Source organism: Candidatus Nitrosopumilus sp. bin_6a, assembly GCF_054095695.1.
The window spans coordinates 335,288-391,878 of the sequence record NZ_JBSWSR010000001.1 but is presented as its reverse complement, the minus strand read 5'-3'; the positions used below and the strand labels follow the sequence as shown (position 1 = coordinate 391,878).

The 56,591-nt window shown below is 34.4% G+C and carries 63 protein-coding genes, 5 tRNA genes and 1 rRNA gene; 43 read left to right on the top strand and 26 right to left on the bottom strand.

The annotated features are described in order from the left end of the window. Position 1: 1 nt before the first annotated feature. Positions 2-952 carry a replication factor C small subunit gene (locus tag ACW9XA_RS02420; RefSeq protein WP_457762814.1) on the bottom strand — a complete coding sequence of 317 codons (951 nt, stop codon included), beginning with the start codon at positions 950-952 and terminating at the stop codon, positions 2-4. Between the two features lie 191 nt (positions 953-1,143). On the opposite strand from ACW9XA_RS02420, the gene ACW9XA_RS02415 reads away from it, so the two are divergent. Genes ACW9XA_RS02415 through ACW9XA_RS02395 form a run of 5 tightly spaced genes read left to right on the top strand, consistent with a single transcriptional unit; the run spans position 1,144 to position 7,085 of the window. Next, entirely contained in the window at positions 1,144-1,674 is a 531-nt protein-coding gene (locus tag ACW9XA_RS02415) for a hypothetical protein (RefSeq protein ID WP_457762813.1), read from the top strand. Further along, positions 1,655-3,742: a minichromosome maintenance protein MCM gene (locus ACW9XA_RS02410; RefSeq protein WP_457762812.1), complete on the top strand. Its 2,088-nt coding sequence runs from the start codon at positions 1,655-1,657 to the stop codon at positions 3,740-3,742. Before ACW9XA_RS02415 ends, ACW9XA_RS02410 begins: the two co-directional genes overlap by 20 nt. Next, the gene (locus ACW9XA_RS02405) at positions 3,739-5,865 is read left to right on the top strand and encodes a DEAD/DEAH box helicase (RefSeq protein WP_457762811.1); all 2,127 of its coding nucleotides are present in this window, start codon (positions 3,739-3,741) and stop codon (positions 5,863-5,865) included. The genes ACW9XA_RS02410 and ACW9XA_RS02405 overlap by 4 nt, the downstream gene beginning before the upstream one ends. After that, entirely contained in the window at positions 5,866-6,858 is a 993-nt protein-coding gene (locus tag ACW9XA_RS02400; protein ID WP_457762810.1) for an MraY family glycosyltransferase, read from the top strand. Continuing rightward, the gene (locus ACW9XA_RS02395) at positions 6,855-7,085 is read left to right on the top strand and encodes a hypothetical protein (RefSeq protein WP_457762809.1); all 231 of its coding nucleotides are present in this window, start codon (positions 6,855-6,857) and stop codon (positions 7,083-7,085) included. The genes ACW9XA_RS02400 and ACW9XA_RS02395 overlap by 4 nt, the downstream gene beginning before the upstream one ends. Here ACW9XA_RS02395 and ACW9XA_RS02390 read toward each other — a convergent pair. The 6 genes from ACW9XA_RS02390 to ACW9XA_RS02365 are packed head-to-tail and all read right to left on the bottom strand — an operon-like array spanning position 7,082 to position 11,211. Beyond that, complete coding sequence (locus ACW9XA_RS02390) at positions 7,082-7,558, bottom strand: acyltransferase (protein ID WP_457762808.1); 477 nt, start codon at positions 7,556-7,558, stop codon at positions 7,082-7,084. The genes ACW9XA_RS02395 and ACW9XA_RS02390 overlap by 4 nt on opposite strands. Before the next feature lie 4 nt (positions 7,559-7,562). Continuing rightward, positions 7,563-7,832, bottom strand: coding sequence for a Trm112 family protein (locus ACW9XA_RS02385; RefSeq protein ID WP_300325397.1), 270 nt, complete (start codon positions 7,830-7,832; stop codon positions 7,563-7,565). Next, complete coding sequence (locus ACW9XA_RS02380) at positions 7,829-8,764, bottom strand: Gfo/Idh/MocA family protein (protein WP_457762807.1); 936 nt, start codon at positions 8,762-8,764, stop codon at positions 7,829-7,831. The genes ACW9XA_RS02385 and ACW9XA_RS02380 overlap by 4 nt, the downstream gene beginning before the upstream one ends. After that, positions 8,765-9,682 (bottom strand): branched-chain amino acid transaminase, encoded by a 918-nt coding sequence (locus ACW9XA_RS02375; RefSeq protein WP_457762806.1) that lies wholly within the window; start codon positions 9,680-9,682, stop codon positions 8,765-8,767. It lies immediately after the preceding gene. A gap of 28 nt (positions 9,683-9,710) precedes the next feature. Beyond that, positions 9,711-10,313 (bottom strand): hypothetical protein, encoded by a 603-nt coding sequence (locus ACW9XA_RS02370; RefSeq protein WP_457762805.1) that lies wholly within the window; start codon positions 10,311-10,313, stop codon positions 9,711-9,713. A 52-nt stretch (positions 10,314-10,365) separates the two neighbouring features. Beyond that, the gene (locus ACW9XA_RS02365) at positions 10,366-11,211 is read right to left on the bottom strand and encodes an FAD-binding oxidoreductase (protein ID WP_457762804.1); all 846 of its coding nucleotides are present in this window, start codon (positions 11,209-11,211) and stop codon (positions 10,366-10,368) included. Positions 11,212-11,338: 127 nt separating this feature from the next. Between ACW9XA_RS02365 and ACW9XA_RS02360 the strand changes: the two genes are divergently transcribed. Further along, a tRNA-Ala gene (locus ACW9XA_RS02360) sits at positions 11,339-11,412 on the top strand. A gap of 1 nt (position 11,413) precedes the next feature. Here the strand turns inward: ACW9XA_RS02360 and ACW9XA_RS02355 are convergent. After that, entirely contained in the window at positions 11,414-11,950 is a 537-nt protein-coding gene (locus ACW9XA_RS02355) for a HEAT repeat domain-containing protein (RefSeq protein ID WP_457762803.1), read from the bottom strand. Between the two features lie 115 nt (positions 11,951-12,065). Here ACW9XA_RS02355 and ACW9XA_RS02350 point away from each other — a divergent pair, with 115 nt between their 5' ends. Continuing rightward, positions 12,066-12,353 carry an AlbA family DNA/RNA-binding protein gene (locus tag ACW9XA_RS02350; protein ID WP_300325378.1) on the top strand — a complete coding sequence of 96 codons (288 nt, stop codon included), beginning with the start codon at positions 12,066-12,068 and terminating at the stop codon, positions 12,351-12,353. A 29-nt stretch (positions 12,354-12,382) separates the two neighbouring features. Here the strand turns inward: ACW9XA_RS02350 and ACW9XA_RS02345 are convergent, their stop codons facing one another. Both ACW9XA_RS02345 and ACW9XA_RS02340 read right to left on the bottom strand, forming a co-directional pair. Continuing rightward, the gene (locus ACW9XA_RS02345; protein WP_457762862.1) at positions 12,383-13,228 is read right to left on the bottom strand and encodes an isocitrate lyase/PEP mutase family protein; all 846 of its coding nucleotides are present in this window, start codon (positions 13,226-13,228) and stop codon (positions 12,383-12,385) included. A gap of 79 nt (positions 13,229-13,307) precedes the next feature. After that, positions 13,308-13,817 (bottom strand): PadR family transcriptional regulator, encoded by a 510-nt coding sequence (locus ACW9XA_RS02340; protein WP_457762802.1) that lies wholly within the window; start codon positions 13,815-13,817, stop codon positions 13,308-13,310. Between the two features lie 95 nt (positions 13,818-13,912). Here ACW9XA_RS02340 and ACW9XA_RS02335 point away from each other — a divergent pair, with 95 nt between their 5' ends. Genes ACW9XA_RS02335 through ACW9XA_RS02320 form a run of 4 tightly spaced genes read left to right on the top strand, consistent with a single transcriptional unit; the run spans position 13,913 to position 17,163 of the window. Continuing rightward, positions 13,913-15,625 carry a succinate dehydrogenase/fumarate reductase flavoprotein subunit gene (locus ACW9XA_RS02335; RefSeq protein WP_300325373.1) on the top strand — a complete coding sequence of 571 codons (1,713 nt, stop codon included), beginning with the start codon at positions 13,913-13,915 and terminating at the stop codon, positions 15,623-15,625. Continuing rightward, complete coding sequence (locus ACW9XA_RS02330) at positions 15,625-16,056, top strand: succinate dehydrogenase (RefSeq protein ID WP_457762801.1); 432 nt, start codon at positions 15,625-15,627, stop codon at positions 16,054-16,056. The genes ACW9XA_RS02335 and ACW9XA_RS02330 overlap by 1 nt, the downstream gene beginning before the upstream one ends. A gap of 1 nt (position 16,057) precedes the next feature. After that, entirely contained in the window at positions 16,058-16,402 is a 345-nt protein-coding gene (locus ACW9XA_RS02325) for a succinate dehydrogenase (RefSeq protein ID WP_300325368.1), read from the top strand. Positions 16,403-16,404: 2 nt separating this feature from the next. Beyond that, positions 16,405-17,163 carry a succinate dehydrogenase/fumarate reductase iron-sulfur subunit gene (locus tag ACW9XA_RS02320; RefSeq protein ID WP_457762800.1) on the top strand — a complete coding sequence of 253 codons (759 nt, stop codon included), beginning with the start codon at positions 16,405-16,407 and terminating at the stop codon, positions 17,161-17,163. Here ACW9XA_RS02320 and ACW9XA_RS02315 read toward each other — a convergent pair. Continuing rightward, positions 17,160-17,483 (bottom strand): metal-sulfur cluster assembly factor, encoded by a 324-nt coding sequence (locus tag ACW9XA_RS02315; RefSeq protein ID WP_300325362.1) that lies wholly within the window; start codon positions 17,481-17,483, stop codon positions 17,160-17,162. The genes ACW9XA_RS02320 and ACW9XA_RS02315 overlap by 4 nt on opposite strands. Before the next feature lie 49 nt (positions 17,484-17,532). On the opposite strand from ACW9XA_RS02315, the gene argH reads away from it, so the two are divergent. Further along, the gene (argH, locus tag ACW9XA_RS02310; RefSeq protein WP_457762799.1) at positions 17,533-18,993 is read left to right on the top strand and encodes an argininosuccinate lyase; all 1,461 of its coding nucleotides are present in this window, start codon (positions 17,533-17,535) and stop codon (positions 18,991-18,993) included. Between the two features lie 16 nt (positions 18,994-19,009). Here the strand turns inward: argH and ACW9XA_RS02305 are convergent. After that, a tRNA-Lys gene (locus ACW9XA_RS02305) sits at positions 19,010-19,083 on the bottom strand. 96 nt (positions 19,084-19,179) lie between these two features. Here ACW9XA_RS02305 and ACW9XA_RS02300 point away from each other — a divergent pair. The 3 genes from ACW9XA_RS02300 to ACW9XA_RS02290 all read left to right on the top strand — a co-directional run bounded on the left by ACW9XA_RS02300 (position 19,180) and on the right by ACW9XA_RS02290 (position 21,285). Beyond that, positions 19,180-19,257 (top strand) — tRNA-Asp (locus ACW9XA_RS02300). 135 nt (positions 19,258-19,392) lie between these two features. Beyond that, complete coding sequence (locus ACW9XA_RS02295) at positions 19,393-20,196, top strand: hypothetical protein (RefSeq protein ID WP_457762798.1); 804 nt, start codon at positions 19,393-19,395, stop codon at positions 20,194-20,196. 12 nt (positions 20,197-20,208) lie between these two features. Further along, a complete protein-coding gene (locus ACW9XA_RS02290; RefSeq protein ID WP_457762797.1) occupies positions 20,209-21,285 on the top strand; it encodes a glutamyl-tRNA reductase in 1,077 nt (358 codons plus the stop codon). A gap of 5 nt (positions 21,286-21,290) precedes the next feature. Here ACW9XA_RS02290 and ACW9XA_RS02285 read toward each other — a convergent pair whose 3' ends face one another. The 3 genes from ACW9XA_RS02285 to ACW9XA_RS02275 form a co-directional block, all read right to left on the bottom strand. Further along, the gene (locus ACW9XA_RS02285) at positions 21,291-21,458 is read right to left on the bottom strand and encodes a DUF1059 domain-containing protein (RefSeq protein WP_457762796.1); all 168 of its coding nucleotides are present in this window, start codon (positions 21,456-21,458) and stop codon (positions 21,291-21,293) included. A gap of 110 nt (positions 21,459-21,568) precedes the next feature. Further along, positions 21,569-22,411 (bottom strand): FAD-binding oxidoreductase, encoded by an 843-nt coding sequence (locus ACW9XA_RS02280; protein ID WP_457762795.1) that lies wholly within the window; start codon positions 22,409-22,411, stop codon positions 21,569-21,571. Between the two features lie 134 nt (positions 22,412-22,545). Next, the gene (locus ACW9XA_RS02275; protein WP_457762794.1) at positions 22,546-23,346 is read right to left on the bottom strand and encodes an inositol monophosphatase family protein; all 801 of its coding nucleotides are present in this window, start codon (positions 23,344-23,346) and stop codon (positions 22,546-22,548) included. Positions 23,347-23,429: 83 nt separating this feature from the next. On the opposite strand from ACW9XA_RS02275, the gene ACW9XA_RS02270 reads away from it, so the two are divergent. The 6 genes from ACW9XA_RS02270 to ACW9XA_RS02245 all read left to right on the top strand — a co-directional run bounded on the left by ACW9XA_RS02270 (position 23,430) and on the right by ACW9XA_RS02245 (position 29,681). Next, the gene (locus ACW9XA_RS02270; protein ID WP_457762793.1) at positions 23,430-24,545 is read left to right on the top strand and encodes a hypothetical protein; all 1,116 of its coding nucleotides are present in this window, start codon (positions 23,430-23,432) and stop codon (positions 24,543-24,545) included. Between the two features lie 8 nt (positions 24,546-24,553). Then, positions 24,554-25,711 carry an AAA family ATPase gene (locus ACW9XA_RS02265; RefSeq protein WP_457762792.1) on the top strand — a complete coding sequence of 386 codons (1,158 nt, stop codon included), beginning with the start codon at positions 24,554-24,556 and terminating at the stop codon, positions 25,709-25,711. Further along, positions 25,708-26,019: a hypothetical protein gene (locus ACW9XA_RS02260; RefSeq protein WP_457762791.1), complete on the top strand. Its 312-nt coding sequence runs from the start codon at positions 25,708-25,710 to the stop codon at positions 26,017-26,019. The genes ACW9XA_RS02265 and ACW9XA_RS02260 overlap by 4 nt, the downstream gene beginning before the upstream one ends. Positions 26,020-26,120: 101 nt before the next feature. After that, positions 26,121-27,668 carry an acyl-CoA carboxylase subunit beta gene (locus tag ACW9XA_RS02255; protein WP_457762790.1) on the top strand — a complete coding sequence of 516 codons (1,548 nt, stop codon included), beginning with the start codon at positions 26,121-26,123 and terminating at the stop codon, positions 27,666-27,668. 6 nt (positions 27,669-27,674) lie between these two features. Beyond that, complete coding sequence (locus tag ACW9XA_RS02250; RefSeq protein WP_457762789.1) at positions 27,675-29,162, top strand: acetyl-CoA carboxylase biotin carboxylase subunit; 1,488 nt, start codon at positions 27,675-27,677, stop codon at positions 29,160-29,162. A gap of 6 nt (positions 29,163-29,168) precedes the next feature. Next, complete coding sequence (locus ACW9XA_RS02245) at positions 29,169-29,681, top strand: acetyl-CoA carboxylase biotin carboxyl carrier protein subunit (RefSeq protein WP_457762788.1); 513 nt, start codon at positions 29,169-29,171, stop codon at positions 29,679-29,681. 4 nt (positions 29,682-29,685) lie between these two features. On the opposite strand, the gene ACW9XA_RS02240 is transcribed toward ACW9XA_RS02245, so the two are convergent. After that, a complete protein-coding gene (locus tag ACW9XA_RS02240; RefSeq protein ID WP_457762787.1) occupies positions 29,686-30,150 on the bottom strand; it encodes a redoxin domain-containing protein in 465 nt (154 codons plus the stop codon). Between the two features lie 154 nt (positions 30,151-30,304). Between ACW9XA_RS02240 and ACW9XA_RS02235 the strand changes: the two genes are divergently transcribed. The 11 genes from ACW9XA_RS02235 to ACW9XA_RS02185 are packed head-to-tail and all read left to right on the top strand — an operon-like array spanning position 30,305 to position 40,635. Continuing rightward, a complete protein-coding gene (locus tag ACW9XA_RS02235; RefSeq protein WP_014964440.1) occupies positions 30,305-30,637 on the top strand; it encodes an NADH-quinone oxidoreductase subunit A in 333 nt (110 codons plus the stop codon). A gap of 40 nt (positions 30,638-30,677) precedes the next feature. Next, a complete protein-coding gene (locus tag ACW9XA_RS02230) occupies positions 30,678-31,202 on the top strand; it encodes an NADH-quinone oxidoreductase subunit B (RefSeq protein ID WP_457762786.1) in 525 nt (174 codons plus the stop codon). Next, complete coding sequence (locus tag ACW9XA_RS02225) at positions 31,202-31,774, top strand: NADH-quinone oxidoreductase subunit C (protein WP_457762785.1); 573 nt, start codon at positions 31,202-31,204, stop codon at positions 31,772-31,774. The genes ACW9XA_RS02230 and ACW9XA_RS02225 overlap by 1 nt, the downstream gene beginning before the upstream one ends. Before the next feature lie 2 nt (positions 31,775-31,776). Next, complete coding sequence (locus ACW9XA_RS02220; protein WP_300325321.1) at positions 31,777-32,913, top strand: NADH-quinone oxidoreductase subunit D; 1,137 nt, start codon at positions 31,777-31,779, stop codon at positions 32,911-32,913. Next, a complete protein-coding gene (gene nuoH / locus ACW9XA_RS02215) occupies positions 32,914-34,215 on the top strand; it encodes an NADH-quinone oxidoreductase subunit NuoH (RefSeq protein ID WP_457762784.1) in 1,302 nt (433 codons plus the stop codon). Further along, positions 34,215-34,712 carry an NADH-quinone oxidoreductase subunit I gene (locus tag ACW9XA_RS02210; protein WP_014964445.1) on the top strand — a complete coding sequence of 166 codons (498 nt, stop codon included), beginning with the start codon at positions 34,215-34,217 and terminating at the stop codon, positions 34,710-34,712. The genes nuoH and ACW9XA_RS02210 overlap by 1 nt, the downstream gene beginning before the upstream one ends. Then, positions 34,705-35,217: an NADH-quinone oxidoreductase subunit J family protein gene (locus ACW9XA_RS02205; protein ID WP_300325313.1), complete on the top strand. Its 513-nt coding sequence runs from the start codon at positions 34,705-34,707 to the stop codon at positions 35,215-35,217. The genes ACW9XA_RS02210 and ACW9XA_RS02205 overlap by 8 nt, the downstream gene beginning before the upstream one ends. Beyond that, positions 35,198-35,503: an NADH-quinone oxidoreductase subunit NuoK gene (gene nuoK, locus ACW9XA_RS02200; RefSeq protein WP_014964447.1), complete on the top strand. Its 306-nt coding sequence runs from the start codon at positions 35,198-35,200 to the stop codon at positions 35,501-35,503. Before ACW9XA_RS02205 ends, nuoK begins: the two co-directional genes overlap by 20 nt. Continuing rightward, a complete protein-coding gene (locus ACW9XA_RS02195; RefSeq protein ID WP_457762783.1) occupies positions 35,503-37,056 on the top strand; it encodes a complex I subunit 4 family protein in 1,554 nt (517 codons plus the stop codon). Before nuoK ends, ACW9XA_RS02195 begins: the two co-directional genes overlap by 1 nt. A gap of 3 nt (positions 37,057-37,059) precedes the next feature. After that, complete coding sequence (locus ACW9XA_RS02190; RefSeq protein WP_457762782.1) at positions 37,060-39,138, top strand: NADH-quinone oxidoreductase subunit 5 family protein; 2,079 nt, start codon at positions 37,060-37,062, stop codon at positions 39,136-39,138. 12 nt (positions 39,139-39,150) lie between these two features. Then, positions 39,151-40,635 carry an NADH-quinone oxidoreductase subunit N gene (locus ACW9XA_RS02185; protein WP_300327020.1) on the top strand — a complete coding sequence of 495 codons (1,485 nt, stop codon included), beginning with the start codon at positions 39,151-39,153 and terminating at the stop codon, positions 40,633-40,635. Here ACW9XA_RS02185 and ACW9XA_RS02180 read toward each other — a convergent pair. Both ACW9XA_RS02180 and ACW9XA_RS02175 read right to left on the bottom strand, forming a co-directional pair. Then, complete coding sequence (locus ACW9XA_RS02180) at positions 40,625-41,476, bottom strand: polyprenyl synthetase family protein (protein ID WP_457762781.1); 852 nt, start codon at positions 41,474-41,476, stop codon at positions 40,625-40,627. The genes ACW9XA_RS02185 and ACW9XA_RS02180 overlap by 11 nt on opposite strands. Before the next feature lie 42 nt (positions 41,477-41,518). Then, positions 41,519-41,597 (bottom strand) — tRNA-Glu (locus ACW9XA_RS02175). 80 nt (positions 41,598-41,677) lie between these two features. Here ACW9XA_RS02175 and ACW9XA_RS02170 point away from each other — a divergent pair. Both ACW9XA_RS02170 and ACW9XA_RS02165 read left to right on the top strand, forming a co-directional pair. Next, the gene (locus tag ACW9XA_RS02170) at positions 41,678-42,310 is read left to right on the top strand and encodes a TenA family transcriptional regulator (protein WP_457762780.1); all 633 of its coding nucleotides are present in this window, start codon (positions 41,678-41,680) and stop codon (positions 42,308-42,310) included. 41 nt (positions 42,311-42,351) lie between these two features. After that, a tRNA-Ile gene (locus tag ACW9XA_RS02165) sits at positions 42,352-42,425 on the top strand. Between the two features lie 113 nt (positions 42,426-42,538). Here the strand turns inward: ACW9XA_RS02165 and pyrE are convergent. After that, positions 42,539-43,144 (bottom strand): orotate phosphoribosyltransferase, encoded by a 606-nt coding sequence (pyrE, locus tag ACW9XA_RS02160; RefSeq protein ID WP_457762779.1) that lies wholly within the window; start codon positions 43,142-43,144, stop codon positions 42,539-42,541. A 50-nt stretch (positions 43,145-43,194) separates the two neighbouring features. Here pyrE and ACW9XA_RS02155 point away from each other — a divergent pair, with 50 nt between their 5' ends. After that, positions 43,195-44,277 (top strand): transcriptional regulator, encoded by a 1,083-nt coding sequence (locus ACW9XA_RS02155; RefSeq protein ID WP_457762778.1) that lies wholly within the window; start codon positions 43,195-43,197, stop codon positions 44,275-44,277. Here ACW9XA_RS02155 and ACW9XA_RS02150 read toward each other — a convergent pair. Next, positions 44,269-45,378, bottom strand: a complete 1,110-nt coding sequence (locus ACW9XA_RS02150) for a site-2 protease family protein (RefSeq protein ID WP_457762777.1) — start codon at positions 45,376-45,378, stop codon at positions 44,269-44,271. The two genes, ACW9XA_RS02155 and ACW9XA_RS02150, sit on opposite strands and share 9 nt — an antisense overlap. 73 nt (positions 45,379-45,451) lie before the next feature. Here ACW9XA_RS02150 and rimI point away from each other — a divergent pair, with 73 nt between their 5' ends. Together rimI and ACW9XA_RS02140 are read left to right on the top strand one after the other, a co-directional pair. Next, positions 45,452-45,949, top strand: coding sequence for a ribosomal protein S18-alanine N-acetyltransferase (rimI, locus tag ACW9XA_RS02145; RefSeq protein ID WP_457762776.1), 498 nt, complete (start codon positions 45,452-45,454; stop codon positions 45,947-45,949). Positions 45,950-45,986: 37 nt separating this feature from the next. Further along, positions 45,987-46,205 carry a transcriptional regulator gene (locus tag ACW9XA_RS02140; protein ID WP_182129962.1) on the top strand — a complete coding sequence of 73 codons (219 nt, stop codon included), beginning with the start codon at positions 45,987-45,989 and terminating at the stop codon, positions 46,203-46,205. A 1-nt stretch (position 46,206) separates the two neighbouring features. On the opposite strand, the gene ACW9XA_RS02135 is transcribed toward ACW9XA_RS02140, so the two are convergent. Further along, positions 46,207-47,034: a class I SAM-dependent methyltransferase gene (locus tag ACW9XA_RS02135; protein ID WP_457762861.1), complete on the bottom strand. Its 828-nt coding sequence runs from the start codon at positions 47,032-47,034 to the stop codon at positions 46,207-46,209. Positions 47,035-47,039: 5 nt separating this feature from the next. Then, the gene (locus ACW9XA_RS02130; RefSeq protein ID WP_457762775.1) at positions 47,040-48,827 is read right to left on the bottom strand and encodes a ribosome biogenesis/translation initiation ATPase RLI; all 1,788 of its coding nucleotides are present in this window, start codon (positions 48,825-48,827) and stop codon (positions 47,040-47,042) included. Between the two features lie 92 nt (positions 48,828-48,919). On the opposite strand from ACW9XA_RS02130, the gene rrf reads away from it, so the two are divergent. Then, a 5S ribosomal RNA gene (gene rrf, locus ACW9XA_RS02125) occupies positions 48,920-49,039 on the top strand. Between the two features lie 45 nt (positions 49,040-49,084). Then, positions 49,085-49,222: a hypothetical protein gene (locus ACW9XA_RS02120; RefSeq protein ID WP_016940033.1), complete on the top strand. Its 138-nt coding sequence runs from the start codon at positions 49,085-49,087 to the stop codon at positions 49,220-49,222. 2 nt (positions 49,223-49,224) lie between these two features. On the opposite strand, the gene ACW9XA_RS02115 is transcribed toward ACW9XA_RS02120, so the two are convergent. Together ACW9XA_RS02115 and ACW9XA_RS02110 are read right to left on the bottom strand one after the other, a co-directional pair. Next, positions 49,225-50,694 (bottom strand): leucyl aminopeptidase, encoded by a 1,470-nt coding sequence (locus ACW9XA_RS02115; RefSeq protein ID WP_457762774.1) that lies wholly within the window; start codon positions 50,692-50,694, stop codon positions 49,225-49,227. 34 nt (positions 50,695-50,728) lie between these two features. After that, positions 50,729-51,103: a hypothetical protein gene (locus ACW9XA_RS02110; RefSeq protein ID WP_457762773.1), complete on the bottom strand. Its 375-nt coding sequence runs from the start codon at positions 51,101-51,103 to the stop codon at positions 50,729-50,731. A 67-nt stretch (positions 51,104-51,170) separates the two neighbouring features. On the opposite strand from ACW9XA_RS02110, the gene ACW9XA_RS02105 reads away from it, so the two are divergent. The 4 genes from ACW9XA_RS02105 to fsa all read left to right on the top strand — a co-directional run bounded on the left by ACW9XA_RS02105 (position 51,171) and on the right by fsa (position 55,134). Beyond that, a complete protein-coding gene (locus ACW9XA_RS02105) occupies positions 51,171-51,734 on the top strand; it encodes a YkgJ family cysteine cluster protein (protein WP_457762772.1) in 564 nt (187 codons plus the stop codon). A gap of 93 nt (positions 51,735-51,827) precedes the next feature. Beyond that, positions 51,828-53,495, top strand: a complete 1,668-nt coding sequence (locus ACW9XA_RS02100) for a ribulose-phosphate 3-epimerase (protein WP_457762771.1) — start codon at positions 51,828-51,830, stop codon at positions 53,493-53,495. Then, a complete protein-coding gene (locus ACW9XA_RS02095; protein ID WP_457762770.1) occupies positions 53,492-54,466 on the top strand; it encodes a transketolase family protein in 975 nt (324 codons plus the stop codon). The genes ACW9XA_RS02100 and ACW9XA_RS02095 overlap by 4 nt, the downstream gene beginning before the upstream one ends. Further along, complete coding sequence (gene fsa, locus ACW9XA_RS02090) at positions 54,463-55,134, top strand: fructose-6-phosphate aldolase (RefSeq protein WP_457762769.1); 672 nt, start codon at positions 54,463-54,465, stop codon at positions 55,132-55,134. Before ACW9XA_RS02095 ends, fsa begins: the two co-directional genes overlap by 4 nt. Before the next feature lie 46 nt (positions 55,135-55,180). Here the strand turns inward: fsa and ACW9XA_RS02085 are convergent, their stop codons facing one another. Together ACW9XA_RS02085 and ACW9XA_RS02080 are read right to left on the bottom strand one after the other, a co-directional pair. Beyond that, positions 55,181-55,453, bottom strand: coding sequence for a hypothetical protein (locus ACW9XA_RS02085; RefSeq protein ID WP_457762768.1), 273 nt, complete (start codon positions 55,451-55,453; stop codon positions 55,181-55,183). A 64-nt stretch (positions 55,454-55,517) separates the two neighbouring features. Continuing rightward, positions 55,518-56,540: a magnesium transporter CorA family protein gene (locus ACW9XA_RS02080; RefSeq protein WP_457762767.1), complete on the bottom strand. Its 1,023-nt coding sequence runs from the start codon at positions 56,538-56,540 to the stop codon at positions 55,518-55,520. Between the last annotated feature and the right edge of the window lie 51 nt (positions 56,541-56,591).

Genomic DNA, 56,591 nt, shown 5'->3' with positions numbered 1-56,591 from the left:
TTTAATTTTCCACTTTAGCTAATTCTGCTAACATTGCAGATAATTGAATTTCGGAATTTGCTCCAACTAGAACTCTATAATCATACTTTGCAATTATCTCAAGAATGTCTGTGAGTTTGTCATGTTTTGATTTGAACACTGCCGAGTTTAGATATTTTAAAAAATCTGATTCTGACATTCCATAAACTTTGATTAACTCAATCATTTTTTCTCTTGCTTCTGGTACTTTGCCAGAAAGTGCAATTTTTAGAACTTCATCAACATCAGTAGTTTTTGTCAATCCAGCTGATGATTTTACATGTTCTTCTGTAATTGCACCAAGACTTGCAGTTGCCTGCAATAGATTGATTGCATGTCTTAGGTCTCCTTCTGAATAATCGTATATTGCCTTTAGACCTTTTTTATCTGATTTTACCTTCTCTTTTTTAGCAATATCATCTAGTCTTTCAATCATATCTTCTTCTGGAATTGATGTAAACTTGAAGGTGGCACATCTACTTTGAATTGGATCTATGATTTTTGAAATATTATTAGCAATGAAAATAAATCTGCAAATTTTAGCAGTATCTTCTATTATTCGTCTTAATGCTGTTTGAGCATCAGCAGTCATCTCATCTGCTTCATCTAATATGATGATCTTGAATGGAACTTCTCCCATACCTGCAAATCTAGAGAATTTCTTTACTTTTTCTCTGACCATTCCTATACCTCTCTCATCAGATGCATTTAGCTCTAATGTGTAGTCTTTAGCATAATCTCCTAAAATCTGTCTTGAAATACATAATGCAACAGTAGTCTTTCCAACTCCTGCGGATCCTGAAAACATCAAATGAGGCATATCTGTTGGGTCTTTGATTAAAGCTTCCAGACTCCCAATAATCTCAGTTTGATTAACAACTTCAGAAAGTTTCGTTGGACGGTATTTTTCTACCCACATTCCAGTTGCAGTCATGTGTACCAAAGACTAAATCCCATTAATAAATCCGAATTGGTTATTGTAATATCCTATATGTTAAAATCAAAATCATGTATAATTTTACCCGATCAGCCTGTAATTAATTAGGATCAATTGATCTCACTAAATTGTTAACAGAATTGATCGATCCCTTACTTGAGGATCTAAATCAGATTAAGTGATCTCAAATGGAAATAGACAAAATAGAAAAAGTGCATTCAATTGGATACCGCCTAAAGGATGCTAAGGTTACGATAAATCAAGATTTCAAGTATAATGTGGCTGGAATGAAAATTGAAGGCTCACAAGGCGATACAAATAACATGCCTCAATGGATAGGAAAAATTCTTGCAGATAATAAAATTGGCACATTGGATTCTCCTGATATGATCACGCAACTAAAACAAGCACTATCTAAAGAAAAAATGGTTGGCGAATATCAAATCTCTACACTTGATCCTCACTTTTACATCAAACTAAAAGAATCTATGAAAGAATTGAATCGTGATGATTTTGATAAAGTTGAGAGTATGATGTTGGAATTATTTAGAATGAGAAGAGGCAAACTGGTAAAAATAGCAGACTCCATTAAACTAAACTCAGAACTTTACAACAAGCTAACTGTTGAGGAGAATGTTTTCTATAAAACAATACATGATAATAGTGTGGAATTTGAAAAACAAATAAGAGGAGAAAGAAATGAGCACAGCTCAAGCTAGCACATTTACTGACTCTGCATTATCTGATAAGGTAAAGGAATTCCTTACTCGATTCAAAGATAGAGATGGTAATTACAAGTATGTAGATGCAATCGACGAGATGATGCCAAAGAATGCAAAGTATATCATCGTTGATTATAATGATTTGGTGATAGAGCCCCAAATTGAGGCAATCTTTTCACAAAACCCTGATAGAATTTTTGATGCTTTTTCAAGAGCAATCAAAGAAGCATTACAAACAAGATTTCCTGAATATGCAGAAAAAATCAAAGATGAGGTTCGTGTAAGATTAATCAATTTCCCATTAGAACGAAGTTTAAGACAAATCAATGCTGAAACAATTGGAAAAATTACCAGTGTTTCTGGAATGGTAGTTCGTGCATCTGAAGTGAAACCCCTTGCAAAAGAACTAGTCTTTGTATGTCCTGATGAACATCAAACCAAAGTAATTCAACTAAAAGGCATGGATGTAAAAATGCCAATAGTTTGTGATAATCCGTCTTGTAAACATCGTGACTTTGAATTAAAACCAGAAGCAAGCAAGTTTATCGATTTTCAAATTTTGAGATTACAAGAACTTCCTGAAGATTTGCCTCCTGGGCAACTGCCTCATTATATTGATGTCACAACCAGGCAGGATTTGGTGGATAATTCAAGGCCAGGAGACAGAATTATTCTTACTGGTGTGGTCAGAGTAGAGCAAGAATCTGTTGCTGGAGTTCAGAGAGGACATAGTGGATTGTACAGATTAAGAATTGAAGGAAATAATATTGAATTTCTAAGTGGACGTGGTTCTAAAACTGACAGAAAAATTGGCAGAGAAGAAATTTCTCCTGAGGAAGAAAAATTAATCAAATCTCTTAGTCAAAGCTCTGATGTTTATCAAAGACTGATAGATTCGTTTGCTCCTCATATTCAAGGTCAAACATTGATCAAAGAAGCTATTCTCTTACTTATTGTTGGCTCTAATCAAAGATTGCTTGGTGATGGAAGTAAGATTAGAGGAGACATTAACGTATTTTTAGTAGGAGATCCTGGTACTGCAAAATCTGAGATGCTAAAGTTTTGTGCAAGAATTGCTCCAAGAGGTTTGTATACTTCTGGTAGGGGTTCTACAGCTGCAGGACTTACAGCTGCTGTAGTTAGAGACAAAACAGGAATTATGATGCTAGAAGCTGGTGCTGTTGTATTAGGTGATCAAGGTCTTGTAAGCATAGACGAATTTGACAAGATGAAACCCGAAGACAGAAGTGCATTACACGAAGTCATGGAACAACAATCTGCAAGTATTGCAAAAGGTGGTATTGTAGCTACACTAAATGCAAGAACTTCTATCTTGGCTGCAGCAAACCCTATGTATGGAAAATATGACCCTTTCAAAAATATTACAGAAAATGTAAATCTTCCAATTCCCCTTCTTACAAGATTTGACTTGATATTTGTTGTAAGGGATATTCCAACTAAAGAAAGAGATATGCAAATTGCAAAACACATTATTCGAAGGAACACAACACAAGGGACTGATAAAAAATCAGTCATTGAAGTTGACTTGTTAACAAAATATCTGTCATATGCAAAACGCGGCGAACCTGAATTAACACAAGAGGCAGAAGCCAAAATACTGGATTATTATCTACAGATGAGAAATGTAGAATCTGAAGAAATGATTACAGTCACTCCTAGACAATTGGAAGGAATTATTCGACTCTCCACTGCAAGGGCAAGATTACTTATGAAAGATAAGGTAGAGGAGGAAGATGCCGAGCGTGCAATATTCCTAATTCAGAGTATGCTTCAAGATGCAGGAGTTGATGTCAATACTGGTAAGGTAGATCTTGGCGTCTTGCAAGGAAAACCAAGAAGTGAAGTTTCAAAAATGCAATTGTTCATGGATGTGCTAAAAGGTCTTGAAGGAGACAATAAGGTTCCCGTTGAAGAGAGAACTTTTGTTAAAGAACTAGAGAAAAGTGAGAAATTCACAGAAGAAGAGGCAAGAAACTATATCCGAAGAATGCTTAGAGAAGCATCTATTTATGAATCAAAACCCGGTCATTATAACCGAGTATGAATATAGAAAAATTAAAACTTCCCGAGTCTGCAATTGAATTTTTAAAATCACAAGGTTTTGAAAAATTATATCCACCACAAGCTGATAGTGTGAAATTTGGATTATTAGATGGAAAAAGTATTCTAGTTTCAGCTCCTACGGCAAGTGGAAAAACTTTGATTGCAATGCTTGCAATGTTGAGTTATTTATCCCAAAATAAAGGAAAGGTAATTTATCTCAGTCCATTAAGAGCACTAGCTGCTGAAAAATTCACAGAGTTTAAAAAATTGGAAAAAATAGCTATAGGAAATAAGATCAAGGTTGCAATATCTACTGGAGATTTTGAAAATATTGAAAAAAATCTAGAGAAAAGTAATGTTTTAATTTTAACAAATGAAAAAATGGATTCTATTATTAGACATGGTGCTGAATGGGTTGATGATATAGGATTAGTAATTTCTGATGAAGTACATTTGATTGGAGATGAAAGTAGAGGTCCTACACTTGAAATGATTTTAACACAACTAAAACTATTGGAAACAAAACCACAGATAGTTGGTCTAAGCGCAACAATAACAAATTCAGATGAAATTGCAGATTGGCTTGAATGCAAATTGGTAAAAAATGACTGGAGACCTGTTCCATTATCAGAAGGAGTATGTGATGGGGGTCAAGTCATAATGAGTGATGGTAAAACATTTGAAGTTGAGCGTAGTTTGAGGGGAACTCCTATTGATTTAGGCGTACAATCTGTACAACAAGGAGGTCAATCACTAGTTTTTGCAGAGACTAGAACTCGCTCAAAATCACTTGCAACAAAAGCTGCTGATGCAATTTCACAAATTCTAGAAAAAAAAGACATTGTTGATCTTGAAAAAACATCAAAAAAACTTCTATCAGAAAATGAACATACTGAATTAGTGAAAACTTTGGCTCTGCTTGTAAAAAAAGGAGTTGCATTTCACCATGCAGGATTAAATCAAAAGTGCAGAGAAACAATTGAGGCAGAATTTCGCAAGGGCACGATTAAGCTATTGTCATCAACTCCAACTTTAGCTGCAGGTGTCAATCTCCCTGCAAGAAGAGTTGTCATTTCAAATGTAAATAGGTATAATGCAAAAGTTGGGGCAAACAGACCAATTAGTATTTTAGAATACAAACAGCTTTGTGGAAGAGCAGGACGACCACAATATGATGATTATGGGGAATCAATAATTGTTGGAAATGGTAACACTGAGGATCTAATTGAATACTACATTAATGGAGAACCTGAACCTATCGAATCAAAAATTACTGATGACAAGTCTTTACGAACACACATCTTGAGTGTAATAGTTACACACCCAGGAATTAAAAAAGAAGAAATCCTTGAATTCTTTTTACAAACATTAGGAGGACTACAATCAAGAAAGCCTACATTGAAATTTGCAATTGATATTTCATTACGTTTTCTTTCTAGCAAATTTCTGATAGTCAAAAAAGGTGAAAGGTATGCTGCAACTGAATTTGGAAAAAAGACCTCTATGTTATACATAGATCCATTAACTGCAACATACTTTAGAGATTCAATTGAAAACGTTTCACAAGAAAAAAAACATACTTTTGGATTTTTACATTTAATTACAAATTGTGAAGAATTCTTTCCAAAATTCTCTCTTCGACAAAAAGATTATGAAACTGCCAGTTTGATGATTGAAAATAATTCATCACAATTACTAGAGCCTATCTCAGAATATGATTGCTCACGCAGTCTTTTGGCTTTACAATACTGGATTTCTGAATATACTGAATTGTCTCTCTCTGACAGCCTTGGAATCGAGTCTGGAGACATGCATCGGATGACTGAGAATGCTAATTGGCTATCTTATTGCCTTAGGGAGATTTCTAAGCATGTGGAGAGGGCTGATTTACTTCAGGAATTAGGTGATCTGAGAAATAGAGTGGTCTATGGGATAAAAGACGAATTACTTGATTTAGTCAGGATTAAAGGAATTGGAAGAGTAAGGGCTAGAATTCTTTTTAAAAATGGAATCAAAAATCTAGATGATCTGAGGAAAATCCCTGTGAATAAATTAGCAGAGATTGATAAAATTGGTTCAACCATTGCGGATAACATAAAAGCTGAGTTACGAAAGGTTAGATAATTGATTGATTTACTGATTCCCACTATAATTTCATGTGTTGCAGCATTTGCTGTGGTCTATATCATGACACCACCTTTAATCAAATTTTTAGAAAAACGAAATTTTGCAGTAAAAGACATGAACAAAAAAGAAGATGTAATGGTAGTAAGACCTGGCGGTCCTGCCATTATTGCAGGAATTATTATATCTGAAATTATTCTTTATGCATTTTTACAACTAAATGAGATTCTTGCTATACTGATTACGACATCTGCAGCGTTTGTAATTGGGTATGTTGATGATAGAAAAGTCATGGGTGGATGGTTCAAACCTGTTGCACTTGCTGTAGCTGCAATTCCAATCATTGCATTAGGTACATATGATTCTAATTTGACATTTCCATTGTTTGGTGCGGTACAAATTCCTGTATTGTATCTTGTATTGATTATTTTCATGATTCCTATTACCGGAAACACAATCAACTCTATTGATGTTTTAAATGGTGTTGCAAGTGGATTTATGGTAATTGCTAGTTTTTCATTATCAATTTGTTTATTTATTGTACAAAACTATGAGATTGCAGTCGTAAGTTTGCCGCTTGGAGTTGTTTCATTAGCTTTTTACAAATTTCATAAAGTTCCAAGCAAGATTTTTCCTGGAGATTCAGGAGCTTTAGCTTTGGGTGCAATGTATGGTGGTATTGCAATTGTTGGTGGTGTGGAAATTATTGCAGCAGTTGCTTTGTTGCCTGCAGTAATCAACTCATTTTTGTTCCTATCAAGCGTAAAGCGAGTTGTAGAACATAGACAAATCAAAGGAAAACCTGTAGAACATACTGAAGATTTCAAATTAAAGGCAACAAATGACAAGAAAGCACCTGTAACTCTAGTGAGATTAATTCTTGCAGGAGGCCCAATGTCTGAAAAACAAGTAGGATTTGCAATTTTCAAACTGGCAGTTTTTTCAGGAGTTTTGGCAGTAATTACTGCATTGATGATGGGAGTTTCACTTTGAAGTCTGGGCTCTTTGGATTTTTGTTTGCAATGTGGTGTTTGATCATTGTTGGGGGTGGAATTATCGTCACTCTTCTTGGACCAATTTCAGTTTCTGGATTTGGAGAATTTGATTGGATTATCTCATCTGTGATTCAAGCTATAATCGCATTAGTATTAGTTATAATTTGGATTTTAATTTTGTCAAAAATAAAAAACTGGATATTCAAAAAAGAAATTAAAATTTAACTTTCTTTCCATTGTCTTTGTTTTTTATCATATTCTTCTCTTGTGTATCTGATTGAAGCTGGAGATCCTATGACAACAGTATTTTCTGGAACATCTCTTGTCACAATTGCACCCATTGCAACTACACTATTTCTTCCTATTGTTACACCTGCTTTAATTACTGCACGAGCACCAATTATTGCATTATCTTCAATTGTAACCCCTATCATTTTATCACACATTGGAAAAGGATCATTTGTCAATACTGCAGCCGGACCAATGAAAACATTCTTTCCAATTCTGGAAAGTGGTGGAATGTATGCTTGACCTTCGATCTTTGTGTTTTCACCAATTTTTACATCATAATCTACATGGGCAAGAGAACCGATCTTGACATTGTCTCCTATTTCTACATCATTGCCAATATATGAAAAATGCCAAATCTGAACATTTTTTCCAATTTTTGCTTTTTCTGAAATGAAATTAGTTACCATTATCTCACAAGTGCCATGGATTTGCCTTTGTAATAATTTTTTCAGGTAGTTGGTCCTTGAATTTTTTTAGAAATTCAATCTCTTGTTTTTTATCTCGTAGTTCATCAGGAAGCATAATGGGAATTTCCTCTATTATTGGATAGAATCTAGAACATTTTGGACAAAATATTGCGCCTTCTGATATGACGTCTTCTTTTCCATTTATCTCAAATAATTCTAAAGGATGATTTTTGTCAATTGGACATGCCAAAATATCTATCATTGTTTTGTTCATTTTAGATCCAGATAGATGGGAATGCCCTTTTGACTAGATAAAAGTGCAGCTTCTGCAATCTTTGTAACATTTACCGCTTCTTGTGATTTTACTATATGCTCATTTTTGCCTTCAATAGCACCAAGAAAACTTTGAATTTCAAGTAGTAGAGGCTCTTGTTTTTCCTTTTGAACAATCTCTGATTCTTCATCTTTTTCTACAGTGATTTCTTGAGTGATAAAGTCTGATGAAATAATTGCATCAGTGCATACTGCATTAAACTTTCTTAATTTTTTAGGTGTAATCCAATTCGATGAAATAATTGCAACTTTATCGTTTTTATATCCTAACATAATTGTTGCAAAATCTTCATGTTCATGTTTTATTTTTCCTGCTCTTGCAAATACTACTTGTGGCATATCATCAAACAACCAGTTAGATGTGTCGATATCATGAACTGATGTATCATAAATAATTCCGACATCTTTAATGTGTAGAGGCATTCTATTTTCTCTGTGAAATTCAAGCATTACTAAATCTCCATATTTTTTGTCTTTGACCATTTTTTTAACAACACCTACTGCTGGGTTGAATCTTTCTATATATCCACATGTAAGGATTACTTTATTTTTTTCTGCAAGTTTTACAAGATTCTGACCGTCTTCTGATTTGTAAGTCATTGGTTTTTCTACAAACACATGTTTTTTTGATTCTAACAATTTCTTAGCAATAGCAGTATGAGTTGATGTTGGAGTAACTACAAAAGCTCCATCAAATTCTTCTGCACTTAATAATTCGTCAAGAGATTCATAATGATTAACTGAATATTTTTCACCATATTCTTTGCTTTTTTGTGAATCTGAATCACATACTGCTACCAATACTCCTAGTTGTGACAAAATTCTTGTATGGTTCTTGCCCCATCCGCCGGTTCCAATCTGAACGATTTTCATCTAATATACCTCTGTTAACCAGTGAGAATAATCAACATTTTTGTTCATGACTATCTCTGTATACTCTAACATCATTTTTTTTGTAATGTCTCCAGGTTTTCCATTTCCAATTTGTTTTGAATCCATCTTTATGATGGGTACGATCTCTGCTGCTGTACCTGTCAAGAAAATTTCTTCAGATATGATCAATTCACTTCTTCCAATATCTCTTTCAACTACATCCAAATCCAAATCTTTTCCAATTTTAATTACTGCATCACGCGTTATTCCTTCTAATGCTGATGATGCAAGTGATGGTGTAACTAATTGACCATTTCTTACTATGAAAATATTTTCTCCTGGTGCTTCACTGACATTCCCATTATGATCAAGTAGTATTGCTTCATCAAACCCATTTCGTTTTGCTTCTTGTGTGGCAATAATGGAATTTAGATAGTTTCCTCCCATTTTTGCTTGTGGTGGTGTTGATGTGTCTGAAAATTTCCTCCAAGATACAACACCTGCACTTATTCCATTTTTGTTAAACAAATCTCCAAAAGGAAATGTAAAGATTGCAACAGATGTTGGCGCTTTTTCGGTTACATGCAGATTAATCCCATATTCACCTACAAAATAAAATGGCCTAATGTAACAAGATTTTTTTATTTTATTTTTTTTACATATTCCAATTACTGCATCAGTGATTTCCTTATCTGAAAAATTGAGTGAAATATTGTAAAATTGCCCTGATCTTCTAAATCGCTTTACATGCTCATCGAGTCTGAATATGTTGAGATTTTTTCCATTCCAATATCCTCTAATTCCTTCAAAGATTGATGTTCCGTAATGAATTGCATGTGTTGTAATTGGTACTTGAGCTTTTTCTGTAGTAACATACTTTCCATCAAACCAGACATATTTTGAAAGTGGAAGTGTCATGGGAGAGTTTTACTTGCTATGTATTAATCTATTTTGAATATCCTTCTTTAGGAAATTTCATTCCTACAATTCTTGTGGTTTGATCTTCCTCATTAGCAAATTTTTTGACTGTTTTCCATTCCTCCTCTATAATACTGATAATTTCTTCAGGAACATCTTCTTTCCATGATGATTTTTTTCCAAGTGCTGCATCATACAATTTTTCTTTAACTGATGTTGCTGAAAGTGATTTTCTCTCACCTATTTTTGGTCTTAACCTATACATTTTCAGCATGTATCCTTCAGCCTTATCTCCAGTATATGAAAAATAATCTCCTTCAATACCGCCAAGAATTTGTTTTCTCAATTTCCATGATTTCCTTCTTACTAATGGTGGCAAATATTTTTTGAATGGTGCTTGGAAAGAGTAATCATCAGTAATTTTAATTGAATCCCCAAAAATTGCTTCTAACATTTTCTTTCGAGCTTCAAAATTAAATGGGAAACTCTTACTGTTAATTTCTCTGTCACCATCCTTGAAAACAACTGGCATGACTTTAACAATATCTGCTTGTTTTTTTAGTTCTTTAATAATTTCGACATGTGCATTTGTCACTGGATTTAGATGTGCAAGATATAGTGCTGTAACCAATTTGCATTATCTAATAAATTCTCATATTTCAATGATTGATTTTTTAAAAATTCTATCCGTATGATTCGTATTTGACTTCAAAGCTACCATCTTCACGTTTATCGTGCTCGGTAACAAAGCCTTTAGGATTCAAAAAGTCCATTACGCCATCAATGGTTCCTTGCCATCCACAAACATAGAAAATTGTGTTCTCTTTTGTAATTTTATCTCCGATTAATTCTTCTAATGGGGATAGCCCACCATCTCTTGGTCTTAGAAATGTTTCAACTCTTCCTACTTGACCTGCCCATGATCTGTTAAACCATTCTTGTGGTCTACTGATTGCAGCTCTGTATCTAAAATTCCATTGATCCTTACCTCTTGCAATACTTTCATTTTCAAGATTAGTTAGCAAATCTTTGTAGCTTAATTCATCCACATAACTTGCTCCGTGCAATATTATGATCTCTCGTTTATCACCAGTATCATGAAGATGTTGTGCAAAGCTTACAAATGGTGCTAACCCTGTTCCTCCACCAATACAGACAATTCGCCTGTTGTCTTTTTCACCATTTGTGAATTCTTCATTAATCAATAAAGCTCTGCCTGTTGGTTTTAACCACAGGATTTCATCTCCTTCTTTGATATTGAAAATTTGTGTAGTTAATCTTCCAGGTAGTGGTTTTCTTACCCATCTGATAACTAATTCTACATAATCTCTGTTTTCTGGATGTGATGCAATTGAATATGCTCTTCTAACAATTTTTCCATTTTCTGCAGGGTTTGGTAATCCTAATGTAATGAATTGACCTGCTTTGTATTCTGGAACAGGCCCATCTTTTGGAACTAATCTAATAATTACTAGGTCTTCTTTCAATAATTGTACATAAGTGACAGTTGCTTTGTTATCTACTACCATAACGATTCAACCATGATTTGAGACTTTAAATATATTGTGTTAATTTCATAACCCGATTATATTCTAGACCGCTAAACGTTAATAACCAATTTTAAAAATGTAGTTCAATCAGTATTTCTGATTAGTTGGGCCGGTCGTCTAGTCCGGTAGGATAGGTGCATGGCATGCATCGGATCGAGGGTTCAAATCCCTTCCGGTCCACTTATTTTTTTATCAATGAAACCATTTTTTCAATCTCAGAATCTTTTTCTTTAAAACATTCATTGATTTTTTCTTTTGAAACTATAATTTTTAGATCAATGATTGCCTGTAATGCACTTTTCTTTACTTCTATGTTAGAGTCAGATAATGCATCTATGAAAATGTCTTTAGCTTCTTTAGCTTTTAGATATCCTAGTGCTCCTATTGCACATGATCTAACCATTGAACGTTCATCTTTTGTTAATTTGATTATTTCAGGAATAGCTGATGTTTCATTTCTATTTGCTAATACTAGTGATACAAAGCCTCTGATGTTCTTATTCGTTGCATTCAAACTACGTATTAAAAAATCTGAAATTTTATTTTTATTCAATAGTAGAGCACTAAATGCTTCTCCTCTGACTGCGACATCATCATCATCCAATTTTGAAATTATTTTTTCTAAAATCTCTGTATTATTGACATCATCCAAAGTCTCTAAAATTTTGATTTTTTCTCCAGCACTTCCAAATTCTAAAACTTTTAAAATATTTTCCAACTTTAATTCAAATTCCTTGTTTCTAGTTAATAATGGTTCAAATTTTTCAACTTCTTTTCATTTAATTAGAAAATGTCCTTTTAGCTTTAAATTATCCTTAAATACCGAAATTTGTATGTCAACTGAAACAAGAGACACCGTATTCATTGGTAAGAAACCCTTGATGGCATATGTTACATCAACGCTAATTCAATTGGCAAACTTACCATCCGTCAACATCAAAGCTAGAGGACTCAGCATTGGACGTGCTGTCGATGTAGCTCAAATCATTGCAAGAAAGACAGAAAATGCAGGCTACTCTATCGGAGAAATAAAAATTGGCTCAGAATCATTAGAGTCACAAGACGGTAGAACAAGAAACGTTTCAACAATAGAAATTGAAGTAAAGAGAAATACAAGTTAACTGTACTTTACTTGAAATTTTTTATTTTATCATTTCTTTAACTTTTCGTATCTTTTTTCCATTTTTCTAAACTTTGGAAGTTCAACTAAGTCATTGAACTGATCAAAATTTACAACTTTTTGTTTGTACTTTGATGTGTTTCCTGTATTCTTTAATTCTTGTAGAATATTCATCGTTGCAAATGTATTTGCATACAAAACCGACAATGGATACAAAATAATATTGAATCCCATCTTGCTTAATGTTTCAGCAGAGCTTAATGGTGTGGCTCCTCCTTCAATCATGTTTGCAACTAATGGTGCATTGATCTCTTTACCTATTTTTTTCATCTCTTCTATTGATCTTGGAGCCTCAACAAAAACTGCATCAGCACCAGTCTTCTTATTTTGTTTACCTCTTTGTATTGCTTCATCTAGTCCTTTGGTTGCTCTTGCATCTGTTCTTGCAACAATGATGAAATCTTTGCTTTCTCTTGCATCAATAGCAGCTGACAATTTTTCTGTATATTCTTCTTGAGACACAACATCTTTTCCTTGCATATGTCCGCATCGCTTAGGCCATTTTTGATCCTCTAAAAAAATGCCTGATGCCCCTGCTGATTCTAATTCCTTAACCAATTTCCATACGCTTAATGCATTACCATATCCTGTATCTGAATCAACAATCACTGGAACTGATACTGCTCTGCAAATCCTTCTTGCATTATCTACAGTTTCTGCAGCTCCGATAAATCCATAATCTGGCATCCCAAATAATGTTGCAGATGTACCATATCCTGTTTGAAACATGGCATTAAATCCTACTTTTTGAGCAATTTTTGCACCAAGTGCATCATAAACACCAGGAATTACAAGTGGTTTTTTTGATTTTAACATACTTTTCAAATTTTTCATAAATTTATCTTTTGAATGAATTATTTATGATTTTAATTAGCGTTATTTTTGTAAGAATTTTTTATTCGATCTTGATCTCTTTACCTTTTTTCTTTACATCTTTTTCTTGAATCTTTTTTAATTCTGATTCCAGAAATTGTTTGTATTTTTTTGTCTCCTCGTCAGTCATATTAGCAAAATTAGAGCTAAGAATAGATCCCATGGCAGAAATCTTTTCTAATAGATCTATTGCAACAAATCTTCCTACATTACCTAATCTGAATAAGACTTCTAGTTGTTTCTTAACAATATCATTTACTTTATCAACATCATTTGCTGTGTCTTTCCCTTTCTTTGTTAGTTGATATTTTCCATCTTTAGTTTCTTCAATGAGCCCTTCGTCTAGTAGTCTTCCTAACAACGGATAAATCAATCCAGGTGATGGTTTCCAAATGCCATTACTTTGCTCTATTGCATAATCGATTATTTCCTTTCCAGTATGTGGTGTTTTTTTCAATAATTCTAAAATAAAATATCTTGAAAATCCTCTGGGAATTGAGCTTCCTACTCTTTGAAACCACTCTGAGATCATCACTAGTGATATCACTAGTGATATATTTTAATATTTTGAATTAAATCCAGCAATTACTACATATTTATCCCGCTCAAAGCAAGTTTGACTGAAAAATGGTAGATTCACTTGAATTTGATTTGATTATTTGTGGTTCTGGACTTGCAGGTTTGAGAGCAGCTATTGCTGCGGCTAAAAAAGGCCCTCATCTCAAAATTGGTATTGTCTCAAAAGTACAAGTAATGCGTTCTCATTCTGTTTCAGCAGAAGGTGGTACCGCAGCAGTTCTTTTTGAAGATGAAGGCGATACAATTGAATCTCATGTTTATGATACTGTAAAAGGAAGTGATTTTCTTGCAGACCAAGACGTTGCTGAAAGACTATGTGTTGAAATGCCACAAGAAATCCGTCAATTAGATCATTGGGGAATGCCATGGTCTAGAAGAGATGATGGTAGAATTGATCAAAGAAATTTCGGTGGTTACAGTTTTCCTAGAGCAACATATGCATCAGATAAAGTCGGTTTCTTTGAAATGCAAACTTTGTATGATACATGTCAAAAATTTGAAAATATTGAATATCTTAACGAATGGTTTGTTACATCAATTATTCATGATGGAAAACGATTCATGGGAGTTACTGCAATTGAATTAGGCTCTGGAACATTTTACACAATCAAAGGCAAAGCTCTCATTATTGCAACCGGTGGTGCTGGAAGATTATACAGCTTTTCTACTTATGCACTATCTTCAACTCCTGATGGATTAGATATGGGATTACGTGCAGGCATGGCACTCAAAGATATGGAATTTGTACAATTCCATCCTACAGGGATTTTGCCATCTGGAATTTTAATTACAGAGGGTGCAAGAGGTGAAGGAGGATATCTGCTGAACAATAAGGGTGAGAGATTTATGAAAACATATGCAGCAGGTAAAATGGAATTAGCTCCACGTGACATTGTATCAAGATCAATAATGACTGAAATTCAGGAAGGACGTGGATTCAAACATGAAACTGGTGTTGATTGTATGAAGCTAGACTTACGACATCTTGGTGATGAAAAAATTAAAGAAAAATTAGGTGGAATTAGAGAAATTTCAATTAAATTTTCAGGTCAAGATCCTGCTCAGGATTTACTTGACATCAGACCTGTTTGTCATTACATGATGGGAGGATTACATACCGATATTGACGGTGCTACTGAAATACAAGGAGTTTGGGCTGCAGGTGAGGCTGCCTGTAACAGTGTTCATGGCTCTAATCGTTTAGGTGCAAATTCTACCTCAGAATGTATCGTTTGGGGTAAAATTACAGGTGAATTGGCAATTGACTATATTCAAAAGAACGAATCATCAAATCCTTGGCCTCATCATTTGGTTGCCGCTGAGGAGAAGAGAATCTACGATGGAATCTTTAGAGGAAACGGTGATGTTAATCCATATGAAATTAGACAGCAATTAACTGACACTATGAATGAAAAAGCATATGTCTACAAAAATGAAACAAATCTTGTTGAAGGGCTAAAGAAAATTCGTGAATTAAAACAACAAACTTGGAAACATGTTGATGATAAAGCAAAAGAATACAATACTAATTTTGCAAATGTAATGGAGCTTGATTCTATGTTTAGAGTAGCAGAAATTGTTTTGCTTGGTGCAATCAACCGAAAAGAGTCTCGTGGCGCACATGCAAGGACTGATTTTCCAAAGCGTGATGATGCTAACTTTTTACATCACACTCTTGCATATTATGATCCAAATGGTCCAATCATGAAAACACATCCAGTTACAATTACTAAATATCAACCTGTGGAGAGGAAGTACTAATGTCTAAAGATGAACATAGAGAAGGTATCAAGGGAATGGCCAACCCTACACGATATGGAATTGAACGTGTTGCATATTGGTTAATGAGACTAAGTGGATTGGGATTGTTGGCATATTTTGTAGGTCATATTTATGAAACAAGTAATATTCTAAGAGGACAAGTTGGCTGGAATGAGTTTCTTGAATTGACTCAAACCACAGAAGGACATCTTGTTTTGGCAATTGTAATTGCAATGTGTGTATTTCACACTGTAAATGGAATTAGAGTAATGTTAGGACATGGAGGAATCGGTGTAGGAAAACCTACAAGACCTGATTATCCTTATGAGCCAGCATCCCAAAATTACAGACACAAAATAGGAATATACTCTGCAATCCTTTTAGCTGCAATTGCAATGATGTACGGTTTAGCGGTAATGTTTGGTGAATAATATGAGAGAAAGCACAATAATGAAAATTCACTATGGCACTGCTTTGGCAGCTGTAGCCCTAGTGGCAGTTCATATTTTGATGCGTCTTACACAGGGCTTTGCAGAATCCTTAGAATATGAAAATGTACTCGCAAATTACAAATTCATTCCATATGCTGCAATGTTAGAATTGATCTTAATTTTATTATCTGTACATGGATTTAATGGACTAAGAGTGATCTTACTGGAATTAAAACAAGGACGAATTTATGAAAAAGCAGTCTCGTATGGTTGTCTTGCAGCAATGATTGGATTAATAGCATATGGTTCAAGAACAATTATTATGACTAACATGGGGATGGTATAGAAATGGCCCAAGTATCTAGCATTTCAAACGAGCAAACTTCACCAACTTCAAAATTAATCACACTTAGAATTTCTAGATTTAATCCAGAACATGATGAGTCAAGTGGATTTATGGAATTTTCAGTTTCATATGAGAAATGGACAACTGTTCTTGAAGCAATCTTGGATGTCAAAAAACATCATGATCATTCAGTTGCAGTAAGATACTCTTGCAGACAAGCAACTTGCGGTTCATGTGGAATGATAATCAATGGAAAACCTAGATTGGCATGTTTTACAAAAATTAGTGAATTAAACTCTGATGTTGTTACAGTCGAACCAATGAACAATTTTCCAATCATTCGTGATTTGGCTGTAAAGTTTGAAAAATTATTTGACACTCATCAAAAAATCAAACCCTATCTAATTCGTGATGATACTGAAATAGAATCTAATGAAAAAGAATTCTTACAATCTCCAGAAGAAGTTGAGCAATATATTCAATTTGCTAACTGCATTAAATGTGGTTTATGTAATTCTGCATGTCCCACAATGGCAACTGACTCTTCATTTGTTGGTCCTCAAGCATTAGCTCAAGCATATCGATACGTTGCTGATAGCAGAGATAAAGGAAAAGATTCTAGATTAAAAATTATAGATGATTCTCATGGAATCTGGAGATGTCATTTTGCTGGTTCTTGTAGTCAAGTATGTCCAAAAGGAGTTGATCCTGCAATGGGAATTCAATTACTGCGAGGATATATGTTAGGTTTTAGAAGCTAACCTAATTTTTTTGGTTTTGGACTGTTATTTACTTGATTGTTAATCTGTTCAGCCATAAAGTGGTTTGAAACATTAACTTTAACATCCTCGACACCATCCACTTTTAGCAGATTATCGTGAACATCTTGACAAATTTTAAAACCAAATACTGCTGGACAGAATGGACTTGTAAGATGTAAATCCACTTTGACATTGCTATCGTTGATATCAACTTCATCAATTAATTCAAGTTCTACAATTGATGTGTTAATTTCTGGATCCACAATCTTTGATAACTCATCAAAAATTTTCACTCGCATCTGTTTGATATCTTGGCTCATGTCGTAAAAACCATTGTTGCTATATATAACCATTATAGAACCTTAGGTAATGTATCGTTCTCGTCTTGGTACTGATTTGAGTGATATTACTTTAGATTATGTTTCATCCATAAATGATGATTCTGAAATTGCGCTATATGATATTCTTGGAAGTCAAGCACATACTCTAATGTTATTTCAAAAAAATATCATTTCAAAAAATGATGCAAAAAAAATCTTATCTGCATTAGAGAATTTAAAAAATGAAAAATTTGATACATCCTCGGGAGCTGAAGATATTCATGAATTAATTGAATCATTAGTAATCAAGAAAGCCGGAATGGCAAGCGGTGGGAAAATGCACACTGCAAGATCTCGTAATGATCAAGTTGTTTTAGACATTAGAATGAAAATTAGAGATGATATCAATATCGTATGTAATTGTCTCTTAGATACTATTGAAGCCATGGTGTCTGTGGCTAAAAATCATCAAAAAACAATCATGCCTCTTTATACTCATCTCCAACAAGCTCAAGCTGGTCTTTTCTCACATTATCTTTTAGCACATGCTGATGTTCTAACTAGAGATTTTGAAAGATTGTATGGGACCTTTGAACGAATCAATCAGAGTCCATTAGGTGCAGGACCTGTAGGTGGAACAAGTATTCCTATTGATAGACACAGTACCGCAAAAATGTTGGGTTTTGATGGTATTGTTGAAAATTCTATTGATGCTACAAGCACACGTGACTTTGTAGCAGAATATGTTGCAATGCTTTCTATTATGATGACTAATCTAAGCAAAATATCTGAAGACTTTGTAATTTGGTCAACATCTGAATTTTCTTTTATTGAACTCTCAGACGAATTTACATCTCCTTCAAGTGTGATGCCTCAAAAAAAGAACCCTGATATTTTAGAATTAACACGAGGTAAAACTGCAGAAATAATTGGCAATCTAACTGCAATTCTAACTACAGTTAAAGGATTGGCATCTGGATATGGACGTGATCTGCAACAAATAAAATCCTCTATTTGGTCAACATCAAAAATATCTATCAGCGCATTGTTAATCTTAAAATCAATTCTATTAACTTTGAAAGTAAATGAAAAGCAAATGAAAAAAGTAACTGAATCAAGTAATCTCATAGCCTTAGACATTGCTGAGAAATTAGTTCAAGAAGGAATTCCATTTAGGGTAACTCATAAAATTTCCGGAACTTTAGTTCAATTAGCTCATATCTCAAAAAAACCCATATCTAAATTGACTATGTCTGAAATTGAAAAATCAGTTAATGGTACAAAAGTTGATCCTAAAGTTGTTTCAAACATCATTTCTTCTACAACTGTTGTTTCTTCATTAAAGGATAGAATCTCTTTTGGTTCATCAGGATATGATGAGCAAAAACGAATGATAATTGACAGAACTAAGAAAATTAATCAATATAGAATTGATGTATCTAAAAGAGAAAACAAAATCAATGCATCAATTGATGAATTGACAAAACAGATCAATACAATAATTGAATGAATAAAGTAAAAGAGAGCGGGTCTAAAGGGATTCGGACCCTTGACAACCGGATTAAAAGTCCGGTGCGCTACCTGGCTGCGCCATAGACCCTCGTAAAAAATGCCTTAACTGTATAATTTAGTCTTTTACAAAATATTTTGTTCTGACAGAAACTTTTAATCTGGCAATTTGACTCAAAGAATCTGTGCCCTTGTAGTATAGCCCGGTCTAGAATTCGGCCCTGTCACGGCTGAGACGCGTGTTCAAATCCCGCCGAGGGCGCCATTATTTCTATCACATTAACAGAAAACCGTTTAACAACCGATCAAAATTAGATTTCTAGAAAAATTATTGAATAATGATGGATTCAAGATGAATCTCACAAGAATATTAAAATTCAGGGAATTTGAGTGAAATTTGTTGTCTGAAGAGAAGAAAGAATCTGAAGTCGAAACAAAATCAACCAATGATTCAACATCTGATAAAGTATCTCCAGACAAAACTGAAAATAATATTTCAGAAGAAACAGTTACCAAAGCAGAAGAAGCAACAAAAGCAGCTGAAAAAGCAGAAAAGGCAATTAAAGATGCTAAAGCAGCTGAGGATGCAAAAAAGGCTGAAGAAGCAAAAGCTGCTGAAAATGCAATTTTAAAAGCAGAAGCTGCAACTAAGGCAGTTGAAGAAGCAGAACTTGCAGTTAAAGAAGCACTTGCAAAAGCAGAAGCTGCAAAAGCAGAAGCAGAAGCAGCAGCTGAAGAAGAATACAAAGCCATTGCAGCTGAAGTAAAAGCAGAAGCAGCTGCCAAAGCTGATTTTACGTTTAAGAGACAAGGCGAAGAAATTTTTAGACGGGAAATGGGTGAGCCTGAATTTTGGTTAGATAAACAAGACCGTTTTCCACGACCAATTCTTTCAGCAGATGAACAGGAATCTCTTACTCGAGAAGCAGAGATATTTCGTGATCAAACCCCAAAATATATTCCTGAACATGTTCTTAGTCCAGAATATGCAGGACTTTCAAATTATGAACGTGGGGTTGACTCATTTTTAGAAGAATCTAGACAGAAGCTTGAACAATTAAAAAGTGATCCTACTGCAACTCAAAAAGAAATTAAAGATACGGAAAATGAAATTATTTACTTGGAATCCTTGCATGAAAATTACTATATTGGTATGAATGTTTTTAGGACAGCTAAAGGCGGGCGGGATAAAATTAAAGCATAATAGGTGAATGGTATGAGTCAAGTATCTTTTGATGTAATAAATGCGCGAGTAACTTTCAAAAATGTTCCAATCCATACATTATCAAAATTTGCTTTCAAAGACGTTCCTGCTGCATGTGCAGAATTTAAAAAAATACCTGGTGTTGAAGAATGTGTTATCATCCAAACTGCAACTAGAGTTGAAATATTTACAGTAAGTAATGTTGAAACTGATGATTCTCCAGATGCTAGAAGACCCGAAGGCAAAGCATTGGTATTAAATCAAATTCAAGATACTTGGGTATCTTTGTCTTCATTAGAACAAATTGACATTGATCATTTTGATCAAACACTTGAGGTTTACAAAGGAGATGATGTCTACTTACATCTTTTAAGATTGGCATCTGGATTGGATTCATTAGTTGTTGGTTGGCAAAGTGTTTTTGATGATATTATAAAGGCAGCATCTGATGCAAAGAGTACAGGCACATCTGGAAAAATTCTCAATAAATTATTTGATAGTGTTATTAGATTAGCCGCTCGAATGAGGGATACAACAGGTATCGCAAAAGATGTTGTTTCATTAGGAGATGTTGCAATGAAGGTCGTTGATGAAAAGGCAGGACTTGATTCAAAAAAGAAAGTATTGGTAATTGGTACTGGTGAATCTGCTGCAATGCTTGCAAAAACTATGGGCAAAAAAGGAATTGCTTTTGATGTTACAAGTCGCAGTTTAGAACGTGCTACTGGCTTTTCAACAATTCTTGGTGGAAATCCTGTAGATTTCAATGATGTATTGGCTGGATTTGATAAATATGATATTGTTTTAGTTGCAACAACCTCTGATTATTTCTTGATTACTTATGAAAGAATTCGATTAGTAATGGAAGAAAAGAAAAAAGGCACATTGGTTATAGATTTGTCTGAACCAAGAACTGTTGATGAAGGAATCACTGCACTTCCTGGAATTAAATTACTATTCAGAGATCAGGTTGCAGAAATTTTTGAAGAAAGTGTAAAAGCTAGAGCAGGAATTGTTCCTGCAGTAGAAAAAATCATCGAAAAAGAACTTCCAGTTCTATCTGCCAGAATGAAAAGATTAGATGCTTAAATTTTCTATAATCCTTGTTTTCTTAAAAGAAATTGCATGATGGCTTCTTTAGAATAATCTATTCCGTGTTCCTCATCAGTGTGCTTTCTAAATTCATCAATAACTGATTCCATTTCTCCCTCTGATACAAAATCACACTCAAATCCATAATCATTGCACTTGAGTTTTGCCATACCTTGGTGAAAAATAATCAATATAAAAATCCACAGGTATTTGCGAATAATGGAGAATTTATTTTAAGAATTAATACAAAATGAAATTTATAGTGATATTTTGGATTTTTTTATCCGTATGATTCAAACTTGATTCCGAAACTTCCATCAGGTTTCTTTTCATGCTCAGTGACGAATCCTTTTGGTCCTAGATATTCAATCACTCCATCAATTGTTCCTTGATAACCACAAATGTAGATAATTGTGTTTTCTGGAGTTAGTTCTTCACCTACCATTTCTTCTACAGGTGATAGTCCTGATTTTTTATTTGGTTGGAAAAATGATTCAACTCTGCCTACATGACCATTCCAAGATCTGTTGAAAAATTCTTTTGGTCTACTGATTGCGGCTCTATATCTAAAATTCCATTGATCTCTTCCTCTTTTCTCACTTTCCATTTCCAAGTCTGTCAATAATCGTTTGTAGCTTAATTCATCCACATAACTTGCTCCATGAAGAACAATCACTTCTCGTTTATCATTAGTATCGTGAAAATGTTTTGCAAATGCAATAAATGGTGCTAATCCTGTACCTCCACCTACACAAATCACTCTTCTATTGTCTTTTTGTCCATTTGGTAGTTTATCACTAATTTGTAATGCAGCTCCAGTTGGTTCACCAAGAAAAACTTCATCGCCCACACTGAGATAAAACAATTCAGTAGTTACACGACCTGGAAGTGGTTTTCTTACCCACCTAATTACAAATTCAAAATAATCCCTGTTTTCTGCATGTGATGCAATAGAATATGCTCTTCTGACAATTTTTTTCTCTGCAGGAATTGGAAGTCCTATTGTCAAAAATTGACCCGTTTTGTATTCTGGCATTCCTTTCTCTGGAACTAATCTAATGATTACAAGATCTTCTTTAAGCAATTCCCTATAGATGACCTTTGCTTTCATCTCAGTAACCATACAAGAAGCTTTTTCCTGACTTTGGTTAAATATATTTCTCTTAACATAAAAGGCAAAAGATCTATCAAAAACACTAGAATATCAAATAAACAATCAAACTACTGTTTCTTTATCTGATTTTTTATTCCAAAAACTCATTTGGCAATTTTTGACATTATTTCATCAAGAATTTCTTGATTTGCAGCTGCAATGAAAGAAACTCTTGTTTCATAACTTAGATTTGCATCAAGTTGATTCAAATTTTCATCTAACAGAATACCTTCTGCTTCTTTGACAATAACATAACCTGCAGCAATATCTTGAATTCTAATTTTCTTTCTCAAATCAATAAAAATATCCATTAATCCTCTTGCAAACATTGCCATTTCAAGTGCATTTGCTCCAAAATGTCTAGTGTGCTCATAATTTTCATATATTGGATTTAATCTGGTCATCAAATCTATGGATGCTCCTGATGTGTTAATTCCAATAATTTTGTAAATTGGATTTTTTTTGTGAACTTTGATTTGTTTATTGTTAAAAAATGCTCCCTTGTTTTTTGATGCCCAATACATTTCCCCATTTGTCAGATTTGTAATCACACCGTCTGTAACTGAACTGAGTTTGTCTTCAGATGCAAAAGCTAATGAGCTACAGAAAAAAGGAACTCCTCTAACTGCATTTGCAGAACCATCGATTGCATCCATTATTACAAAGCCTTTTGGTTTATTTGATAATTCTACTCGTCCACATTCTTCACCTAACACTACACATTCAAAATTAATTTTTTTTAGGTAATCCAAAACTGTTTTTTCTGCAATTATGTCTATGTTCCTTGAAATGTCTCCTCCAGCACCAACACCAAAATCTCCTGCTGCATCATCTGTTCCTGCAAGATCTTTTACATTTTCATAAATTTTCTGTGAAGCTTCACGGAGAATTTCTATTATTTCCATATTGTCAAACCAGTCGCTCGTAATTTAAGTGAAGAAAAAATTTAGTTTGAAAGCATAAATAACAATAAAGAAGCTTAACGTTTGTGAGTGGAAAAGATCAATCAGTAATCAGTAAAGAATCTTTGATGAGTACAAAACCTGGAAAGCAAATTATGAAACAAGCTTTATTCAAATCTAAAGGTTACAAATTATTTAACAAATACAAAGAAGAAACAGAAAATCAATTCCCAAATTTTGCAGAAAGATTTGCAAAAGGATTACTTAATGAAATTAAATCTGATACAAATCCAAATGCTACTCAACAAGCATTTGGTAATGAAGTGGGATCCAGCGAAATCATACTAAATGCATCTGAAATCGAGCCTATAAAATCAAAATTGGAAAGTCTTGAAGTAATGCAAGACCGTGTAAATAGAATTTTGAATTCAAATTTTGTTAAAATGACATTTCCTGTTTTTAATGGATTATTTGATGCAGCAGCAGAATATTCTGGAAGAGATGATCCTCAATTAAAGCAGGATATTGTTGAAGGACATATTCTTGCAATAGATCTAAGCGAACCAATGGATAGAATTGTAGATAAAGATGAAGATTTGGAATTTCTCGATGATTACAAATTGATGAATCCATATATTTTGAAATTAGCCAGAGATAAAATCTCTAAAGGTGGTGAGCATGTTCTAAAAGAATTTGAAGCAGGATTTGAAGATGCAAGAATTGGACAATATTTAGATGAAAAACTAAAATCAAAACCCACAGAAATTACTGAAGAAGAAATGACTTTGTCTTATAAAAAATATCGTGCAGTTATGGGAACTGCTGGAAGAAACATGGCTTTAGCAGAAAGACCTCTAGGTGAAATCTTCTATTTGGGTATGGCAAGAGCTGCTGAAGGAGTTGGTTGTGGAAATGAAATTGAAGATTCAATTAAAAATGGTTTTGTAAAAATCCCTTCCTGGCCACTATATTATTCCTTATTGGCTAATGATGTGAAAAAAGGATTTGATGTTACTTTAGAAAAAAGTAATTTGTATTTGCAAGATGCAAGACTAACACTTGAATTATTGCCAGAGAATTTTTCTCATAAGGAATTTTTGGAATTTTTATTTCTGACTGTAGAACATTATAATCAATACTGGTACAATAAACTACAAAAAGCCAATAAATGGTCAGAGTATCAATCTAAACTTCCCAAGTGATTATTTTGATGTGGTCCGAAAAATATAGGCCTCAGACAATTTCTGATATGGTAGGAAACGAAGAGGCACGAGCTGCAATTACTGAATGGTTTGTCAAATGGAAAAAAGGTACAAAGCCATTGCTTTTAGTTGGACCTCCTGGGATAGGAAAAACTACCATTGCATATCTTGTTGCCAAACAATTTGGATATGATATGATTGGATTAAACGCAAGTGATGTTAGAAGCAAATCAAGAATTAATGAAATTCTTACGCCTGTTCTGGCAAATGTTAGCGTCATGGGGACTCCTATGATTTTTGTCGATGAAGTTGATGGAATTCATGGTCGTGGTGATTATGGAGGAGCATCGGCATTAGTGGATATTCTAAAGGAACCCACAGTCCCAATTGTTCTTGCTGCGAATAGTGATATTTCTGATAAAATGAAAAGTATTAAAAAAGTTGTAAAAACAATTCAATTCAAAAAAATACCTCCACGATTATTACGAGTATATCTTGAAAATATTTTAAATAAACAAAACGCAAAACTAAGTCCTGGTTCAATAATCAAAGTTATTACTAAATCTAAAGGTGATATCCGGTCAATGATCAATCTTACGCAATCTTTTGTAACTGGATTTAATCCTCAAACTGAAACCACATTTGAAAAAATTAACGTTGAAGATGGAGTAAATGCCTTCTTTAAAGCAAATTCAATTGAAGAGGCCAGAATCGTTTTATATTCAATGCAAATTGATCCTAGAGAAAAAATTAATGCATTTTATTCTAGTATTATCACAAGTGAATTAGATCCTCATACACTTGCAAAATATTTAGAAATAATATCTGAATCTGACATGCTTTATGGAAGAATAATGAAAACACAGAATTGGAGATTACTTCGATATCTAAATGATATTTTAATAAAATTATATCAAAATGATGATAGGATTAGATATGCTCAATACAATTTATCATGGCCTTTACTAAATCGAATACGTTGGGATGGTGCAAAAATCAAATCATTATCATCCATCATGGCAAAAAAACTTCATTTATCTTCTAGTTCTTTTGTGACCTTGTGTTTACCCTTTGTTTTATTGTGCATAAAAAACAAAACTCTGGATTTGGAATTGGAAGAAACTTTTGGTGATCTTATAGAAAAGGAGATTGAATTATTAAAATGAGCTGGAGAAAAATCCCAATGAAATTTCCTGGCACATGTATAGTTTGTAATGAAAAAATATCTGTCAATGAAATTGGTCTTTGGGCGAAAGGATTAGGTGTAAAGCATGAAAAATGTGCTCAAATTAACGAACTACAGTGTATTGTATGTGGGGGTCCTGCAGGATGTGATCAATGTGAATTTCAGGAAAATTGTGATATTTCAAATGTTTCTCAATTATGTATCTGTAAGAAATGCAGTGAAGAAAAGGATGCTTTTAACACTTATCAAAAATATGTTAATAAGAAATTTCCACTTCTTAACACTTGAAATTCTAAAAAAACTATTGATCGTTGATTTTTTATAAAATTTTCATATGTTGGAATTCTCAAACTAAATTAATATAGGAAACCCTCTTGTTGTAGAATATCGTGCATTCTGAAAAGATTGAAGGATATACTAAAAAGAATAATACATCATTACAGGGTGGAGGCCAAGATAGAATCAAGGCTCAACACGAAAAAGGGAAATTAACTGCTCGTGAAAGAATCGATCTTTTACTTGATGAAGGTACTTTTACTGAAATTGACCCGTTGACTACTCATCATTATCATGAATATGATATGCAGAAAAAGAAGTTCTTTACTGATGGTGTAGTTGGTGGTTATGGAAATGTCCATGGAAGACAAATCTTTGTTTTTGCATATGATTTCACTGTACTTGGTGGAACCTTAAGTCAGATGGGAGCTAAAAAAATCACTAAACTAATGGATCATGCTGTTCAAACAGGATGCCCAATAATTGGAATAATGGATTCTGGTGGAGCTAGAATCCAAGAAGGAATAATGAGTCTCGATGGTTTTGCAGATATCTTTTATCATAATCAACTTGCATCAGGTGTAATTCCACAAATTACTGCTAGTATTGGTCCATCAGCTGGAGGATCTGTATATTCTCCTGCAATGACTGACTTTGTAATTATGGTTGATAAAGTAGGAACCATGTTTGTTACAGGTCCTGATGTAGTCAAGACTGTGTTAGGCGAAGAGATTTCATTTGATGATCTTGGTGGAGCAATGACACATGGCTCAAAAAGTGGAGTTGCACATTTTGTTGCACAAAACGAATACGAATGCATGGATTATATCAAAAAACTGATTTCATATCTCCCTCAAAATAATACTGAAGCCCCACCAAAAATTCAAACTGATGATGATCCAAATAGAATGGATCATAATTTGATCAATATTATTCCAGAAAATCCTTTACAACCATATGATATGAAAGAAATCATTAATTCAATTGTTGATAATCATGAATTCTTTGAAGTTCATGAACTGTTTGCACCAAATATCGTTGTAGGTTATGGAAGATTAAACGGTAAAGTTGTTGGAATTGTTGCAAATCAACCCATTCATCTTGCAGGTGCACTTGATATTGATTCATCAAATAAAGCAGCACGTTTCATTCGATTTTGTGATTCATTTAACATTCCAATAATAACTCTAGTAGATACTCCTGGATACATGCCTGGTTCTAACCAAGAACATAATGGTATCATTAGACATGGTAGCAAATTGCTTTATGCATACTGTGAAGCAACTGTTCCAAGAATTACATTGGTAATTGGAAAGGCATATGGTGGCGCATACATTGCAATGGGAAGTAAGAATCTCAGAACTGACATCAATTATGCATGGCCTACTGCAAGATGTGCTGTCCTTGGTGGTGAAGCTGCTGTAAAAATCATGTATAGAAAAGATCTTAATGAAGCCGATGATGCTGAAGCCCTAAAAAAACAATTGATTGATGAATTTGCAGAAAAATTCGAAAATCCTTATGTTGCAGCATCTCACGGAACTGTAGATAACGTAATTGATCCTGCTGAAACAAGACCTATGTTGATTAAAGCACTTGAAATGCTTGAAAACAAAAGAGTAAAACAATTGCCAAGAAAACATGGAAATATCAACCTGTGATTAACGATGATTGAAAAAGTACTTATCGCAAACAGAGGAGAAATTGCTTTACGTGTTATTAGAACATGCAAAGCATTAGGAATCAAAACAGTTGCTGTGTATTCTGATGAAGATTATAATTCCATGCATGTTAAACAAGCAACTGAAGCATATCATATAGGAGAAGCTGCACCTGCAAAATCATATCTTAATCAAGAAAAAATTCTTGAGGTGATGTTATCTTCAGGTGCTGATGCAGTTCATCCTGGTTATGGTTTCCTTTCTGAAAACGATGACTTTGCAAGATTGTGTGAAAAACATAAAATTAATTTCATTGGTCCATCTGCCGACTCAATGAATCTTTGTGGTGATAAGATGGAATGTAAAGCTGCGATGTTAAAAGCTAAAGTCCCAACAGTACCTGGAAGTCCAGGATTGGTATCTAATGCAGATGAAGCAGAAAAAATTGCAAACGAAATTGGTTACCCTGTTCTGTTGAAATCTGTCTATGGTGGTGGAGGACGTGGAATTAGGCTAGTAACTAATGATAAAGAATTACAAGAAGGTTTTGAAACAGTAACCTCGGAATCTATTTCTGCTGTCGGAAAATCTGCAATCATTGTTGAAAAATTCCTAGAAAAAACAAGACACATTGAATATCAAATGTGTAGGGATCATCATGGTAACGCTGTACATATTTTTGAAAGAGAATGCTCTATTCAAAGACGAAACCAAAAACTAATTGAACAAACTCCGTCTCCTGTTGTGGATGACGCAAAACGAGAAGAAATTGGTGAATTAGTTGTTAAAGCTGCAGAAGCTGTTGATTACACTAATCTTGGTACAGCAGAATTTTTGCGGGCTGATAACGGAGAATTTTATTTTATTGAAATTAACGCAAGACTTCAAGTAGAACATCCTATCAGTGAAATGGTTTCAGGATTAGACTTTGTTAAATTACAAATCGATATTGCAAACGGAGAACCACTTCCATTCAAACAAAAAGATCTAAAGATGAATGGATATGCAATTGAATGTAGAATTAATGCAGAAGATACATTTTTGGACTTCGCACCTTCAACTGGGCCTGTTCCAGACGTGACAATTCCTGCAGGACCAAATGTTAGATGTGATACTTATCTGTATCCTGGATGTACGGTATCTCCATTTTATGATTCGTTAATGGCAAAACTCTGTACATGGGGACCTACATTTGAAGAATCTAGGACGCGAATGCTTACTGCATTAAATGACATGTATATTCAAGGTGTTGAAACATCAATTCCTCTTTACAAAACAATTCTAAATACTGAAGAGTACAAGAATGGTCAACTTTCAACTGATTTCTTAAAGAGATATGATATAATTGATAAGCTAACTGCAGACTTGAAAAAAGAAAAAGAAGAAAAAAGTGATGCCGCTATTGCTGCTGCAATTATTCATTCTGAATACTTTAAGAGCAGAGCACAAACCAGCACTTCCAATAACTCTAATTGGAAATACAAATTGGATTGATGATAAATGAATTATAAAATACAAGATATTGAAAAATCATTTGACGGAAAGATAGTAGAGAATCTTGGAAATAATGACTATGTAATTAAAATCAATGACAATGAACATAACTTAAAAATCATAACAATGAATTCTAAAGGAATTGAATTCATTTTAGATAACAAATATCATAAAGCAAAATATCTAGAACAATCTACAAATGAAATGAACATTGTAATTGATAATGTTCCAATTACCCTAAACTTACACACTCACTTTGATGAGATTGTCTACAAGAATTCAGGTGGAGGTGGTACAGGTGATGCACAATTGGCATTGAAAAGTCAAATTCCGGGTAAAGTAGTGTCATTAGCTGTTGCAGAAGGCGACTCTGTAAAGAAGGGAGATGTGATTTGTACTTTAGAATCTATGAAAATGCAGGTTGCAGTCAAATCTCATAAAGATGGTGTAGTTAAAACAATAAAAATTAAAGAAACGGCAACTGTCGCTAAAGGCGATGTTATTGCAGAAATAGAATAATTTTTTATTTTAAGAAATTTTTGATTTCTTCATAGTTTGGTTCTTTTAGAGGATCTTCTGAAACCCATCTGTAACCAATTGTTCCATCTTCATTAATTATGAAAACAGAACGTTTTGCTGCATTGTAATCTTTGATGTGTAGTAAATCTGGCATCAAAACATCATAATCTCTTATTGTTTTACTTGTATAATCAGCTAATAATGGGAAGCTAAAGTTGTGTTTTTCTGCAAAAGCTTTGTTTGCAAATGGACCATCATTACTAATAGCTACAATTTTGGCACCCATATCAGAAATTTCTTTCCAAGAGTCTCTAAATGTACAGAGTTCTACTTCACAAACAGGAGAGCTTGCTGCTACTATGAACGATAAGACAATTTTACCTCCTTTGAATTCCTCCAAAGTCCGCATTTTCAATTCTGTGTCTGGAAGTTCAAAATTGGGAGCAATATCTCCTACATTCAATGCCATGATCGCAATCTGGTGTTATCCTATTAAGTTCTTTTCAAAAATTATTTTTTTCAAATTTGATCCCAAAAATGAAACATACCTTTTTATACAAAAATTGGAGTGAAAAGCTAAATTGGTCGGGGAATTAGCGGGCAATTACAGTACCGTTGTATTGATGTTTGCGTTTGGTATAGTAGCAATGGCTCCAGCTTTAGTAATCTCTAGAATGATTTCTCCTCGAAAAAGAAGTAATCCAGTGAAATTCTTGCCAATGGAATGTGGTCAAGTCCCTTCTGGAGAAGGAAGAACTCATTTCATGATGCAATATTATCCGTATATTCTGATGTTTGTAGTATTTGATGTAATGGCAATTTTCTTGTATGCATGGGGAAGTGCACTTTTAGAAATTCCAAAGATTGCAACATTACCTATGATGGGCTTTTTAGCAATCATGTTTGGTGCTATGGCATTTGCATTGTATCAATCAGGGAGACGAAGAATATGGTAGTTTTTTATATAAATTATATTTACGAGGGTAGGAGATAAGATTGCTTAAAGATTTAATCACACCAGAAAATGCAAATGTCTTTGTAGGAAAACTTGGAGATATTTTAGAAAAAGCAATTGATAAACCATTGGGCTATGCCATTAATTGGGGTAGAATTTGGTCACTATGGCCTGTACACATTGAAACAGCTTGTTGCAGTGTAGAATTCGGTGCAGCATCAAGTCCTAGATATGATGTTGAAAGATTTGGTATTATTGAAGCATTTGGTTCATTAAGACAATGTGATCTTGTAGTTGTTCAAGGAACTATCACAAGAAAAATGGCACCACGTCTTAGATTAGTTTATGATCAAATGCCAGAACCAAAATATGTAATTGCTATGGGAGCTTGTGCAATTACTGGAGGTTTGTATTTTGATTCATACAATGTACTTCCAGGAATTGATGGAGTTATTCCAGTTGACGTATATGTTCCGGGTTGCCCACCTAGACCTGAAACTCTCATTCAAGGATGTATGTTATTACAAGAAAAAATTAAGAGAATGAAGGCTAGGAAGTTTGTATAATGAGTACTGAAACTGAAAATCCTCCTGCAGATGCAAAACCTAAAGCACAAACTCCTCCTAAACCCACACCCGTAGAGTTACCTGCATTTGAAAAGAGTATTTCTGATAAAATTGTTGAAAAGTTCGGTGACAAAGTTGAAGTTGGATTTGTAAAAGAAGATAGAGTTAGAATTAATGTTGGACGAGAAAACGTTCATGACGTTGCTGAATTCATTCGTGATGGATTAAATTATGATCATGTAGAGTCTGTTTCAGGAGTCGATTACCCTCAAGACAATGAAATTGAGGTTGTTTATCATATAGGATCTTACACTGATTCATCATTGGCAAGACAAATTCTAGTTTTAGCCACCAGAGCTCCAAGAGAAACACATCCAATTCCTGGCAATGATGCAACAAAACTTCCAACTCTTAGAGATGTATTTTATAGTGTTGAATTTCATGAAAGGGAAGTTTTTGAAATGTTTGGAGTTTTCTTTGAAGGTCATCCTGATAATAGACGATTACTTTTGCCAGAAGATTGGGCAGATTTACCACCACTTAGAAAGGACTTTGCAATAAAAGGTAGATAGAGATGACTGTAGAATTACCTCCTGGATTAGCACTCCAAAAAGTTGATGAGAGAATCATGACTCTTAATGTTGGACCACAACATCCAGGTTCTGGACATATGAGAATTATTGTACAAATTGATGGTGATTATATTGTTGCATGTGATCCTGATCCAGGCTATGTTCATCGCGGAGAAGAAAAAATGGCCGAATATAGAAATTACATTACAAACATTCCTCACTTGGAAAGACCTGTAATTCACGATTCATGTAATGTATTATATCCATATGTCTTGGGTGCAGAAGAACTTCTTGGAATTGAAGTTCCTGAACGTGCAAAATATGTCAGAGTAATTGCATCTGAACTTAATCGATGTATTTACATCATGTATTGGCTTGCAATCTATGGTATCTTTTTGGGACATTCTACAATGTTCATGTGGCCTGCAGGAGATCGTGAATTACTGATTGATCTTATGGAAAAAATGACGGGTGCTAGAGTAACACATGCACACTTTGTTCCAGGTGGCGTTAGAAATGACTTACCTCCAAACTTTGAAGATGTTTGTTTACGTCAAGTCAACTATTTTGAAAAACGTATCAAAGAATACGCTGCAGTGTTTTATGATAACCCTATTCTAATTTCAAGAACTAGAGATACTGGTATTTTGTCAAGACAAGATGCAATAAGATATGGAACAACAGGTTCTGTACTTCGTGCTAGTGGTGTTGATTATGATCTTAGAGTTAAAGAACCATATGATGTCTATGATGAATTAGATGTTCATACTAATGTAATGAAGGAAGGCGATTCTTATGCTAGATCTAGAATTCCATGGCTTGATATGATGGAAAGCTGTAACATTATCCGACAAGCATTACAAAAAATGCCAAAGTCAGGATCTGTACGAGTTAAATTAAAACCAAATCCAAAAACAAAGGGACTTGAATCCGTTTACAAACGTGTAGAATCAGGAAGAGGATCTTTGGGTTGCTATATTGTCTCTGATGCTAAAACAGAACCATATAGAGTAAAGTTGAGTGTTCCTTCCTTTAGAAATCTAATTGCTTTACCAAATCTTCTAAGAGGTGAAAAACTAGGTAATATGCCATCAGTTTATTGGAGTCTTAATTATTGGCCAGTGGAGGCAGACCGATAAATGTCAGTTATTGCACCAAATTTCAAACTAAGTGAATTTATCAAATCTTTACTTGATAATGTATTTTGGATTATTTTTATCGTAGTCCTTATTGGCATTCCTGCAATTATGATGGTTCTATTTGTAATTGAAATGCCCGTAATTGATGGTGAATTACTTACACCATTCCTTGCATTAACTTGGATAGCGGATCCGTCTCGTATTCTTCCAATTGTTAAAGCATTCATGGCAACTGATATCTTTAGAGTTATGGCATTTCCTGGATTTGGATTTGCAGCATTAATTGCAGCAGGAACAATCTTTATTGAAAGAAAGATGCTTGCAAAATTACAATTAAGAGTTGGTCCTTTCTATTGTGGAAAGTTAGAAGGTATTTTACAATTAATGGGCGATGGTCTAAAATTAATCTCAAAAGAAATTATCATTCCAGCAAAAGCTGATAAACCTATTTTCTGGGCTGCACCTGTATTGTTTGTGGCAACTGCAGCAGCATTTGTTGCATTCATTCCTGTAGCTCCTGGTTGGGTAGTTGCAGATGTTGAGATGGGGTTGCTTGGAGTATTCGCAGTAATTGGATTCTTCCCAATTATTACAATCCTTTCTGCATGGTCTGCAAACAGTAAATTCCCATTCATTGGTGGTATTAGAGCATTATTCCAAATGGTTTCATTTGAAATTCCATTGATCCTGTCTTTGTTAGGAGTAGTAATGTTAACTGGCTCTCTTAATTTGTCTGAGATTGCTGCTAGTCAGTCTAGTTTCCCATGGATTGTATTTTTACCAGTCGGTGCAATTGTATTCTTTATCACAATGCTTGCTGAGTTGGAAAGAATTCCATTTGATTTACCAGAGGCAGAAAGTGAGATTGTAGCAGGATGGCTAACTGAATTATCTGGAATGATGTATGGACTTGTTCAATTAGGAACTTATCTCAAACTGTATGCGTTTGCAGGATTATTTGTTGTACTTTTCTTGGGTGGATGGAATGGCCCAATGGTTGTTCCTCCATTCCCAGCAGAACTTCTTGAAAAGGGAATTGAAATGGGTCCTATAGTTGCAGGACCTTTCCCTGGATTGCCATTATTTACTCAAGAGATGCTTAATGGTACTCTTTGGTTTGTTCTAAAAACCGTCGGTGTCATATTCTTCATCTTGTTACCAAGAGGTGTGTTCCCAAGAATCAGAGTTGACATGTTATTGAATCTTGGATGGACTAAATTAATCGGATTGGCATTCGTTAACATCTTTATTGCACTTGGCTTGCTTTACGCTGGAGTGCTAGGACCAGGAGGATTACAATAATGGGAACCGCAACTGGTATTATTCGAGCATTAAATTCAGGAATTAAACATATTGCTACTAAACGATTTACACTTCGTTATCCTGAGGAGAAACTAAAGTTTGTAGGTGATGGATATCAATTTGATCCCTCTACAGGTGTTGGAATTGCAGGATTAAAAGGACGACATATGTTGTTTCATGATCATTGTACTGGCTGTCAATTATGTTCAATTGCATGTGAAGGTGTTGCAGAAGCTATTGCAATGGTAAAAGTTCCAGAAGAACAAAAACAAAATAAAAAATCAATCATGCCACAAATTGATTATGGAAAATGTGTCTTCTGTGGTCTTTGTGTCGATGCATGTCCATTTTATGCGCTTTACATGACAAATGATTATGAACTATCTTCATTTTCAAAAGAAGGTTTGATTTACACTCCTGCACAACTTCAAGTAAAACCATATGTTGCACAGGATAGCGAAATCCAAATATCTGATAGAGGTGCAACACATGGCTGATGCTGCTTTTCTTGCACTTGCAGTGATTACAATTGGTTCTGCAATTGCTGCACTAGAATTAAGATCATTGATTTATGGTTCCATTGCTCTGATGGGAACTTTAGGAGGAATCGCTGGATTCTTTTTCTTGCTTGATGCACCATTTGTTGCATTATTCCAATTAGCAGTATACGTTGGTTCAATCGCTGTCTTGATTTTGTTTACTGTAATGTTAGTTAAGAGAGAATTAATTTTCAAAAAAATTGAAGATAAGAGAAGAAAGTTTGCAGGTATTGGTTTGATGCTTGTAGTTATGGTATCTTTAGGAGCAGTATTCTTGGATTCAGGAATCAAGACCATTACTACTGACGAACCTGCTACTGACTTTAGAGACATAGGAACTGACTTTGTAACGTATTATTGGCCTGCATTAATTCTCATGGGATTGCTTTTGGCAGGTTCTGTTACTGGTGCACTAGTTTTAGCCAAACGAGAGGATGTGGAGAATGACCAGCGAGCTAGTTGATTTCACTTTGGTATCTGTTGCCTTGCTCGGCATAGGAATCTATGGCCTTGCAGTTAAACGTAATTTTATCCGAATGCTATTTGCAGTTGAAATAATTATCAATGCAGCAAACTTGAACATTGTTGCTTTTGGTAGATTTTTACCTCACAGTGGTGGTCAAACTATGGCATTATTTTCAATTGCAATTGCTGCAGCAGAGGTTGCAGTTGGATTATCATTAATCATTGTAGCTTACCGTATGTATCAAAATGTCGATATTGCAGACTTTAGGAGCTTGAAAGGATAATGGAATACGCATTATTACAGGCAGTTTTCTTGCCATTACTTTTATCGCCAGTTGCTTACATTATTGGAAGAAAAGTAGGACCAACTCCCGCAATGTGGTTTACATTTGCAATCCTATTGTACACAACAATCCTTGTAATCAATGCAGCACTATCTGGAACAGTAGAAGAACATTATCCATGGACTGAGCAGTTCGGTGAATTTGGTTTCTTGTTGGATGGATTGGCATCACCATTTGCAATCATCATTTATGTGCTATCTACAATCTTGGCACTTTACTCAAAACCATACATGATTCACAAATTCCACGAGCAATTTGAAGAAGAAAAGAAACTAAACACTTCTGGTAGTGGCCAAACATCAATTGTAGAATCATCCTCTCTCTCAGATTATGTTAATGCTAAATCTGGCCTTTACTTTGCATTATACCTTGTCTTTGCAATGGGTATGCTTGGAACAGTTCTTTCCACCAATTTGATTGAATTTTATATTTTCTTTGAAGTAATGTTGATTCCTGGTTTCTTCTTGGTTGCTCTCTGGGGTGATGGTCCAAGAAGAAAGATTGGTTTAATGTTCTTGTTTTGGACTCACGCAGGTGCAGTCGTTTTACTATTAGGATTCTTGATGATAGGATTGACTCTTGGTAGTTTTGACTTTGCAGATATCAAAGAATCTGAAATTCCAGCTGATATTGCAATGTATTCTGCTGTTGCAATTTCTATAGGACTTGGAGTTAAACTGGCAGTATTCATGTTCCATGTTTGGCTTCCATATGTCCATGGTTCAGCACCTACGCCAATCAGTGCGTTATTGTCTCCAGCAATGATTGGAATTGGTGCTTATGGTCTTTTTAGATTAATTGTAGAATTCTTGCCTTTAACATATGCAGAGCTCTCAATTTGGTTCCATATCTGGGGTCTTGTCACCATGATTTATGGTGGCGCAATGGCTTTAATGCAAGATGATCTGAAACGTCTTTTAGCATATTCTAGTATCAGCCAGATGGGCTATCTTTTGTTTGGAATCGGCTCAATGTCCTCACTTGGCTTATCCGGTGCAGAGATGATGTATGTGACACACGGAATTGGAAAAGGCATTCTCTTCATGATGGCAGGAATTATTATTGTTAAAGTTGGAACTAGAAGCATTTCAAAATTAGGAGGATTAGCGGGAAAGATGCCAATCACTGCCGTATGTGCAGTAATTGGCGCATTAACAATAATGGGTGTTCCTCCAACAAGTGGTTTCATGGGTGAATGGATTCTCTTTTACGGTGCATTAGAAACTGCCATTGAAGAAGGATCAACAATTAGAGCTGTAACATTTGGTTTGGGTCTTGTTGCAACTGCACTTACAATGTCTTACATGCTTTGGATGCTAAAACGTGTATTCTTTGGAAAGACCCCTGAACATCTAGAAAATGTAAAGGAAGGAAGTTGGTACATGACCGCACCAATGATGGTTTTGGCAGGATTCTCAGTTGTAGTCGGTATTTATCCAGATATTTTCTTGAAGACAATCATTCCATACATGAGTGGAGTGTTGGGAGTTTAGATAATGGCTACTGAGTTTTTTGGATTACCATTTGAAGTTGGAACTCTTAGCGCTTGGCTAGTTTGGATTTTACCATTTGCTGCTGCAATGATTATTCCAGGTGTTGGAAAATTATCAAAACATGCAACAGGATATGTTGCAGTTGCATTTGCTCTGATGAGTGCATTATCTGCAGCAACAATGATTCCAGTAGCATTAGAGGCTCATGAATTACATCATCAAATTATGTGGATAGAAGCAATTGGTCTTAAAGGTGGTGTATTAGCTGATCCACTCTCAATAATTATGGCAAATGTTGTTGGCTGGATTTCATTCTTGATTATGATTTACAGTACAGGTTACATGAAAGGTGACAAAGACATTATTAGATTCTGGTTCTGGATGATGTTCTTTATTGGTTCAATGCAATTAATTGTCTTATCTGATAACCTGCTACAAGTCTTCTTTGGATGGGAAGGAGTAGGTCTTGCATCATATGCTTTGATCAGCTTTTGGTATCGTGATAAAAAGAAAGATCATGTTGGTGTTGAAGGACGTACAGTTCTTGGAATGCTAGATTATTATGCTCCAACACATGCTGGAATGAAGGCATTCATCATGACCAAAGTTGGTGATGTGATGATGATTGCAGGTATGCTTTTGATTTTCTTATTTGCAGGAACATTTGGATTTAAAGAATTAATGGGTTCTACTGATTGGGCAACTGCAATGGCTGCTCAAGGATTGCTAGTTCCTGCATTTGTTTTACTATTTGGTGGTGCTATAGGCAAGTCTGCACAATTCCCACTAAACGAATGGTTACTAGAAGCAATGACTGGCCCTACTGCCGTTTCTGCATTGATTCACGCAGCAACAATGGTTAAAGCAGGTGTATTCCTGGTAGCAAGAATTGGCCCACTTGTATTTGCATTAGGTGCTGCAGGAATTATGGCTGATCAATTCTTTGAAATTGTAGCATGGGTTGGTGCAATTACTGCATTATTACTTGCAACGCAAGGTATGGTTAATCCAGAAATCAAGAAAGTTCTTGCATATTCTACTGGTTCTCAAATTGGATACATGATGATGGCATTAGGTGTTGCAGGATTATCTCAGCAATATGTTGATGGTTATACTGCAGGATTCTTCCATTTAATTTCACACGCAATGTTCAAAGCATCATTGTTCATGGCAGCAGGCTCGCTGTTGCATATTGTTGGTTCTAGATTCATGACTGATATGGGAGGCTTGAGAAAACAGATGAAGAAGACATATGCATTCATGTGGGCTGCGGGTCTTGGTTTGATGGGTGCACCATTTATCACAACAGGTTTCTGGAGTAAGGATGCAATCTTTGCTGCCGTTTATACATCTGGAAATGAATGGGCAATGCCACTTTACATTATTGCAGTGCTAACTGCTGTGATTACAGCATTCTATACTACAAGAATGATTGGAATGGTCTTCTTTGGTAAGAAGAGTAAACACATTGAAAAGATGGAAGAAGAAGGACATCATATTCATGAAGCATCATTGTCCATGTGGGTACCATATGGAATTCTTGCAGTTCTTACAATCGGTATTGGGCTCATTGGATTATCTGCAGAAGAAGGATTACATCATTTGTTTACAGATTATCTTGAACACTCATTTGGTATTCACTCTGAACATGTTGCTGCTGAAGCATCAATCCTACCAGAATTCTTGCAAGGCCTTAATCCAGTTGCACTTGGTTCATCATTAGTAGCATTTGCTACAGGTATTGGACTTGGTTACATCTTCTATATTGGAAGGTGGGTTGATCCGGTCAAATTTGTTAATTCAAATATTTTCTTTTACGCAATTCACAAAGTCATCTTGAACAGATGGTATCTAAATGCAATAATCTATTGGTGCTTTGTAGTAGCTCCACTATGGTTGGCAAGAGCAATATTCCGATACTTTGAAAAGACCGCCATCGATTATGGTATGAATGATGGAGTTCAAAAGGCAGTCGGATGGAGTGCTAGAGTCATCCAAGGAACTCAAACCGGTGTTTCACAATCATATCTATTCGTATTTGGAGCAGGATTACTATTCGTAGTTCTGATATTACTGATATAGGAGAATTATGAAATGATAGAAATTACTTCAACCCCATTGATAATAATTGCAATATTGGGAACTGTTGGTATTCTTCTTCCAATAATTAGCATTTCAAGGAAAGAACAAGGTTCAAACTCATTTTATGCAGTAATTGCATTCGCCGCATTAATCGTATCTATGGGTTATGTTGGATATCAATTCATCAATGACAATATTGCTTCTTCAGCTCTGTTTTCAGATGATGTAATTGTAGATGATGCCTTTGGTGGATTCTTTGCAATTGCAATGCTCATTGTTGCGATATTCACAACTGTTGGTTCTTTCAACTATATGAGAAAGCATAACTCTCCTGCAGTTTACTATTCACTAATTTTACTTGCAACAATTGGTATGGTTCTAGTTGCATATTCTACTGATTTGATAATGCTCTTTGTTGCATGGGAACTCATGAGTATTCCAACTTACATTTTGGTTGGATACATGAAAAAGAATCCAAGCTCAAATGAAGCCGCTCTAAAATACTTCTTGTTTGGTGCATTATCTTCTGCTATCATCGTTTACGGAATTTCAATATCTTATGGATTAACAGGTTCTACAAATATTGGGGAAGTCATTCAAGGTTATTCAACACTTGATCCTTCACTGTTGCCTCTTGCATTGCTTTCAGTTGGAATGTTTATTGCAGGATTTGGATTCAAAATGGGACTTGTTCCATTCCATCAATGGTTGCCAGATACCTATGAAGGCGCTCCTCCTACAATCACTGCATTACTTGCTGCTGCAACAAAGAAGGCAGGATTTGCTGCAACGATTAGAATTGTAGTTCTTGGAATGGTTGTTCTAAATCTTGACTGGACTTTAGCTCTTGGAATTATTGCTGTAATGACTATGACCATAGGAAATGTTGCTGCAATTATGCAAAAGAATATTTCAAGAATGTTGGCATATTCTAGTATTGCTCATGCAGGATACATCCTAATTGGACTAGCTGTAGCTCCACATAGTTCTCTAGGTTTACAAGGTTCTTTGTATCAAATTATGAATCATGCAGTGATGAAAGGTGCTGCATTTATTGCAATTGCAGGAATTGTTACAACACTTGCAGTGACTCATATTGATAAATTAAAAGGACTCGGAAGAAGAATGCCAATTACTGCTCTAGGTTTAGTTATTGCACTCTTTGCACTTGCAGGTGTCCCTCCTCTTTCTGGATTCTGGAGTAAATTGATGTTATTTGGAAGTGCTTTAGATGCTACTTCTGCTTTATGGTGGGCCCCTTGGCTAGCAATTGCAGGTGTCCTTAACAGTGCATTATCACTTGCTTACTATGGTTGGATTACAAGAAAAATGTACTTTGAAGGAGAAACTGAAAAGAGAGTTGCAGAACCAAAATCTGTTATTGCTGTAATGATCTTCTCAACAATCTTCTTAGTTGGATTTGGTGTGTATCCAGAACCCTTATTGAAATTTGTAGAGTTTGCAACTCCAGTAATCAGTTTAGGTCTTATGCCTTAAACGAAGTAAATTTAATTAAATTATCTAGATTTATTTTTGCATCATTGTCTGGAATTTTTCTCAAACCAGATCTTGCTTTTTCTGAATATTCTTTTAACAATTCTTCCATTTTGTTAAAGACATCTCTAGGATCAGAACTTTTCTTGATCAACAAATTGAATAACTTGTCTTCGTTTTTCCAGTCTAACAAATCATCTCTGATTTGATATGCAATTCCTATATTTTTCCCATATTCAGTTAATGCTTCAATTTGTTCTTCTGTTCCGTTAGCAATAATTGCGCCTATTCTAGCTGCTACTTCAAATGCAACTGCAGTTTTGTATTCAATCACTTTTAAATAATCGTCAAATGTTACATCCTCACTTGATTCTAATCTTCCTTCAATCATTTCTCCTTCACTCATTAGCATGGCAGTTGTGGCCAAATCTTTAGTGATTCTAGCATTGTCTAATCTTGATGATATTGCAAGAATAAGTCCAAGTACAAAATCTCCAGTCAGAACACTTGTGTTGTATCCATATTTGACGTGGAAAGGATCTTTTTGCCTTCTCATTGTTTCATTATCAATAATATCATCGTGGATTATTGATTCCATGTGGAGAAATTCAACTGCACAAGATGCAGATAGTACATTTTCATCAATTTTACCTACACTCTCAGCTGCTAAATTCAAAATAATTGGCCTGATCCTTTTACCTCCTTCTAGGGAATATTTTAGAGGTTCAATGAACTCTGATTCAGAATAAATTGCAAGTTCATTTTCTAGTGCTTGATCTATTCGTTGAATATATTTTCCGTAGGTTTCAAGCAGAGGATTTATCTCGATATTTTTCCTGTCCAAGATGAGCCTGATCAAAAAACTTTCCTATAAGTAAATAAATCTTGGTGCTCCAGCCGGGATTTGAACCCGGGATCTTTGCCTTGAAAGGGCAAAATGCTTGACCGGTCTACACCACTGGAACCCATGAAAATTCTGCTTTATCATCATAAAATCTTTTGTACCCCACAAAGATTTTTTTATTGGCGTAATTGGAGATGAATCATGAATATAATACAAAAAATTGATGAAATGATTGAAGAAAGAAGTTTACTAAAACACCCATTTTACCAAATGTGGTCTGATGGAAAATTAACACAAGAATCTCTAGCAGGTTATTCTAAAGAATATTTTCAACTTGTAAAAGCTGTCCCTTCATTTATGACTCCTATAATTGAAAAGTCACCAGAATCCGTAGTTGGTGAACTGGTTGAAAATCAGCAAGAAGAATCTGATCATATCAAACCTTGGATTGCTTTTGCAGGAGAACTGGGAATATCTGAAGATGAATTAATTTCATATTCTGGAACTACAAAAACCCAAAAGGCCGTATCTGATCTTAATCAACTGATGGATACTTTTGATGGCGGTGCTTGTGCAATGTATGCATTTGAAAAAGAAATTCCAAAAATCAGCCAAACAAAACTTGATGGATTGGCAGAATTTTACGGAATGACAAGCCATGATGCTACAGAATACTTTAAGCTTCATACCGAAGCTGACATTAGACATGCAGCATCTTGGAGAAATATATTGGAAAAATCTTCAGCTGACTTTGACAACTTGGTTGAAATTGCAGACAAATCAATTTCAGCACAAAATTTGTTGCTTGATAGTTGCTACGAAGAATATTGTTAATCTCATAACATTTTATACCTAAGAAAAAATTCCTTTGCTTAGGGCCCGTAACTCAGCTTGGTAGAGTAACCGGCTCATAACCGGTGAGCCAAGGGATCGAAGCCCTTCGGGCCCATTATTTTCAGTTAGTTTTAAAATGAGCATGTTGGAAATTATCTGGCCGCAATGAAGAATCAGAGTTATATCTGAATTGATGATTGGAAGGCATTTGTCTGAGCTGCCATGAATTTACTTGTTGATTTGTTTTTTGACTTTTTCTAAAACATTTTCATCAATTAGATTCTGTTCAAATAGAGATTCTGTGATTTGTAAAATATTTAGAATAGAATGCATCTTTACACCCAACTCTAATAATGCTTCATCAGCCCCCTCCATTCTATTTACAATTACATATGCGTCCTTAACTGAAATATTGGCTTCTTTTAGAGATTTTATTGCATTGACAACTGAGCCTCCTGTGGTGGCAACATCATCTATCATGAGGACTTTCATATTATCATGAATTTTTCCTTCAACTGATTTTGATGTTCCATAATCTTTTGGTTTGCTTCTAACATAGATTAGAGGTTTGACAGTTTCTATCGCTAGAGCTGATGCTATTACTAAACCTCCTGTTGGAACAGAAACAATTGAATCAAAATTATCTAATCCTACATCTTCTACAATCTGATTTTCAAGATATTTCACCATTTTTCTAAATTCAATAGGATAACTTGGCACTAATCTTAAATCAACATAGTATGAACTATGTTTTCCACTTGCCAGTGTAAAATCTCCAAATTTTATGATACCTTTTTGATGCAAAAATGTTGCAAACTCTTTTACAAATTCCATACAAAAGTTAACTACACTGGATTTATTTTGTTTTGTATTGAGAGATAATTATGCCTGAAATCTGGTTAAATTATGGAATTACTGATGTAGTTTTAGATATAAAAGCTGAAAATCTAGAGCAAAAAATAGATTCTGATGGTAAAATCTTAGATGATTCTGCGATCAATGAAAAACTAAACACGCTTGATTTGTCAAAACCTATGGAACTAGTAGTATTACACAATTCTAAAACTATTCTAAAAATAATATCTTCACTGTTCACACTATGTGAGCAAAAATCAAAACCTTTCCCAAAAATACTCACTGACAAAAAAATCCTAAATTTAGTAAAATCTGGTTTACCTGAAGGAAGCTCAATTAATGAATTTGATGATGTTGGAATTGAAAACTCAAATCTTGTTTTCATGGGTGAAATGGAATTTAATGGATTATTTGGTTATGAGACTATTTCTACACGTCTTATCAAAAAATTTGGTCAAGAATCTATGCTTGCAGCTTATGCAAAAAGACAAGGAAATCTTCCTACTCCTGGACAGTACTCAGAAAGTTTGACTGAGGCAAAAAAATTTACTGATAATTTTGAAATTCAAGGAATAGAGATAATTGCAAATTCTGAGGGGATCGTAGATTTTTCAATTGGCCATCCTTCAGAAACTATCTCGTCGACCAAAATTCTTGAATCAAATTCTATCAAAGATATTGGCGAACATAAAACAATGGTGATTAGCACTGGAAAAGATGCAAGTAATGACAATCTGGGGAATTCATTTTCTTCTCTTTGGAATTGTTCTAATGCAATCAAAAAAGATGGTCTTGCTATTTTAGTAGCTGAATGCAAAGGTGGATTAGGTTCTGATGCATTACAGCAATACATTGAAGATAGATTGTCTATAGAACAACTACGCAATCCTACTAAATACATTAATGGAATGGAAGATTTGTTGTTTCTTTCTGAAATACAAAAGAAATTTCAAATTGGATTAGTTTCAATTCTGCCTGAATTTTATGCAAAGAAACTCAACATGATTTCTATGCCTGGAATAAAATATTCTATGGATTATATTTTAAAAACTCAAGGAACTCGTCAGAAAGTTGCAGTAGTTACTGATGGTGCAAGGCTTTTGTTAAGGTAAAATCATAGGCAAAAAATCTGATGGCAATGGTGCACACAAAATTGCTAAACCTATAATTCCAATATATGCAAGTTTTCTATTTCTTGAAAGTGGTGAAACGTCATCTAATGGCATTGCACTAGGATTTCTTGAACTCATAATTAGAATTAGAATTGCCATTAACCAATAATTCAACAAAACGAGAATCCCCATACTTGCAAAAGTTGCATATCTATGTAATTTTACTCCAAGTAATGTTCTTGCCATGTGGCCTCCATCTAATTGCCATGCAGGCAATAAATTCAAAAATGTGATTAAGAAACCAATCCACGCCGCAAACATTACTGGCGTCATTAAAACTTCATAGCCTGAACCTCCTTTTCCAAACAAAGCCAAGCTTGCAGTCATAAGTAATGGTTCTCCTTGATTCCATTCCATTAATCTGGACTCTTCAAAAAGCCCTGCAGCAATTTCAGCATCTAAAATAGGTGCAGTATATGCAGCATAAACTGAAACTATTATTGCAATTACTAATCCTGCAATAGGTCCTGCAATAGCAACATCAAATAATATTTCTCGATTAATTGTTAGTCCTCTTGATTGAATAAATGCACCAAATGTTGGTATGCCTATAACTGGAAGTCCTGGAATAAAATATGGCCAAGTAGTTTTTAGACCATGTGCTTTTGCAGCAATAATGTGACCTAATTCATGAATTCCTAAAATCCCAAGTAATGACAATGTGTAAACTGCTGCCATTTCAAACGGATCCCCTATCTCTACAATTGAATTTGTTCCAGATGTTCTATAATATCCGTCAATCATTACAAATGAAACAACAATAGCAAACAATATCCTTGGAGTCCATGAAGTGCTCATCCATTTTCTCTGTTTTTTTGGAGAAAATTTTTGAATGATTACATATAATCCACCATCTTCCATTTTTTCTAATTTACAGACATATCTCATATTTTCTAATTTTCTAGCTAAGCCTTCAAACTTTGATTTAAAATCCTCATCTTCTATTCTAAATTCTAGTGAAAATTCTGTTTTGTTAAAATCACTGACCCGAAATAGGGTATTGACTAATGAAATAATGTCTTCTTGTGAGGGATCTTCCATCTCTTAACGATAGATTTTTCCATTAAATGGACTTTTGGTTTAAAATTAAATATTGATAATACTCATTATCATTATGCAAGTTATTCTTAGACAATTGGGAGATTGTAATATCAGACGAGCAGAACCAAGCGATCTGATCTCTGTAATGGAAATCAATCTAAAAACTCTTCCAGAACACTATTCTGATTATTTCTATGAGAGTCTACTTGCTGAACTTCCAGAGGCTTTCATTGTTGCAGAAATTGGCGGAAAATATGTTGGATATATTATGTGTAAAACTGAATTTGGATTTTCAAATTTTAAGAAACTAGGCTTTGTCAAAAAAGGACATGTTGTTTCCATAGCAGTTCTTGAAGAACATAGAAGAAAAGGTATTGGGAAAGCACTTGTTGAAGAATCTGTAAAAGGTGTAAAATTAAGAAAATGTGATGAATTCTATTTAGAAGTAAGATGTAGTAACAATGAAGCTGTGCGATTATATGAAAATCTTGGATTTGTAATTCGTCAACAATTAAACGCCTATTATAGAGACGGTGAAGATGCATATCTTATGGCAATTGAATTACAATAGTTCAAACCAATAAATAACTCACAAAAAATTCTTCGCCATGGATAAACGAAAAGGGATGGGCGTTACTATCTTTGTCCTTTGTATTGGAGGATTTTTCCTTTATGCATATTTGTTAATGTTGTCTGAATGGAGTCCAATTGTATTGCAACTATCTGTACTAATGATTGCCGGTGGAATTTTGGGAGTTATTGCATGGATTGGATATGTAATGGCTACAACAAAACCTTCACCTGCTTCAATTACATCTGAAGATTAATTCATTTGAAAATTTTCACATCTACAACTGTTTGATAATATCTTGGACCTACTGGTCTAACAATTTTTGAATCTAGAATTTCTGATTTGACTGGGGTGACATTTAGAAAGTGCTCTTCTGATAATTTTCCTGCTTCTGATTTTTTATCTGCATGGATGTGTGAATAATAATGAATAATTCCTTCACTTTTAGTTGTCTTGATTGCAGATTCTAAAAACTCATCAGATCTTTCTGGTAATAACATCAATGTTCTATCTGACTTGTCAATTAACTGATTATTGATAATTTCAGTTGCATCCCCGTTTATGGATATCACATTTCCTGCAAGTTTGTTTAGGCTGCTATTTACATCACATAATTTTGAAGCAACTGGATTTATGTCAAGGCTATACACGGTACATTTCTTCTTTTTTGCTGCCATGATTGAAAACATTCCAATTCCTGCAAACATGTTAGTCATTATCTCTCCATCTTGGATCAAATTGGCAATTCTTTCTCTTTCTGTGGATAATCTAGGTGAAAAAAATGCATTTTTTACATCCACCTTAAATCTACAGCCAAATTCTTTGTATTCTGTTTCTGTATTGTCTTCTCCTGCAAGAATCTCAAGATCTCTTGTACGAAATTCTCCTTCTACTGCAGATGCTTGGTAGAATACACTCCTTACAATTTTTACCTCGTCGAACAATGCTCTTCCAATAATTTCTTTTTTTGAGAGTAATGAGTCTGGAATTCTTACAATAATTATTTCCCCAATTTGATCAAATGCTGAAATTAATTCATTGCTTTCTTCTTCTGTGAGCACATTTTCTAGTGCTTTTTTTAGCATCCGAGTCAATGCTTGTAATAGAAATTTCCTGATGATTTTTGATCTTTATCTAATCTACTTTCTAATTTGTTTACACGAGGTCTTAGACTTTTTTCATCTCTTCTAAATGACATATCCAATGATTTTAGGAATCTATTCATGGCATCTGCTTTTGACATAGGTGATGTAGCAATTCCTGCAGAACCAGATTCTCCCTCAAATATTATCATTGAATCTGAAATAAGATCCATAAGTTGTAGATCATGATCAATAATTATTGCTGATTTTCCAAAAGAACGAACAAACTTTTGTAAAAATTTTGCAACTGCGATTCTATCTTCAACATCTAAAAATGCTGATGGCTCATCTAATGCATACAGATCAACTTTTTGTAAGAGACATGATGCAACAGCTACTTTTTGCAGTTCACCTCCAGAAAGATTTTTGATTGATTTATTGTATAATTTCTTTATTTTTAATGGATCAAGTATTTGTTCCTCTTCCATACTGCCTTCAACTGGATTCCCATTTGCTTTATCTAAAACTGATATGACTTCTACATCTAAATCATTTTGAAGATATTGTGGTTTGTATGCTATCTTTATTTTTTTATCAATACTACCTGTATCTGGTTTTTCAACTCCCGCAATCATTTTCATCATGGTTGTTTTACCAAGTGCATTTGCACCCATTATTCCTAAAACTTCTCCTTTTCTTACTCTCCCAGGCTCAATTGTTACTGAAAATGAAGGGTATTTTTTTTCTAGTTTAGGATACGTGAGAATATCGCTTCCTTCTTGAAAAATATCTGTAACTGAAGATGAAACATCAAAAGAGAATTTTTTATCTCTAAATCTTACATTTTCATTTGGTAAATATCCATCAAGGAAAACATTGATTCCAACTTTTGTAGATAAAATACTTGAAACAATTCCATATGCTGTAGGCTCTCCATACAATACTTCGATATAATCACTTAGAAAATCTAATAATGTCAAATCATGTTCTACTACCATAACGCTTTTTCCAATTTTTGCTAAATTTTGAATTACTCTTGCAACTCCGGTTCTTTGAAATACATCGTTGTAAGATGATGGTTCATCAAAAAAGTAAAACTCTGTGTCTTTTGATGCAGCAGCAGCAACAGCAATTCTTTGTAATTCCCCTCCGCTTAATTCCTTTAAGCTCTGTTCCATAGAATTTTGTAATCCTAATTCCTTGATCAGTTCTCTTGATACGCCTCGTTCATCATACTTGTCAAGAAGTTCTTTACCTGTTCCTTCAAATGCTTGAGCAATATGATGAACTTGTTGTGGTTTAATTGATGCTCTAATTTGTTTTTGTTCAATTTTTTCAAAATGTTGTTTTAGTTCTGTTCCACTATAATGTTTTAAAATTTCATCCCATTCCGGCGGATTTTCATATCTTCCCAAATTTGGTTTAAGGTTTCCTGATAGTATGTTGACTACTGTACTTTTACCCATTCCATTTCTTCCTAATAATCCCACAACCTCTCCTTTTTTTGGTGTGGGTAATTTGTAAAGTCGAAATGAATTCATCCCATATTGGTGGATTTTGTCTGTAGCTAACTCACTTGCTAGATTGACAATTGTTATTGCATCAAATGGACATACTTTGACACAAATTCCACAACCATTACAAATATTCTCATCAATCTGAGCTTTTTTTGATTCTTCATTAATTGTAACACATTCTGCGCCTGATTTGTTGACTGGGCAATATTTTATACACTCTAAACCGCATTTTTGTGGCTGACATAGATCTTGATCTAAAACTGCTACTCTGTGAGTCATGTTGTAATCGGATATTTTCTTTGCTTTATACCTATTTTGAGCATTTTGAAATCTGGCGTTACGTTAATAGATGAGAATTTGACATGTAATTTCAAGCCGGCCATAGCGTTAGGGTGCGACCCAATCCCGTTCCGAACTTGGAAGTCAAACCTGACGTCGCTGTTGTGCTACTAAGATGCGAGAGCTCTTGGGAAGCAACAGTGCTGGCATTTTCTATTCTTCAACCAATCTTTTAATATCGACTAGATTGGATTGATATGAATTCAATGCCTAACTGTAGTGTTTGTGGAGAAATATGTGATAATGATATTAGATTACTAAATCACATGATGGAAAAACATGGTTGGAGAAATCCTAACGTTGGAACCCCTGACAGAAATAGTAGGGGATACTAGTTTCAAAGTCTCTGTAGATAATCTAAAATCAATCTTACTCCAAAACCTGTAGCTCCTTTTGGATTATACGATTTTTCTTTTGTAGCTCCTTGTGTCCATGCAACTCCTGCAATATCAATATGAGCCCATGGTGTTTTTTCAATTGCATTTTTCAAAAATGCTGCAGCTGTAATAGTTCCAGCCGCTCTACCTATTCCCACATTTTTCATATCTGCCACATCCGATTTTATCATATCCATATAGTCTTGGTTTAATGGAAGTTCCCATATTTCCTCTGTAGTTCTTTTAGAAGATTCACAAATTTTCTTTGTCAGCTTTTCATCATTTGATACTATTGCTGCCACATTGGTGCCAAGTGCTACAATACATGCACCTGTAAGAGTTGCAAAATCAATAATTGCTTTTGGAGAATATTGTTTTTCTCCATACGACAATGCGTCAGCTAGAATCAATCTACCTTCCGCATCTGTATTTAGAATCTCCGCTGTTTTTCCACTGTACAACTTTATGATGTCTCCGGGTCTATATGATTCCCCACCAGGCATATTTTCTACTGATGGAATGATTCCAACAATATTGAGTGGTAATTTTAATTCTGAAACTGCTTTCATTATTCCTAGTACTGTACATCCGCCACATTTGTCAAATTTCATTTCGTCCATTGCGCTTCCCGGTTTTAACGAAATGCCTCCTGTATCAAATGTCACTGCTTTTCCTACCAGTACAATTGGTTTCTCGTTTTTTGGCCCATGATTATGTTCTAAAATAATTAATTTTGGTTGATTTTTACTTCCTTGACCTACTGCTGAAATTCCTCCGAAACCTTTCTTCTTTAATTCAGGCTCGGAAATTACATTGCATCTCATTTTATTCTTTTTAGCAATAGTTTTTGAAAAATTTGCTAATGTTGTAGGAGTGCATTCGTTAGGAGGTAGGTTGGCAATACTTTTAGTAAAAATTGCACCATCTGCTACAATTTCAGATGTCTTGATGATTTTAGAAATTTTTGTTGATTTTGAAACGATTATGATTAGGTCAGGAGAGGGCTCTGTCTTCTCTGCTTTGAATTTATCAAATTTGTAAAGAGCCATTTTAGTACCTTCAACTATTTGAGAAACTGTGGAAATTGGATCATGAATAAAACTAGGAGGAGAAACAATGGAAAATTCTTTCAATTTTAGTTCTCTAGCTTTTTGAGCAATTTTACCTGAAACAAATCTTATTGTATCGTTTGTTAGATTTTCTTTTTTGCCTATCCCTGCAAGAAGTATTCTTTGTATGGGTTTTTTTTCAGATAATGGAACTATGTTCATCTTTCCCAATTTTCCTTCCATATCTTTAAGAGATTGATTGATAGCAACGGTAGTTTTAGTGTCAAACTTTGGCAGTCCTAAAACTTTGCTAGTATTTTCTAGTACAAATCCACATAGAAGACTGGTCTTCTTTGAAGAATTTTCTATTTTTATTTTCACTATATTCTATTTTTTGTAGTAATATTTAGATTTACTACCAATCTATAATTTTGCTATTTGTAATTAGACTAGATGATCTGACAAACACCGATTTAATCGTTTTACAATCTTCATTACATACTTCATTTCCAATTAAGAATGATTTTTCTGTTTTTTCAGATAAAATAGATTTTATTAATGGGATCAATGCTGCTCTTCCTCCATATGCTCTTTTCTTACAAATTAACCAAAACATATCCAAAGCTGATTCATCTAATATTTCATCTCGAATTTTTTTACCAAATTCTGAATAGTGTCCTACCATTGTAATTTTTCCTCTAGCAAAAAAATTAATGATTTTTGCAAATTTTACACACAAATAGCATTGATTATCATATAACACAATTGGAATATTCTCTTTAATTTCCATAATTGTACATAGCAACGATCAAATTAAAATTTTACAAACTTATACATGAAATTAATTTTGATTATTTATGAAATCCATCTCTGAAAATCCTGATTTTAATAATACTAAGACTGAAGAATTCCCTTGTATTTCATGTCATACAAATTGCTGTAAAGAATATGTCATATTTGTCAATGCTCACGACGTTTATCGCCTCACTACTGGATTGGGATTGGCGCCTGAAAATTTTTTAGAACTCTATGGCGCAAAGGATTATTCTTTAGGAATTAACGTAAAAGAAGGTCTAATAGATCTCGCATTGAAACAAAATAATGGCACATGTGAATTTCTTGAAGAACATAAAGATTTCTTTAGATGTACCGTAAATGAAATCAAACCTAGTGTATGTAAATCATATCCATTTGAAATGAAAAATGGAAAATTAAACCAGATGACTAGTATGATGTGTCCGGTAGATTGGAATATTGCAGAATTTGAAAAAATGATGATATCTCATCTGAAAAAAGATGAATTTGAATGGAAGTTTTATGATGAACTTGTCAAAGAATGGAATACAAAACATTGGGGGAAACCCTTGTCTGTGTTTCTGAAATTTATGTTAGATAAAGTAAACTCTTCTATGACATCTTGATTGTTTTTTGAATTATGATCTCTCTTTCAGTTTTTGAATTAGTATTTTCTTTAGAAGTAGATTTTTATTCAATTTGCAAGTATAACGTTGCAAATGGGGCTCAATTATTATCAAATTAAGAAAAATATTCTTAGGGCCCGAAAATTAGTCATTAAAGGAACCAATGCTGCTGGATCTGGTCATCCTGGGGGTTCTTTTTCCATGGCTGAAATATTGGGTTGTTTATTTAACAAATATCTGAAATTTGATCCTAAAAATCCCCAATGGGAAGACCGGGATCGTTTAGTTCTATCAAAAGGACATGCTGCTCCTGGATTGTTTTCTAACATGGCAGTTGCAGGATATTTTCCAGAATCTGAAATTGAAACATTAAGAAAATTTGGCAGTAGGCTACAGGGGCATCCTGATCTGAAATGTCCTGGTGTAGAATTTTGTGGCGGTTCTTTGGGTACTGGATTATCTTATTCTATTGGAATTGGACTGGCAGCAAAAATTGATTCTAAGAATCATCATGTCTATACAATTATTGGAGATGGGGAATCTGATGAAGGACAAGTTTGGGAGGCTGCAATGACTGCTTCAAAATACAAAGTTGATAATCTAACTGCTTTTCTTGATAGAAATTTCATTCAACAGGATTCATACACTGAAAAAGTTATGCCTCTTGATGAAAAATTGGAGGGAGATGACATATCTGAAATGTGGAAGGATGCATCACGTTGGAAGACAGGTGATAAATGGCGTTCATTTGGTTGGAATGTGATTGAAATTGATGGACATCGAATAGAACAAATCGATGCAGCAATTGCAAAAGCAAATGCTACAAAAGGCGTGCCTACAATAATCATTTCTAGAACAATAAAGGGAAAATCTGTAGAGCATATGGAAGACAATCCCCAATGGCATGGAAAAGCTCCTGATTCAGATGTTGTTCCAATAATTGATCTTGAATTGGATTCACAATTCATGATTTCGCCATCAATTATTGCAGGTGATATGACAAATTTAGAAAATGAAATTAAACGATGCGTGTCAGGTAGAGCAGATTACATCCATCTAGATGTAATGGATGGACAGTTTGTTCCGACAAAAACTTTTGATCATAACAAAATCAAAGAATTAAGACCTTTGACAGTAATTCCTTTTGATACTCACTTGATGATCAATGATCCTGTTAGACATGTAAAAGACTACATCGATGCTGGCAGTGACATTATCACTGTTCATGCAGAAGTTACTGATGAGTCTAGTTTTGGTGAAATTCATGATCTGTTAAAACAAAATCAAGTAGGTGTTGGTTTTTCAATAAATCCTGAAACTGAATTACCTGAATGGTCTTACAAATTTTTACCTTCTCTTGATCAGATAATTGTAATGTCTGTTGTACCTGGAAAATCAGGCCAAAAATACATTGAAGAAACACACACAAAAATGACTAGATTAAACTCTATTCTAAAGGAACATAATTTTTCAGGCTATATTGAGGCTGATGGGGGTGTTAATCTTGAAAATATTGGCTCTGTATTTGCTGATGGAGCAAGAGCTTTTGTTGGAGGTGGTGCCATTATTGGACAGCAAGATGTTAGAGCCGCCATCAGAGATTTCAGAACTGAGATATTGAAATCAAGAAGACGAGTCTTACTTGAAAAAGCAAATGAATTAGGTGGAATAGACTTGGTAAACAAATGGATTGGATTGCATGTAATTGGAGAAAAACAAGAACAACTTAAAAAAATTGCACAGGAGGCAGGATATCTTTGAATGAACCAATAATGACTGACATGCGCTCAGAATATTCAAAATCACTAATTCAACTAGGAAAAGAAAATCCAAACATTGTTGTCTTGGGTGCAGACACTACTGATTCACTTAAAACTTCTGGATTTGGGAAAGAGTTTCCTGATAGATTTTTTAATGTAGGTATTGCTGAAGCAAATCTTGTTACTATCTCAGCTGGATTAGCTGTGTCTGGAAAAACATCTTTTGCAAGTACATATGCTATATTTTTACCCGGTAGAGCAGTTGATCAAATTCGAAACAATATTGCTTATCCATCACCTCCTGGAAAAAAAGGTCTTAACGTGAAATTGGTTACCTCTCATGGTGGTTTGTCTGTAGGCCCTGATGGTGGTTCTCATCAACAAATTGAAGATATTGCAATTATGAGAGTCATTCCAAATTTTCGAGTTTTTATTCCTGCTGACACTGTTGCCGTTTCAAAATTAACTCGATTAATGGCAAATGAATATGGCCCATTTTACATGAGGATGGCAAGATCTGCAACCCCATTAGTTCATTCTGATTCCCAGGAATTTCAAATTGGAAAAGGAATCACAATGAGGGATGGTTCTGATTGTACTATTGTTGCATGTGGCACAACTGTCAGAATGGCTTTAGAGGCTGCTGAATCATTACAGCAAGAAGGAATTTCTTGTAGAGTTTTAGATATGTTTTCAATCAAACCAATTGATAATCAATTATTGGAAAAAGCTGCTAGAGAAACTGGCTGCATTGTAACAACTGAGGAACATAATATTATCGGTGGAATGGGTTCTGCAGTTGCAGAATCTGTCTCTGAATCTTACCCTGTACCTATAAAGAGAATTGGAGCCCAAGATATGTTTGGAGAATCTGCACGTGATAATGAAATCCCATTACTCTTAGAAAAACACGGAATAACATCTTTTAATATGGCAAAACAAGTCAAAGAAATTAGGAGTAAAAAATTATGAAAATTTTTCTAGACACTGCTAACCTTGAATCAATCAGAAAATTCAATGACATGGGACTGTTAGATGGTATTACCACCAATCCTTCACTCATGTCAAAAGAAGGTGGTAATCCAAAGGATGCAATGGAAGAGATTACAAAAATTATCAAAGGTGATGTGAGTTTAGAAGTTGTTAGTACTGAATATTCTGGAATGGTGGAAGAAGGCAAACGTCTTCGTCAATATGGAGAAAATGTTGTAGTGAAAGTTCCTATGACTCCTGATGGTCTTAAAGCATGCAAATCTCTATCATCTGAAGGAATTCCTGTAAATGTCACATTGGTATTTTCTGCAAATCAAGCTTTGCTTGCAGCAAAATCTGGTGCAAAATATGTTAGTCCATTTATTGGAAGATTAGATGATATTGGACAAAATGGGATGGAACTAATTAAAGAAATTAAAGAAATTTTTGAGCACTATAAAGATACTCTAAACACACAAATTCTTGTTGCAAGTGTACGTCATCCTTTACATGTAATTGATGCTGCAAAAATTGGTGCAGATGTTGTTACATTGCCTCCTACAGTTTTGGATAAAATGTTACAGCATCCTTTGACAAAAATTGGTTTAGAAAATTTCCTTGCTGATTGGGACAAACTAAAGTCTGGAAATCCTGATATCAAAATATAGATAAACTCCTCTAAATGAAATTAGAAAAATTAAAAATTGAGGCTTATTATTGCGATCCTTTATTTCTGCTTTTTCTTGAACCAGTTCCTCTACCTGTGACTCTAGTCATTCCTTCTGTAGAAGGTCTAGCTTTTGGATCAGGCATATCTCCTAGTTTTCTTGAACCAGTTCCTCTACCCGTATGAACCATTCTTCCTGCGGTTGCTTTTTTTCTTGCTTCTTGGATCTTTCTAAATTCGTCTCCAGACCATTTGGAAGCATCTTCATCCACTTCGATAGTTCCTGTGCCTCTACCTGTTCGTATTCTGATTTTGCCCATAATTAAGATTGAATTATCTTGTATTTATCTAAGCTCATTTTTTATGAGATCTAAATTTTTAATTTTAGCTATTAATCCATCCTAATTTTTTGAAATATGCAAACATCATGATTGCAGGAATTGCGGATGCAAAAATAACAATAATGAATGTTGTAAATGGTCCCAAGATCAAAACATCACTTCCAATACCTCCTGGCAAATCAACATTCATTCCATAAAATGTTCCGATTACTGTAGATGGAATTGCCAATGTGAAAATTATTGTTAAAACCGCAAGAACCTTGTTTGTTTTCTCAGTGCTTAACACAAAGTCTGTATCTTTGTAAATTTCCATAGTTTCCCTTGATTCTTCCAATGTTTCAATAACCTTGTCAATGTGGTCAATTACATCGTCATAATACAACGTAATTTCATCATCATCGCTTCCTGAATATTTTTTAACATTTTTTGCTATTTCTAATACAAATTTTTTCAACGGATTGGCTATTCTTCTCAATCTATTAATTTCTCTTCTGAGTAATGCAATGCTTCTTGCTACTGGCTTTGTCTCATCAAAAACTCTATCTTCGATTTCATCAAGATTTGCAATAATTTTTCTTGATGTGTGTAACAGATCATCTACTAACACGTCCAAGATTTCATGAAGTAGCATTCCTGATGATCTACCTAACAGTGTATCCTTTCTTTGTTGATCCGAATTTGATTTACAAATATCCACTAATTCAACTAATGGTTTAAGATCTCCTTGGTGAACAGTAACTAGAAAATCTTTTCCCACAAATATTGATAATTGACTATTTTTTGACGTTGCTATTTTTTGTGCCAGTGGTGGAAAATGGAGAATTACAAAAAAGTGGTCATCATAACTATCTAATTTTGGAAGTTCAAATTTAGTCATACAGTCTTCTATGTTTAATTTATTGAAATCATATTTTTCTGCTAATTTTTCAACATCTTCTCTATCAGGATTTTGTAAATCAATCCACACAAATTTTTCACCTTGAATTGTTTCTATCTTGTTTTCAATAGATGTCTCCGTTGTTTTTCTACTGGAACGTAACCTATTTGTGATGAATCCTTTCTTCATGTCGAAAAATACCCTGATACAACAAATTTAAAGCGATCGCTATAATCATGC

Coding starts and splice junctions, on each gene's coding strand:
- ACW9XA_RS02420 (WP_457762814.1), bottom strand. CDS start 952: ATGACTGCAACTGGAATGTGGGTAGAAAAATACCGTCCAACGAAACTT.
- ACW9XA_RS02415 (WP_457762813.1), top strand. CDS start 1,144: ATGGAAATAGACAAAATAGAAAAAGTGCATTCAATTGGATACCGCCTA.
- ACW9XA_RS02410 (WP_457762812.1), top strand. CDS start 1,655: ATGAGCACAGCTCAAGCTAGCACATTTACTGACTCTGCATTATCTGAT.
- ACW9XA_RS02405 (WP_457762811.1), top strand. CDS start 3,739: ATGAATATAGAAAAATTAAAACTTCCCGAGTCTGCAATTGAATTTTTA.
- ACW9XA_RS02390 (WP_457762808.1), bottom strand. CDS start 7,558: ATGGTAACTAATTTCATTTCAGAAAAAGCAAAAATTGGAAAAAATGTT.
- ACW9XA_RS02385 (WP_300325397.1), bottom strand. CDS start 7,832: ATGAACAAAACAATGATAGATATTTTGGCATGTCCAATTGACAAAAAT.
- ACW9XA_RS02380 (WP_457762807.1), bottom strand. CDS start 8,764: ATGAAAATCGTTCAGATTGGAACCGGCGGATGGGGCAAGAACCATACA.
- ACW9XA_RS02375 (WP_457762806.1), bottom strand. CDS start 9,682: ATGACACTTCCACTTTCAAAATATGTCTGGTTTGATGGAAAGTATGTT.
- ACW9XA_RS02365 (WP_457762804.1), bottom strand. CDS start 11,211: ATGGTAGTAGATAACAAAGCAACTGTCACTTATGTACAATTATTGAAA.
- ACW9XA_RS02350 (WP_300325378.1), top strand. CDS start 12,066: ATGTCAACTGAAACAAGAGACACCGTATTCATTGGTAAGAAACCCTTG.
- ACW9XA_RS02345 (WP_457762862.1), bottom strand. CDS start 13,228: ATGTTAAAATCAAAAAAACCACTTGTAATTCCTGGTGTTTATGATGCA.
- ACW9XA_RS02340 (WP_457762802.1), bottom strand. CDS start 13,817: ATGATCTCAGAGTGGTTTCAAAGAGTAGGAAGCTCAATTCCCAGAGGA.
- ACW9XA_RS02335 (WP_300325373.1), top strand. CDS start 13,913: ATGGTAGATTCACTTGAATTTGATTTGATTATTTGTGGTTCTGGACTT.
- ACW9XA_RS02330 (WP_457762801.1), top strand. CDS start 15,625: ATGTCTAAAGATGAACATAGAGAAGGTATCAAGGGAATGGCCAACCCT.
- ACW9XA_RS02325 (WP_300325368.1), top strand. CDS start 16,058: ATGAGAGAAAGCACAATAATGAAAATTCACTATGGCACTGCTTTGGCA.
- ACW9XA_RS02320 (WP_457762800.1), top strand. CDS start 16,405: ATGGCCCAAGTATCTAGCATTTCAAACGAGCAAACTTCACCAACTTCA.
- ACW9XA_RS02315 (WP_300325362.1), bottom strand. CDS start 17,483: ATGAGCCAAGATATCAAACAGATGCGAGTGAAAATTTTTGATGAGTTA.
- argH (WP_457762799.1), top strand. CDS start 17,533: ATGTATCGTTCTCGTCTTGGTACTGATTTGAGTGATATTACTTTAGAT.
- ACW9XA_RS02290 (WP_457762797.1), top strand. CDS start 20,209: ATGAGTCAAGTATCTTTTGATGTAATAAATGCGCGAGTAACTTTCAAA.
- ACW9XA_RS02285 (WP_457762796.1), bottom strand. CDS start 21,458: ATGGCAAAACTCAAGTGCAATGATTATGGATTTGAGTGTGATTTTGTA.
- ACW9XA_RS02280 (WP_457762795.1), bottom strand. CDS start 22,411: ATGGTTACTGAGATGAAAGCAAAGGTCATCTATAGGGAATTGCTTAAA.
- ACW9XA_RS02275 (WP_457762794.1), bottom strand. CDS start 23,346: ATGGAAATAATAGAAATTCTCCGTGAAGCTTCACAGAAAATTTATGAA.
- ACW9XA_RS02265 (WP_457762792.1), top strand. CDS start 24,554: ATGTGGTCCGAAAAATATAGGCCTCAGACAATTTCTGATATGGTAGGA.
- ACW9XA_RS02260 (WP_457762791.1), top strand. CDS start 25,708: ATGAGCTGGAGAAAAATCCCAATGAAATTTCCTGGCACATGTATAGTT.
- ACW9XA_RS02250 (WP_457762789.1), top strand. CDS start 27,675: ATGATTGAAAAAGTACTTATCGCAAACAGAGGAGAAATTGCTTTACGT.
- ACW9XA_RS02245 (WP_457762788.1), top strand. CDS start 29,169: ATGAATTATAAAATACAAGATATTGAAAAATCATTTGACGGAAAGATA.
- ACW9XA_RS02240 (WP_457762787.1), bottom strand. CDS start 30,150: ATGGCATTGAATGTAGGAGATATTGCTCCCAATTTTGAACTTCCAGAC.
- ACW9XA_RS02235 (WP_014964440.1), top strand. CDS start 30,305: ATGTTTGCGTTTGGTATAGTAGCAATGGCTCCAGCTTTAGTAATCTCT.
- ACW9XA_RS02225 (WP_457762785.1), top strand. CDS start 31,202: ATGAGTACTGAAACTGAAAATCCTCCTGCAGATGCAAAACCTAAAGCA.
- ACW9XA_RS02220 (WP_300325321.1), top strand. CDS start 31,777: ATGACTGTAGAATTACCTCCTGGATTAGCACTCCAAAAAGTTGATGAG.
- nuoH (WP_457762784.1), top strand. CDS start 32,914: ATGTCAGTTATTGCACCAAATTTCAAACTAAGTGAATTTATCAAATCT.
- ACW9XA_RS02210 (WP_014964445.1), top strand. CDS start 34,215: ATGGGAACCGCAACTGGTATTATTCGAGCATTAAATTCAGGAATTAAA.
- ACW9XA_RS02205 (WP_300325313.1), top strand. CDS start 34,705: ATGGCTGATGCTGCTTTTCTTGCACTTGCAGTGATTACAATTGGTTCT.
- nuoK (WP_014964447.1), top strand. CDS start 35,198: ATGACCAGCGAGCTAGTTGATTTCACTTTGGTATCTGTTGCCTTGCTC.
- ACW9XA_RS02195 (WP_457762783.1), top strand. CDS start 35,503: ATGGAATACGCATTATTACAGGCAGTTTTCTTGCCATTACTTTTATCG.
- ACW9XA_RS02190 (WP_457762782.1), top strand. CDS start 37,060: ATGGCTACTGAGTTTTTTGGATTACCATTTGAAGTTGGAACTCTTAGC.
- ACW9XA_RS02185 (WP_300327020.1), top strand. CDS start 39,151: ATGATAGAAATTACTTCAACCCCATTGATAATAATTGCAATATTGGGA.
- ACW9XA_RS02170 (WP_457762780.1), top strand. CDS start 41,678: ATGAATATAATACAAAAAATTGATGAAATGATTGAAGAAAGAAGTTTA.
- pyrE (WP_457762779.1), bottom strand. CDS start 43,144: ATGGAATTTGTAAAAGAGTTTGCAACATTTTTGCATCAAAAAGGTATC.
- ACW9XA_RS02155 (WP_457762778.1), top strand. CDS start 43,195: ATGCCTGAAATCTGGTTAAATTATGGAATTACTGATGTAGTTTTAGAT.
- ACW9XA_RS02150 (WP_457762777.1), bottom strand. CDS start 45,378: ATGGAAGATCCCTCACAAGAAGACATTATTTCATTAGTCAATACCCTA.
- rimI (WP_457762776.1), top strand. CDS start 45,452: ATGCAAGTTATTCTTAGACAATTGGGAGATTGTAATATCAGACGAGCA.
- ACW9XA_RS02140 (WP_182129962.1), top strand. CDS start 45,987: ATGGATAAACGAAAAGGGATGGGCGTTACTATCTTTGTCCTTTGTATT.
- ACW9XA_RS02135 (WP_457762861.1), bottom strand. CDS start 47,034: ATGCTAAAAAAAGCACTAGAAAATGTGCTCACAGAAGAAGAAAGCAAT.
- ACW9XA_RS02130 (WP_457762775.1), bottom strand. CDS start 48,827: ATGACTCACAGAGTAGCAGTTTTAGATCAAGATCTATGTCAGCCACAA.
- ACW9XA_RS02120 (WP_016940033.1), top strand. CDS start 49,085: ATGAATTCAATGCCTAACTGTAGTGTTTGTGGAGAAATATGTGATAAT.
- ACW9XA_RS02110 (WP_457762773.1), bottom strand. CDS start 51,103: ATGGAAATTAAAGAGAATATTCCAATTGTGTTATATGATAATCAATGC.
- ACW9XA_RS02105 (WP_457762772.1), top strand. CDS start 51,171: ATGAAATCCATCTCTGAAAATCCTGATTTTAATAATACTAAGACTGAA.
- ACW9XA_RS02100 (WP_457762771.1), top strand. CDS start 51,828: ATGGGGCTCAATTATTATCAAATTAAGAAAAATATTCTTAGGGCCCGA.
- fsa (WP_457762769.1), top strand. CDS start 54,463: ATGAAAATTTTTCTAGACACTGCTAACCTTGAATCAATCAGAAAATTC.
- ACW9XA_RS02085 (WP_457762768.1), bottom strand. CDS start 55,453: ATGGGCAAAATCAGAATACGAACAGGTAGAGGCACAGGAACTATCGAA.
- ACW9XA_RS02080 (WP_457762767.1), bottom strand. CDS start 56,540: ATGAAGAAAGGATTCATCACAAATAGGTTACGTTCCAGTAGAAAAACA.